Genomic DNA, 57671 nt, shown 5'->3' on the forward strand with positions numbered 1-57671 from the left:
TTCGGCGGCGGTGTGCGGCAGACCTGCCTCACGCATCTGCTGCAACAGGCGCTCTACCGGTGTTTTGACCTCATCGGCCAGTTGTTTCACCGTGACTTGCGTCATGCACTTCTCTCCTCAGGCCGCGCCTAATTACTCGAACCAGTGGGCTCGGGCGGCCATGATCAACTTGCCGGCACGATCATCGTCAATGCCGTCGATGTCGAGCAGGTCGTCAATAGACTGCTCGGCCAGGTCTTCGCGGGTAATTACGCCGCGCACCGCCAGTTCCATCGCCAAATCCTTGTCCATACCCTCAAGCGAGAGCAGGTCTTCGGCCGGATGGGCGTCTGCCAGCTTTTCCTCAGTAGCGATGGCTTTGGTCAACAAGCGATCCTTGGCACGAGCACGAAGCTCGTTGACGATATCTTCGTCAAAGCCGTCGATGTTGAGCATTTCTTCCAACGGTACGTAGGCAATCTCTTCCAGGCTGGTGAAGCCTTCATCTACCAGCACCTGCGCCAGTTCTTCGTCGACTTCCAGCTCGTCGATGAAATTGCGCAGGATGTCGCCGGTTTCAGCTTGCTGCTTGGCCTGGATGTCCGATTCAGTCATCACGTTCAGGGTCCAGCCAGTCAGCTGGCTCGCCAGACGCACGTTCTGACCACCACGACCGATGGCCTGAGCCAGATTGTCTGCGCCGACGGCGATGTCCATGGCATGGGCATCTTCATCAACGATGATGGCCGCCACTTCTGCCGGCGACATGGCATTGATCACGAACTGTGCCGGGTTGTCGTCCCACAGGACGATGTCGACACGCTCGCCACCCAACTCGCCCGACACGGCCTGGACGCGCGAACCGCGCATACCGATGCACGCGCCCTGCGGGTCGATGCGTTTGTCCTTGGAGCGGACGGCGATCTTGGCACGCGAACCCGGATCACGGGATGCGGCCATGACTTCGATCAGGCCTTCGGCGATTTCCGGCACTTCGATGCGGAACAGCTCGATCAGCATTTCCGGCGCGGTACGCGACAGGATCAACTGCGGACCACGGTTCTCGGTGCGGATTTCCTTGAGCAGCGCACGCAGACGCACGCCAACACGGAAGGTTTCGCGGGAGATGATGTCTTCACGGGCCAGCAACGCTTCGGCGTTGTTGCCCAGGTCGACGATCACGTTGTCGCGGGTTACCTTTTTCACGGTGCCGGAGATGATTTCCCCCAGGCGCTCGCGATAAGCGTCAACCACTTGGGCGCGCTCGGCTTCGCGCACTTTCTGCACGATGACCTGCTTGGCGGTCTGCGCAGCGATGCGGCCGAACTCGATGGATTCGATCTTCTCTTCGACGACGTCGCCAACCTTGGCACCAGGATGCGTTTCGGCAACCTTGCTAGGCCAGGTTTCGATCGCTGGATCGTCGAGATCATTCTCTTCGACGACTGTCCAGCGACGGAAGGTTTCATAGGAACCGGTGTGGCGGTTGATTTCCACACGCAGGTCAACTTCGTCCTCGAAACGCTTTTTGGTAGCAGTGGCCAGAGCCAGCTCCAGCGCTTCAAAAATCACGCCTGCCGGTACACCCTTTTCATTGGATACCGACTCAACAACCAGCAGTACTTCTTTGCTCATCGTACGCCTCGCCTTTCGCAAGCCATTGGATCCGCGGGATCCGCGTCTCAGTCAAAACTGGGAATAATGTTGGCCTTGTCGATCATATCGATCGGCAACAGGAACTCATGGTCATCTACCTGCACCACGACATCCTGCTCTTCTACACCACGCAGAAGGCCCTGAAAGTTGCGTCGACCTTCGAAAGGCGAGCGCAGCTTGATCTTCACTTGTTCACCGGCATGCGAAGCAAACTGTTCCAAGGTGAACAGTGGGCGATCCATGCCAGGAGAGGACACCTCAAGGGTGTATTCAGAACTGATCGGGTCTTCGACATCGAGAACCGCGCTGGCCTGATGGCTGACCGCAGTGCAGTCTTCGATCAGGATGCCGCCCTCTTTATCGATATAGATTCGCAGAACCGAATGTTTGCCTTGAGAGATGAATTCGATCCCCCAGCATTGATAGCCAAGAGCCTCGACTACCGGGGCCAACAAGGCCTGCAGCTGTTCTAGCTTGCTCGACACCTGAACCCCCTCGTGCATGCTTTGCAAATAAAAAATGGGCAAAAAGCCCACGTGAGATCGCCATTGAAAATCGGCGTCATAAAGTATTCAGCTAACAAAAAGCCCCTGAAAAGGGGCTCCTTAAACTGGTTGCGGGGGCCGGATTTGAACCGACGACCTTCGGGTTATGAGCCCGACGAGCTACCAGACTGCTCCACCCCGCGACAAAGCTGGGGCGGAAGTATACGACCGATCCCTTAGAGGGTCAATGTAACCTTCCACCTGCAAGAAAGCCCGCAACAGCGGGCTCTCCTGACTAATTGGTACCGAGAAGGGGACTCGAACCCCTACACCCTATGGGCACAACCACCTCAAGGTTGCGTGTCTACCAATTCCACCACCTCGGCAAAACTACGTTGAAACTCTTCTTACTTCTGCTCTTGAGCTGGAGGTACGTCAGTCGCTGGAGTAGCCGACTTTTGCTCTTGAAGCACCGGGACATCATCAGAAGCCGGTTGTTGCTTTGGAACTTCCAACACTGCCGGGTTTGGCAGACCTGCTTGAGTCAGCTGATGAGCCTTCTCTTTAGCAAAGTAACCTAACCCCAAGCTGGTTATGAAGAAACCGGCGGCAAGTATAGCAGTAAACTTACTAAGAAAGGTAGAGGAACCTTGGCTTCCGAACACAGTATTTGAAGCACCTGCTCCGAAAGACGCGCCAGCATCCGCACCTTTACCCTGCTGCAGCAAAACCAGAGCAACTACGCCCAATGCACCCAGCAGATGAAAAACGACTACGACTGTTTCCAGCATTTTTTCAGTTTCCCGCGGCGCGACAGATCGCACCGAACTCATCTGCATTCAGGGAAGCTCCACCAATGAGCCCCCCATCGATATCCGGCATGCCGAACAGCTCGACCGCATTGGCCGCCTTCACGCTGCCGCCGTATAGAAGCCGCACACCTCGTGCCACTTCAGAATTCTCTGCCGCCAATTGCTCGCGAATGGCTTTATGCACATCCTGCGCCTGTTGCGGCGTTGCAGTCAGCCCGGTGCCAATGGCCCAGACCGGCTCGTAAGCGATCACCGCCTTGGCAAAGGCGCCGACACCCAGCTCCTCGATGATGCTACCCAGCTGACGCCCGACAACCTCAAGAGTTTTCCCGGCTTCACGCTGCTCAAGGGTTTCCCCTACACACAACACCGGAATCAAGCCACATGCCTGTGCCGCTGCGAACTTGCGATTCAGCATCCCGTCTCGCTCGCCCATTATCTGGCGGCGTTCGGAGTGCCCAACAAGCACCAGGGAACAACCTGCATCCACCAACTGACTCGGTGCAACTTCACCCGTCAACGCACCTTGCATCGATTCCACCGCAGAGTTCTGCGCGCCGACCGAAATCGACTTGCCTTTCAAGCCATCAATCACTTGATTGATATACAAGCAAGGCGGGAACACCGCGACATCAACACCGCTTGGCAAGGCCAGATGACGAAGGCCGTTGATCAGCTCAGCGACGCTGGCGCGGGTACCGTGCATCTTCCAGTTACCAGCTACCATAGGGCGACGCATGCTGTACCTCGTCGGTCAAAGTGGGCGCAGATGTTACCCAACACAATCATGGCTGGCAAGCCGAATCAGGCAGAAACTTCAGTTACCAGTTTTGCCAGCTCTTCGGCATAGCCGCGAACCTGGGTTTCATCCTCGCCTTCGACCATGACACGCACCAGAGGCTCTGTCCCGGACTTGCGCAAAAGCACACGACCACGACCCGCCATCGCCTGCGTCACACGAGCACTGGCTTCCTTGACAGCCGGATGCTCCAGCGGACTTTCACCCCCACCGAAACGCACGTTGATCAGCACCTGTGGGCACTTGCGCAGGGCCTGACGCGTTTGAGCCAGCCCTTCGTTGCGGGTTTTCAGCGCCATCAGAACCTGCAGCGCCGCAATGATCGCGTCGCCGGTCGTGGTGTGGTTGAAGCACACGACATGCCCCGAGTTTTCACCACCCACCAGCCAGTCTCGCTCCAACAACTCGGCAATCACATACCGATCGCCCACATTGGCGCGCACAAATGGAATGCCCAGATCCGCCAGCGCCAGCTCAAGCCCCAGATTGCTCATCAACGTACCGACGACACCGCCCTGCAGCTTGCCGCGCTCCTGCAGATCGCGTGCGATGATGAAGAGCAATTCGTCACCATCGACAATCGCCCCCGTGTGATCGACCATCAATACCCGATCACCGTCACCATCAAAGGCAATACCCAGATCGGCATCCTCGGCGAGCACAGCCGCCTGCAGAGGCCCCATATGCGTGGAGCCGCAGTTGTCGTTGATATTCAGGCCATTGGGCTGAGCCGACAGCACCACGACCTCGGCACCCAGCTCCCGGAACACGCTCGGCGCCACTTTATAGGTGGCGCCATGAGCACAGTCGATCACGATCTTCAGACCGGAAAAACTGGTTCCGGTCGGTACGCTGCTTTTGCAGAATTCAATGTAGCGGCCGGAAGCATCGTTGATTCGCGACACCTTGCCGATCTTGCTCGATTCGACCACCGTCATTGGAGTATCGAGCAACTCTTCGATCATCAACTCCACATCATCCGGGAGCTTGGTGCCCTTGCCGGAGAAAAACTTGATGCCGTTGTCGTCATGCGGATTGTGCGATGCACTGATCACGATACCGGCCTCGGCCTGGAACGTACGCGACAGATAGGCGATCGCCGGTGTCGGCATCGGGCCGAGCAACATTACGTCAGCCCCCGCCGATGTCAGACCAGCCTCCAGCGCCGATTCGAACATGTAGCCGGAAATCCGCGTGTCCTTGCCGACCAACACCTTGCAGGCACCCATCTTGCGAAAGGCCATGCCCGCCGCCCAGCCGAGCTTGAGCATGAAGTCAGGAGTAATCGGGTATTCACCGACACGACCACGAATGCCGTCAGTACCAAAGTATTTCTTGCTCATAAGCGCTCCATCATTCTTATTCGGCTGATTCCACGGCAGCGAGCATCCGCACGACGTCCACCGTTTCCGCCACATCATGGACGCGCAATATACGCGCACCCTTCACCGACGCCAGTGCAGCCAGTGCCAGACCACCATGCAGACGCTCACCCACGGGGCGATTCAACGCATGACCGATCATGCTTTTGCGTGACACGCCCACCAATAGCGGTCGACCCAGCGCATGCAGGGCTTCCATATGTTTGAACAAGCTTAGATTGTGCTGCAGGGTTTTGGCGAAGCCGAAGCCGGGATCAAGAATGATTCGCTCGGCCGCAATTCCAGCCGCCGCACACTGAACCATTCGCTCGGCCAGAAACTCACCCACTTCCCGAGTGACATCCTGATACTGCGGATCATCCTGCATGTCGCCTGGCTCGCCCAGCATATGCATCAGGCAAACCGGCAATCCTGTAGCCGCAGCAGCATCGAGCGCACCGTCCCGACGCAACGAACGAACATCGTTGATCAAGCCCGCGCCCAGCCGCGCAGTTTCGCGCATCACGGCAGGCGTGGACGTATCGACCGAGATAACCACGTCGAGTTCGCGATTGATCAGTTCGACGACAGGCGCGACACGCTCCAACTCTTCCAGCGGCGAAACCGCCCGAGCACCCGGCCGGGTCGACTCTCCGCCAACATCGATCAGCGTCGCACCGGCCACAACCATTGCTTCGGCGTGCCGCAAGGCCGCATCGAGCTGACTGTATCGGCCGCCATCGGAAAAGGAATCAGGAGTGACATTGAGAATGCCCATGACATGCGTCTGGGCCAAATCAAGAACCCGGTTGCCGCAAGGCAACCGGGTCAGGGACTGTACAGAAGTCATTTCAAACCTTAAACGTCAGCAGCCGGACCGCCGATCGGTGTTTCCGGGCGCTCATCCTGAACCACCGGAGGCGTACCAGTACCCGTACCACCCGACCAGTCACGCGGCTCGCGCGGAGTACGACCCGCCATGATGTCGTCAATCTGCTCGGCATCAATGGTTTCGTACTTCATCAGCGCATCAGCCATTGCGTCGAGCTTGTCACGATTGTCCGTGAGGATCTGCTTGGCGGTGCCGTAGCACTGATCGATGATGCTGCGCACTTCCGAGTCGATCAGCTTGGCTGTTTCGCCGGAGAAGCTGGCGTTTTGACCGCCACCGCCACGACCGAGGAATACTTCACCCTCTTCTTCGGCATACATCAGCGGACCGAGTTTTTCCGACAAGCCCCACTTGGTCACCATGTTCCGCGCAATCTGACTGGCGCGCATGATGTCGTTGGAGGCGCCGGTAGTCACGCCATCGAAGCCCAGGGTCATTTCTTCCGCGATACGGCCACCATACAGCGAGCAGATCTGACTGATCAGCGCACGCTTGGACAGGCTGTAACGATCTTCCTCCGGCAGGAACATGGTGACACCCAGCGCACGACCACGCGGAATGATCGAAACCTTGTAGACCGGATCATGCTCAGGAACGACACGCCCGACAATGGCGTGGCCAGCTTCGTGATAAGCGGTGTTCTGCTTCTCTTTTTCGGACATGACCATGGATTTGCGCTCGGCGCCCATCATGATCTTGTCCTTGGCCAGCTCGAATTCCTTCATTTCAACGATGCGCTTGCCTGCACGGGCTGCAAACAGCGAAGCCTCGTTGACAAGGTTGGCAAGGTCGGCACCGGAGAAACCCGGAGTACCCCGAGCGATAACGGCCGGAGCCACATCGTCGCCCATCGGCACCTTGCGCATGTGCACCTTGAGAATCTGCTCACGACCACGGATGTCCGGCAGACCAACCACGACCTGACGGTCGAAACGGCCCGGACGCAGCAGCGCCGGGTCGAGGACGTCTGGACGGTTGGTGGCTGCAATCACGATGATGCCGTCATTCATCTCGAAGCCGTCCATCTCTACCAGCAACTGGTTGAGGGTCTGCTCACGCTCGTCGTGACCACCGCCCATGCCGGCGCCACGATGGCGACCAACGGCGTCGATTTCGTCGATAAAGATGATGCATGGCGCGTGTTTTTTGGCCTGTTCGAACATGTCACGAACACGGCTGGCACCGACACCGACGAACATTTCGACGAAGTCGGAACCGGAAATGGTGAAGAAAGGAACCTTGGCTTCGCCGGCAATCGCTTTCGCCAGCAAGGTCTTACCGGTACCTGGAGGCCCCACCATCAGCACACCGCGAGGAATGCGGCCGCCGAGGCGCTGGAACTTGCCCGGATCACGGAGGAACTCGACCAGTTCGCCGACTTCTTCCTTGGCTTCATCGCAACCGGCAACGTCAGCCAGGGTGGTTTTCACCTGATCTTCGGAAAGCAGGCGCGCCTTGCTCTTGCCGAAGCTCATCGGGCCGCCCTTGCCGCCCGCGCCCCCCTGCATCTGGCGCATGAAGAACATGAACACGGCGATGATCACGAGGATCGGGAAGCTGGCCACCAGAAGCTGGGTCCAGATGCTTTGCTGCTCAGGCTGCTTGCCCTCGACGACAACGTGGTTGTCGACAAGATCGCCGATCAGCCCATTGTCCTGAATGGCCGGACGAATGGTCTTGAAGCTGTCGCCATCGTTGCGCTTGCCGGTAATCACATAGCCATCGACGGCCACGCGCTCGACCTTGCCATCCTTGACCTGCTGGATGAAGTCGGAATAGTTGAGGGTCTGCGGCTCGTTAGGGCTGGAGAAGTTGTTCATCACCGTCACCAGGACAGCCGCGATGATCAACCACAGGATCAGATTCTTTGCCATATCGTTCAATTAACTACCCTCTGAAGCAAGCTCCGCTACTGGCGCGCGCTTCGCATGATATTCACCGGCCTAACTTACTACATTACCTACAGCTCTGGCAGGCGCCGTCTGTAACCCTTTGTGAAACCTAGACTACACGATGTTCGTCCAGGTCAGGCGAAGTGTCCTATTGCAAAAAACTATAGAACACCCCTAAAGCCGCCGGCCCGAGGCCTGTCACTCGCCGCGATAGCCCCATGCCAGCAGGTATTGCTCGCGGGAGCTGTCGCGGGAAGAGTCGGGCTTGATCATCTGGACCTTGTCGAATTTCTGACGAGCGTCCTTCAGGTAAGCGTCGAACCCTTCGCCCTGGAAAATCTTGATCAGGAAATTGCCGCCCGGCTTGAGTATCCGGGCCGCCAGATCAAGGGCCAGCTCGCACAAAAACATGGCTTTTGGCATATCCACGGCAGGCGTACCACTCATATTGGGGGCCATATCGGAAATCACAAGGTCCACTTGCGAATTACCCACGGCCTCGAGGATCTGAGCGAGCACTTCATCCTGGGTAAAGTCACCCTGGATGAAGGTCACATCCGGAATGCTGTCCATTTCCAGGATGTCGGACGCAATCAGGCGCCCCTGACCACCGATCAACCGACTGGTGACCTGCGACCAGCCGCCCGGCGCGGCACCCAGATCGACTACGCTCATCCCCGGACGGATCAGCTTGTATTTCTCCTGGACTTCCAGAAGCTTGTAGCTCGCACGCGAGCGGTAACCATCCTTCTGCGCCTGCTTCACATAAGGATCGTTTACATGTCTTTTCAGCCAGCCAAGGCTTGTCTTGGAACGCGCCATTGGGCACCTCGATGATTAGGGTCGTGATTTATCGGGCGGATCCACGAGCCCTCGGGTAAAATGGCCGCCATTTTTACAGAATCCAGACGAAAGGGTCAGATTATGCCGCTCAATAACGAGCAGAAGAAACAATTCAAATCCATTGGTCACGACCTGAAACCGGTCCTGATCGTGGCAGGCAATGGCCTGACCGAAGGTGTTCTCGCCGAACTGGAACGCGCACTGGTCGATCATGAGCTGATCAAGGTGCAGGTCAAGCTCGAAGACCGCGACGATCGTCGCGCAGTCATGGAAGAGCTGGCCAAGGCCGGTCGGGCCGAGCAGGTGCAGACCATCGGCAAGATGGTGCTGCTGTACCGCAAGAACCCGCAGCCGAACAAGCAACTGTCCAACATCCACCGTTACAAATGACGGTGGCTCCGGTCAGAGGTGCGGCTTGCGCGCCCTGACCGGCACGGACTGAGCCACCAGTACGAGACCGCTGATCCCCAGCACTACGAAACAGAACATCTGCCAGCGCTCATCGACAGATATGCCGTAGTGCAGCAAGTAATAGCCAAAGCATGCTGCGAGACCGACCAGCAGTATCTGGCCACTGAATACCCGCCACCATGCCGAAACACCGGCAACCCTCGCCAGCACCACCAGCTGGGTCAATACCCCTACCGCTGCGACACCAATCAACCAGCGGTCGATCTGTGCAGCCAGGTCGTCGACCAGCAGCGGCGCCAGACCAATGATTCTCAGCGCTGGCACCAGGCCAACGTGAAACACCCAAAGGCCGCCGACCCAGAAAACCTGGGACAGCTGCCAAAGGATGGCTTCAATGGCAGGCGCCCGGAAGATCGCGTCAGATGTGTTTGACTTCGACAATCTCGTACTCGACCGTGCCGCTTGGGGTTTTGATTACGACCGTATCGCCTTCTTCCTTGCCGATGATCGCGCGGGCAATCGGCGCGTTTGCCGAGAGCTTGCCCTTCTTGATGTCGGCCTCGTCCTCGCCAACGATCTGGTAGGTCACCTGATCGCCAGTCTCGGTGTTTTCAAGGTCCACGGTGGTCCCGAAAATCACCTTGCCGGTATGGGCGATGGTGGTGACGTCAATCACCACCGCGTTCTGCATGCGGCCTTCGATGTCGCGGATCCGCGCCTCGACCATGCCCTGCTCTTCACGGGCAGCATGGTATTCGGCGTTTTCCTTGAGGTCGCCGAGCTCACGCGCTTCGCCGATCGCCTGGCTCAAGCGCGGACGCTCGACCTTGCTGAGGAATGTATGTTCTTCCTCCAGGGCCTTGGCGCCCTGGACGGTCATTGGGTACTTGATCATGCCTTCAATCCTGCGTGTAGATCCTGCAAGCGGCGCACGGTCTTCTCGGGACCGAACTTCAGCGCTTCGCAGATAGCTTCGCCAGCAGCAATGGTGGTGGTGCAGTAGATCTTGTGCTGCAAGGCATTGCGACGAATGGAGTAGGAATCAGCGATCGACTGACGGCCTTCAGTGGTGTTGATGATCAGGGTGACTTCGTCATTCTTGATCATGTCGACCACGTGCGGACGACCCTCGGTCACCTTGTTCACGCGACGCACTTTCAGGCCTGCGGCTTCGATCAGCTTGGCAGTGCCGGCAGTGGCGACGACTTCGAAACCCAAGTTGATCAGATCACGGGCCACGCCTGCAACCAGCGGCTTGTCATCGTCACGCACGCTGATGAAGGCAGTACCGCCGGTCGGCAGCACTTCGCTGGCGCCCATCTGAGCCTTGGCGAACGCTTCGCCGAAGGTGTCGCCCACGCCCATCACTTCACCGGTGGACTTCATCTCTGGGCCGAGGATCGGGTCCACGCCAGGGAATTTGGCGAACGGGAACACCGCCTCTTTCACGCTGTAGAAGCTAGGAATGATTTCCTTGGTGAAGCCGATTTCCTTGAGTGTCTTACCGGCCATGACGCGAGCCGCGATCATTGCCAGGGAGACACCGATGCACTTCGATACGAACGGTACGGTACGGGAAGCGCGCGGGTTGACTTCGATGACGTAGATGTCTTCGCCTTGCAGCGCCAACTGAACGTTCATCAGGCCGACAACGCCCAGCTCCAGGGCCATTTTCTTGACCTGTTCGCGCATCTCGTCCTGGATGTGCGCCGGCAGCGAGTACGGCGGCAGCGAGCACGCGGAGTCACCGGAGTGAACGCCGGCCTGCTCGATGTGCTGCATGATCGCGCCAATCACCACGTCCTTGCCGTCGCAGACCGCATCCACGTCCATCTCGATGGCGCAGTTGAGGAAGTGGTCGAGCAGCACCGGGCTGTCGTTCGACACTTGCACCGCGTCACGCAGGTAACGTTTGAGTTCTTCTTCCTTGTAGACGATTTCCATCGCCCGGCCGCCCAGTACATACGACGGACGAACCACCAGCGGATAACCGATCTTCGCGGCAGCGCGCACGGCTTCGTCTTCGCTGCGCACGGTGGCGTTCGGCGGCTGACGCAGGTTCAGGCGCTCGACCATCTGCTGGAAGCGCTCACGGTCTTCGGCACGGTCGATGGCGTCAGGGCTGGTGCCGATGATCGGCACGCCGGCCGCTTCGAGGGCGCGAGCCAGTTTCAGCGGAGTCTGGCCGCCGTACTGGACGATCACACCTTTCGGCTTCTCGACACGGACGATTTCCAGCACGTCTTCCAGGGTGACCGGCTCGAAGTACAGACGGTCGGAAGTGTCGTAGTCGGTCGATACGGTTTCCGGGTTGCAGTTGACCATGATGGTCTCGTAACCGTCATCGCGCAGCGCCAGTGCCGCGTGTACGCAGCAGTAGTCGAACTCGATGCCCTGACCGATACGGTTCGGGCCACCGCCGAGGATGATGATCTTGTCGCGACCGGACGGCGCGGCTTCGCACTCTTCCTCGTACGTCGAGTAGAGGTAGGCGGTATCGGTGGCGAACTCGGCGGCGCAGGTGTCGACGCGCTTGTAGACCGGGAACACTTCCAGCTTGTGACGATGAGTACGCAGGTTTTTCTCGGTGACGCCCAGCAGTTTGGCCAGACGCTGATCGGAGAAGCCCTTGCGCTTGAGGCGGAACATCAGGTCACGATCAATGGCCGACAGACCGAGGGTCTTGACCTTCTCTTCGTCCTTGATCAGATCTTCGATCTGCACCAGGAACCACGGGTCGATCATGTTCATGGCGAAGATTTCGTCGACCGTCATGCCGGCGCGGAAAGCGTCCGCCACGTACCAGATACGCTCGGCGCCCGGCACGGTCAGTTCGCGCTTGAGCACGCTCATCGCATCCGAACTTTTCAGGTCAACCTTCTCGTCCAGACCGCAAACACCGACTTCCAGGCCGCGCAGGGCTTTCTGCAGGGATTCCTGGAAAGTACGGCCGATGGCCATGACTTCACCCACCGACTTCATCTGAGTGGTCAGGCGCGCGTCAGCGTTGGCGAATTTCTCGAAGGCGAAACGCGGCAGCTTGGTGACGACATAGTCGATGGACGGTTCGAAGGACGCCGGGGTCTTGCCACCGGTGATGTCGTTCGACAGTTCGTCGAGGGTGTAACCGACCGCCAGTTTGGCCGCGACCTTGGCGATCGGGAAACCGGTGGCTTTCGAGGCCAGTGCCGAGGAACGCGAGACGCGCGGGTTCATCTCGATCACGACCATGCGGCCGGTGTCCGGGCAGATACCGAACTGCACGTTGGAACCGCCGGTTTCGACGCCGATCTCGCGCAGTACCGCCAACGAGGCGTTACGCAGGATCTGGTATTCCTTGTCGGTCAGGGTCTGGGCCGGAGCTACGGTGATCGAGTCACCGGTGTGGACGCCCATCGGGTCGAAGTTTTCGATCGAGCAGACGATGATGCAGTTGTCCTTTTTGTCGCGGACAACTTCCATTTCATATTCTTTCCAGCCGATCAGCGATTCGTCGATCAGCAGTTCCTTGGTCGGCGACAGGTCCAGACCACGGGCGCAGATTTCTTCGAACTCTTCGCGGTTGTAAGCGATGCCGCCACCGGTGCCACCCATGGTGAAGGACGGACGGATGATGCACGGGAAGCCCAGGCGCTCGAGCACCGCGTTGGCTTCTTCCATGCTGTGGGCGATGCCGGAACGCGGGCATTCCAGGCCGATGGATTTCATCGCCTTGTCGAAACGCGAGCGGTCTTCAGCCTTGTCGATGGTGTCGGCGTTGGCACCGATCATTTCCACGCCGAACCTCTCAAGAACGCCTTCGCGTTCCAGGTCCAGGGCGCAGTTCAGAGCAGTCTGGCCGCCCATGGTTGGCAACACGGCATCCGGACGCTCTTTCTCGATGATCTTGGCAACGGTCTGCCACTTGATCGGCTCGATGTAAGTGGCGTCAGCCATGTCCGGGTCGGTCATGATGGTGGCCGGGTTGGAGTTCACCAGGATGACGCGGTAACCCTCTTCGCGCAGGGCCTTGCAAGCCTGGGCGCCGGAGTAGTCGAATTCGCAGGCCTGGCCGATAACGATCGGGCCAGCGCCGAGAATCAGGATGCTTTTAATGTCTGTACGTTTTGGCATGGGTTTGTCACTCAAATCCGCAGGTCAGTCGGCAAGCCGTCTTGATCGATTTCTGAAGTTTCGAGGGGGCCGCCGGTTGCGGGGCCGCCCTCGAAGGGCTTCTCGCTACAGTCTCAAGGCGAGCGCTTAGCGTCGCTTGGCCATCTCGTTGATGAAGCGGTCAAACAGGGGTGCCACGTCGTTCGGGCCTGGGCTCGCCTCAGGGTGACCCTGGAAACTGAACGCGCTCTTGTCGGTGCGCTCGATGCCTTGCAGGGTGCCGTCGAACAGCGATTTGTGGATCGCACGAACGTTGGCCGGCAGAGTCGCTTCATCAACCGCGAAGCCGTGGTTCTGGCTGGTGATCATGACGACGCCCGTGTCCAGATCCTGTACCGGGTGGTTGGCACCATGATGGCCATGGCCCATTTTCAGGGTCTTGGCGCCGGAGGCCAGGGCCAGCAGCTGGTGACCGAGGCAGATGCCGAATACCGGAATCTCGGTTTCCAGCACGTCCTTGATCGCCTGGATCGCGTAGTCGCAAGGCTCAGGGTCACCAGGGCCGTTGGACAGGAACACGCCGTCCGGCTTAAGAGCCAGCACGTCGGCCGCCGGCGTTTGCGCCGGGACAACGGTGACGCGGCAACCGCGCTCGACCAGCATGCGCAGGATGTTGACCTTGACGCCGTAGTCGTAGGCAACGACGTGGTACGGCAGCTCAGAGGCTTCGATGGTCGCGTGGCTGTCGGTTTTCAGTTCCCAGACAGTGGAGCGCCATTCGTACTGAGTCTTGGTGCTGACGACTTTCGCCAGATCCATGCCCTTGAGGCCCGGGAAGCCTTGCGCGGCGGCAATGGCAGCTTCTTCGGAGATGTTGTCGCCCGCCATGATGCAGCCGTTCTGTGCGCCTTTTTCGCGCAGGATGCGAGTCAGACGACGAGTGTCGATACCGGCGATCGCCACAACGTTGTTGGCTTTCAGGTAATCGGACAGGGACATCGTGTTACGCCAGTTGCTCGCTACCAGTGGCAGGTCACGGATGACCAGGCCGGCAGACCAGACGCGGTCGGACTCGGCGTCTTCCGGCGTGGTGCCGGTGTTGCCGATGTGCGGGTAAGTCAGGGTAACGATCTGTTGGGCGTAGGAAGGATCGGTAAGGATTTCCTGATAGCCGGTCATTGCGGTGTTGAACACGACCTCACCAACGGTCTGACCGTCGGCTCCAATGGCTTCGCCGCGAAAAATGCTGCCATCAGCAAGGGCGAGTATGGCTGGCTTAGTCAAGAAGACCTCCCGTAAATAACGCATGAAAGGGCAATCGCAGGTTGTAAAAAAGCGGAGTGACGTATGGACACGTCACCCCGCTTGTTCACTGAATTATTCTGCGCGCTTTTAGTGGACACACTAAAGCTGTAGCTTACAGAAAAAGGGATTTTTGGTCTACCGCCAATGAGCCTGAAAGGCCAGAGAATGCGACAGGGCGTCGCGTAGCGGAGTAAAACCGGCACAAACAGTGAGTTTGCGCCGGGTTAAAACAAGGCTCAACGTAAGTCGAGCACATCCTGCATGTCATAAAGGCCAGGCCCGCGAGCGTCCAGCCACAACGCCGCGCGCACCGCGCCCTTGGCGAAGGTCATGCGACTCGAAGCCTTGTGCGTGATCTCCAGACGCTCACCCTCGCAGGCGAACAGCACGGTGTGATCACCCACCACATCGCCGCCACGAACCGTGGCGAAACCGATGGTCTCGCGCTCACGCGCACCGGTGTGACCTTCACGACCGTAGACCGCAACCTTCTGCAAATCACGATCCAGCGCCTCGGCGATCACCTCCCCCATGCGCAGCGCCGTACCGGACGGCGCATCGATCTTGTGCCGATGGTGGGCCTCGATGATTTCGATGTCCGCATCGTCCTTCAATACGCGCGCAGCCATGTCCAGCAGCTTCAGCGACAGGTTGACACCGACGCTGAAGTTGGCGGCGAACACGATCGGAATGTCCTTGCCCGCCTCGGCCAGCAACTGCTTCTGAGCCGCGTCGAGCCCGGTCGTGCCGATAACCATGGCCTTGCCGGCCTTGCGGCAGAAGGCGAGGTTTTTCAGCATGACTTCCGGCAGCGTGAAGTCGATCAGGACGTCGAACTCTTCCGCCACCGACTCCAGATTGCCGGACAGCGGCACGCCAATGCGCCCGAGCGATGCCAGCTCACCGGCATCCACCCCGATCAGCGTGCTGCCAGGACGAACAATGGCGGCCGTCAGCCCGGTCAGCGGCGCGCGCTGCTGCACCGCCTCGACCAGAATCTTGCCCATGCGCCCGGCGGCGCCCATCACAGCTATACGTCGCATGCCGACTCCTTACAGATCGCCGAAGAAGCGCTTCACGCCATCGAACCAACCGGTGGTTTTCGGCGAGTGGCTGTTGTCGTCCGCCAGGGAGCTGCGGAACTCTTCCAGCAATTCACGCTGACGACGATTCAGATTGACCGGCGTCTCGACCGCCACGCGGCACATCAGATCGCCCGCACCACCGCCACGCACTGGCGCAACGCCCTTGCCGCGCACGCGGAACTGCTTGCCGGTCTGGGTGCCTTCAGGGATTTTCAGCTTGACGCGGCCGTCGAGGGTAGGAATCTCCAACTCGCCGCCGAGCGCAGCGTCGACGAAGCTGATCGGCACCTCGCAGAACAGATGCTTGCCGTCACGCTGGAAGATCGCGTGTTCGCGCACGTTGATGACCACGTACAGATCGCCAGTCGGGCCGCCCTGCGTGCCCGCCTCGCCTTCGCCGGACAGACGAATGCGGTCGCCTGTATCGACGCCAGCCGGCACTTTCACCGACAGGGTCTTGTACTCTTCGACGCGACCGTCGCCGTGGCAGGAATCGCACGGGTCGGAAATGATCTTGCCCTGGCCATGGCAGCGCGGGCAGGTCTGCTGCACCGAGAAGAAGCCTTGCTGCATGCGTACCTGGCCGATACCGCCGCAAGTCGGGCAAGTCGATGGCGACGAACCTTTCTTGGCGCCCGAACCATCGCAAGGCTTGCAGTTGACCAGCGTCGGAACGCGGATATTCACGGTAGTACCGCGCACCGCTTCTTCCAGATTCAGCTCCAGGGTGTAGCGCAGGTCGCTGCCGCGCTGGGCGCCGCCACGGGAGCCGCCGCGACCGCCACCGAAGAAATCACTGAAGACATCGCCAAAGATGTCCGAGAAATTCTGCCCGCCGAAGCCCGCACCGCCGCCACCCATGCTCGGGTCGACGCCGGCATGACCGTATTGGTCGTAGGCCGCGCGCTTGCTGGAGTCGGACAGAACCTCGTAGGCCTCGTTGGCCTCCTTGAACAGCTCTTCCGACGCTTTGTCATCGGGATTACGGTCCGGGTGATGCTTCATCGCCAGACGGCGATAGGCCTTCTTCAGGTCAGCTTCGCTTGAGCCGCGCTCAACACCCAACACTTCGTAATAGTCACGCTTTGCCATAAGTCTTTGCACTCTTAAGGACGTTCGGCAAACCCCTCCTGAGCTTCGCCAAACTCGTTGAGCCCCCAAACAGGCCCGGACCCAACTCACGTCGATTTCAACGATCCTGGTCTTTGATTCAATGCGGCACTTTCGGCTCGAAAAGCAGGAGCATTCCCGGCCATGCCGCCACCACGCGAACCTTGTCGCATGCTGTAAAAATTCGCGTATTCCAGATACGCCAACGCGGGAGCAAGCTCCCGCGCGGCGACATCCTACCAGTCACCGCCGCAAGGCAGTCAACCGGCCGACCAACAACTTACTTGTGGTCTTTGACTTCTTCGAACTCGGCATCGACAACATCGTCAGCCTTTTCAACTTTCTCGTCGTGCGGTGCCGCGCCTTCAGCAGGCTGAGCCTGTTCGGCGTACATCTTCTGGGCAACCGGAGCGGAGACTTTCGACAGCTCTTCGATCTTAGCTTCGATGGCAGCCTTGTCGTCGCCTTTCACAGCGGCTTCCAGGGCAACCACGGCCGCTTCGATTGCAGTCTTCTCTTCAGCGCTTACCTTGTCGCCAGCGTCGGTGACCATTTTGCGGGTCGAGTGAACCAGTGCGTCACCCTGGTTACGGGCAGCGGCCAGCTCTTCGAACTTGCGGTCTTCCTCGGCGTTCGCTTCGGCGTCACGCACCATGCGCTCGATTTCTTCGTCGGACAGACCGGAGTTGGCCTTGATCACGATCGACTGAGTCTTGCCGGTCGCCTTGTCTTTCGCGCCGACGTGCAGGATGCCGTTGGCGTCGATGTCGAAGGTTACTTCGATCTGCGGCACGCCACGTGGAGCAGGTGGAATGTCGGCCAGGTCGAACTTGCCCAGGGATTTGTTCTGTGCGGCTTGCTTGCGCTCGCCCTGCAGGACGTGAATGGTCACGGCGCCCTGGTTGTCGTCGGCAGTCGAGAACACTTGCGATTTCTTGGTAGGAATCGTGGTGTTTTTCTCGATCAGCGCGGTCATCACGCCACCCATGGTTTCGATACCCAGGGTCAGCGGGCTGACGTCGAGCAGCAGCACGTCTTTCACATCACCGGCCAGAACGGCGCCCTGGATCGCAGCACCCATGGCAACGGCTTCGTCCGGGTTCACGTCCTTACGTGCTTCCTTGCCGAAGAAATCGGTCACCAGTTTCTGTACCAGCGGCATACGGGTCTGACCGCCGACCAGGATCACGTCGTTGATCGCGCCAACGTCGATACCGGCGTCTTTCATGGCGATGCGGCAAGGCTCGATGGTGCGCTGAACCAGGTCTTCAACCAGCGCTTCGAGCTTGGCACGCGAGATCTTCACGTTCAGGTGCTTCGGACCGGTGGCGTCTGCAGTGATGTACGGCAGGTTCACGTCGGTCGACTGAGCGGACGACAGCTCGATCTTGGCTTTTTCAGCGGCTTCTTTCAGGCGCTGCATCGCCAGCGGGTCACCCTTGAGGTTCATGCCGCTTTCTTTCTTGAATTCGTCAACGAGGTAGTCGATCAGACGAATGTCGAAGTCTTCACCGCCGAGGAAGGTGTCACCGTTGGTGGCCAACACTTCGAACTGGTGCTCGCCGTCAACTTCAGCGATCTCGATCACGGAAACGTCGAAAGTACCGCCACCCAGGTCATAAACGATCACGGTGTGATCGCCCTTCGCCTTGTCCATACCGTAGGCCAGAGCGGCTGCGGTCGGTTCGTTGATGATGCGCTTCACGTCCAGACCAGCGATGCGGCCGGCGTCTTTGGTCGCCTGACGCTGGCTGTCGTTGAAGTAGGCCGGAACGGTGATCACCGCTTCGGTCACTGCCTCGCCGAGGTAGTCTTCGGCGGTCTTCTTCATCTTTTTCAGGATTTCAGCCGAGATTTGTGGCGGTGCCATTTTCTGGCCGTTCACTTCAACCCAGGCATCGCCGTTGTCAGCCTTGGCGATTTTGTAAGGGACCATCTGAATGTCTTTCTGTACGACTTCTTCTTCGAAGCGACGACCGATCAGACGCTTTACCGCGTACAGGGTGTTGTGCGGGTTGGTCACTGCCTGACGCTTGGCGGACTGGCCGACCAGGATTTCGCCATCGTTGGCGTACGCGATGATCGACGGCGTGGTACGCGCGCCTTCGGCGTTCTCGATAACCTTGGCAGTGCCGTTTTCAAGAATGGAGACGCAGGAGTTGGTAGTCCCCAGGTCGATACCGATAATTTTGCCCATGTTCACTCTCCCGAAACTTTTTGATTTGGTTGCCGCAGCAGTTGTGGCTGACTGCGGTAGCACTTAAACGCTTGACTTCTAAATGGGGGCCTTGCGGCTGATTTCAAGCCTTCTCGTCAATCGAAGGCGAAATTGGCGCTGGCGCCTTGCTGACCACAACCATCGCCGGACGCAGCAGGCGACCGTTGAGCTGATAACCCTTCTGGAACACCTTCAGAACACTGTTCGGCTCGACATCGGCGCTTTCCTGCATGGCCATCGCCTGATGGTGAACGGCGTTGAACGGTTCGCCATGCGGATCGATCGCTTCAAGCTGATAACGCTTGAGGGTGTCGTGGAACATCTTCAGGGTCAGCTCGATGCCTTCGCGCATCGGACGGATGCTTTCGTCATCCGGGCTCGACAGCTCGAGGCCGCGCTCCAGACTGTCGACGATCGGCAACAGGTCACCAGCGAATTTTTCCAGCGCGAACTTGTGCGCCTTTTCCACGTCCTGCTCGGCACGGCGGCGGACGTTCTGCAGATCGGCAGCTACGCGCAGCGATTGATCCTGCGCGGCGGCCAATTGCTCTTCGAGCACTTGTACACGGGTCGCCAGGTCATCACCCGAAGCCTCGGGCGCCTGAGTGGCTTCCGGATTTTGCGTATCTACTGTCTGTTCGTCAGCCATGGAACTCTCCTTTCAATTTCGTCCGCGAGGTCGACTCGCGCTTCTGCCCCGGTATATGGGGCCGCAAAATCAGGCTTCAAGGGCTGACCGCGATTAACCCTACAAAAAAGTGCTGCATTGTCATTCCACGCCGCACTAAGCATTTGATCGGATCAACCGAATCGAGCGAAGCGGGGGCATTGTCAGCCCGAAACAAAACACTGTATAAATAACCAGACCTAAAGCCTGGGAGCGGCCTTCATGCTGGTGCACCTGTCCGTACACAACTACGCCATCGTTGAACATCTCGATCTCGAACTCGATCGCGGGATGAGCGTGATCACAGGGGAAACCGGCGCCGGCAAGTCGATCATGCTCGACGCCCTGGGCCTGACCCTCGGCGACCGTGCCGACAGCGGCGTGGTCCGCCCGGGCGCCGACAAGGCCGACATCCTGGCAACCTTCGACCTCGTCGACATTCCCGAAGCCAGCGCCTGGCTGGCCGAACGCGACCTGGAAAGCGACGGCCCGTGCATCCTGCGCCGGGTCATCACCTCCGAAGGTCGCTCACGGGGCTACATCAACGGCACCCCCTGCCCGCTCGGCGACCTCAAGGCACTGGGCGAATTGCTGATCGACATCCATAGCCAGCACGAACACCAGTCCCTGCTCAAGACCGACACCCATCGGCGCCTGCTCGACGAGTATGCCGGCGCCACCGATCTGGCCCGCCAGGTGCAACTGGCCTCCCAGCGCTGGCGCCAGACCCGCCAGGAGCTCGAGCGCCTGTCCAACTCCGGTGACGAGCAGCGCGCCCGCCACCAACTGCTCAGCTATCAGCTGGAAGAGCTGGAAAACCTCGGCCTCGGCGAAAACGAACTCGAAGAGCTGGAGCAGGAACACAAGAACCTGACCAATGCCGAAACCCTGCTGGGCATTTGCCGACAAGTGGTCGAGCAATGCAGCGAAAGCGATTCCGGCAATGTGCTGAATGCACTGACCGCCAGCCTCAATCGCCTGTCGAGCGTGAACAACTCCGTCGGCGCCCTCGGCGAAGCCAGCAGCTTGCTGACCAGCGCGCAGATCCAGGTTGAAGAGGCGGTGGGCGAACTCAATCGCTTCCTCGACAACTTCGATGCGGACCCGGCGCGCCTGCAATATCTGGAAGAGCGCCTCGACGCCATCTACACCATGGCGCGCAAGCACCGGATCCAGCCAACCGAAGTCGCGCAGATGCAGCAGAAGCTGCTGGATGAAATCGAAACCCTGAACGCCAACGACGAGTCCATCGAACGACTGGCCGACGAACTGACCTCCTACGCCCGCCACTACCAGGAAAAGGCGCGAGAGCTGAGCGATTTGCGCCATCAGGCAGCCGGCAATCTCGCCAGCGCCGTGGAGCAGGAGATTCAGCGCCTCGGCATGCCCGGCGGCCGCTTCACCATCGAACTTCACCCAAGCAACGGCGGCGAACTGCTGCCCAACGGGCTTGAGCAAGTGGAGTTGCTGGTCAGCGCCAACCCCGGCCAACCCTTGAAGGCATTGGCCAAGGTCGCGTCCGGCGGCGAGCTGTCGCGGATCAGCCTGGCGATCCAGGTCATCACTGCACAGACATCCCGGGTGCCGACGCTGGTATTCGACGAAGTGGACGTCGGTATTGGTGGGCCGACGGCGGAAATTGTCGGTCAGTTGCTGCGTCGCCTCGGCGAACGCGGGCAGGTACTGACGGTGACACACTTGCCGCAAGTGGCTGCGCAAGGGCATCAGCACCTGTTTGTACACAAGGTTCGTGGTGAGCAGGCGACTCACACCGCCGTGTCGAAACTGAGCAAAAACGATCGTATAGAAGAGGTCGCGCGCATGCTCGGCGGCATCGATCTGACCAAGGAATCCCTGGCGCACGCCAAAAAGATGGTGGTTGCCGCGAAAGTTTAAGAACCGCAGATAGCACGAAGGCGACCCTTGGGTCGCCTTCGCTCGTTTCGCGAACCTGAAATTCGCGCGACATGCTTACTTACTTTTTCTTGCGGACGTACAGCACCAGATTGTGATCCACCAACTCGACACCGTGTTCCTCGGCGATCGCCTTCTGGAGTTTTTCGATTTCGATGCTGACGAATTCGACAACCTCACCGGTTTCCACGTTGACCATATGGTCGTGGTGGCCGCCGTCGGCCAATTCGAATACCGCATGGCCGCCGTCGAAGTTGTGACGGACCACGAGGCCAGCCGCTTCGAACTGGGTCAGAACACGGTAAACCGTGGCCAGACCGACGTCCTCACCGGCTTCCATCAACGCCTTGTAGACGTCTTCGGCACTCATGTGACGCTGCTCTGTAGAGTCCAGCATTTGCAGAATCTTGACCCGTGGCAGGGTCACTTTGAGGCCAGCTTTGCGTAGTTCGCTATTTTCAACCATGGTCAGCTTTCTCGCGATGCTGCTTCGCAGCTTCTCTTAATGCGGGTATGATCGGCGTTTACCTTGTCCCAGCCAAGATAGTGGAAGTCGCCCACCGATGCAAAACACCAAGCTCTTGCTAACCAGTTTCACCTTTGTGGGACTGCTCGCACTCGCCGGTTGTTCATTCCCCGGGGTTTACAAAATCGACATCCAGCAGGGCAATGTCGTCACGCAGGACATGATAGACCAGTTACGCCCGGGAATGACCCGGCCACAAGTACGGTTTATCATGGGCAACCCTCTGCTGACCGACACGTTCCATGCCAATCGCTGGGATTATCTGTACAGCCTGCAACCTGGCGGCGGTGAACGCCAACAGGAACGCATCAGCGTCATTTTCAACTCGAACGACCAGCTTGTCAGCCTGTCCGGTGACTTCATGCCGGGCGTGAGTCGTGACGAAGCCATTCTCGGCAAGGAAAGTGGCACTAACGTGACTGCCCCTGCTGAAAACGCCGAGAAGCCAAAACCGGAAAAACCGGTCAAGCCAGGCTCCTTGCTGGATCAGATCCAGAAGGACGTGGATGGCGTGGAAACCGTTCCGGTTCCGACACCAGAACCGCTGGAGACCTCGCCGCAATAATTTGCGACGCAATAAAAAACCCGGAAGTTCCGGGTTTTTTATTGCCTGTTGATCTGCCGATTCACTGATTTCGGGCCTTCGCCTCAGCCGCCCTGGCGGCCCGCAGACGCCGTACCTCCTTCGGATCAGCCAGCAATGGCCGGTAGATCTCGATGCGATCCCCGTCCTGAATCACCCGAACATCCGGATCGGCAATCACCTTGCCGAAAATCCCCAGTGGGCACTGGCTCAAATCCAGCTCGGGAAATTCGGCATCCATAGCGGACGCGAGCAATGCAGCCCGCACCGTGGAGCCCTCAGCCACGCTGATCGTGCGCAACACCTGACGATCAACCGCCGCGTACACAACTTCGACTTCGATCACGGCCTCAACCATGCATCTGCTTGGCACGCTGGCAGAACGCGTCCACCAGGGTGTTGGCGGCCTGATTGAACAATGGCCCAAGGGTGGCACGCACCAACGGCCCGGCGTAGTCGAACGACAGATCCAGGCTGATCTTGCAGGCCTTTTCATTCAATGCCTTGAACACCCAGACGCCATGCAATTGAGTGAACGGCCCTTCCTCCAGGTTCATTTCGATCGACTGCCCCGGCACCAAGGTATTGCGCGTCACAAAATGCTGACTGAGCCCGCCCTTTGCCACGCCGACGCTGGCGCGCATGAACTCTGGAGAGTTTTCCAGAACCTCAGCGGACGAACACCACGGCAGAAACTCCGGATAGCGCGCCACGTCATTGACGAGGTCATAGAGGAATTGCGCCGGGTACGGCAGCAGCGCGGATCGTTGAATATGTGTCGTCATGTAAGCGTCACTTCCAGAGCTGGGCGGCAAACACTACAAGAATGCCGATTGGCGCCACATAGCGCATCAAGAACAGAGACAGGGCGAACAATGCCGGACTGCGCATCGACAACTCATCGCGCACCGCTTCACGCCCCATCACCCAACCGGCAAACAGCACGAAACACAATCCGCCGAGCGGCAACATGATCCGCGAGGTGAAGAAGTCGACCACGCCGAAGAAGTCCAGACCGCTCTTCGCACCCCATTGGTAGAGATGGAACAGGCCGTCTTCGTTCACGAAAAATTTGGCGTCTTTCCAGATATTGAAGGAAAACACCGTACCCAGACCCACGAACCAGCAGCTGAAGGCCAACCAGAACGTTACCCAGGCGCGGCTGATCTTCGTGCGCTCAACCAGATACGCCACCATCGGCTCGAGCAGGGAAATCGCCGAGCTCCACGCCGCCACCGCCACCAGCACGAAGAACACCACGCCCATCAACTGCCCGAACGCCACGTTACCGAACGCGAATGGCAGGCTGACGAACATCAGGCCCGGACCTTCGCTCGGGTTCAGGCCGGCGGCGAACACAATCGGGAACAACGCCAGGCCCGCCACCAGCGAAATAAAGGTGTCGAGCAGCGCAATGCCGACGACCGTCCCGGTCATCGACGAATGTTTAGGCATATAGGCGCCGTAGATCATGATCGACCCCACACCGACGCTCAGCGAGAAGAACGCGTGCCCCATCGCCGGCAGCAAGCCGTCGAGGACCTTTTCCGGGTGGAAGTCGAACATGAAATGCATGCCTTCCATGAAATGCCCGGTGGTCATGCTGTAACCCAGCAACACCAGAACCATCACGAACAGCAGCGGCATCATGATGCGCAGGCTGCGCTCGAGCCCGGCCACCACGCCTTTGGCGATCACCACGGCCGACAGCAGCATGAAAACTGTGTGCCAAAGTGTCAGACGCCATGGGTCGGCGATGACATTTCCGAAATAAGCCCCGACCTGATCGGCGGACACGCCCTGGAAGTCACCACGCCCCATGTCGATGATGTAATCCAGCGACCAGCCGCCCACCACACTATAGAAAGACAGGATCAGCAGCGCCGTGATCATCCCGGCAAATGCGCCCCACGACCACTTGGCCGAGTGCCCGGCCTCCAGCGCCAGCGTCTTCAGGGCGTTGGCCGGACTTTGCCGGGCGCGCCGGCCGATCAGGGTTTCGGCGAGCATCACCGGGATCCCGATCAGCGCGATGCAGGCCAGAAACATCAGCACGAAGGCGCCACCGCCGTAGACCCCGACCATGTACGGGAATTTCCAGATGCTGCCCAGTCCCACGGCCGAACCGGTCGCGGCGAGTATGAATACCCAGCGGCTAGCCCAACTGCCGTGGACAGAAACCTTGTCTGTCGACATCGTTTATCACGCCCAAGCGTTAGAAAAAGAGGCCGCATTGTCCGGGATTCACTCAACCTGCTCAAGCACGCAGCATCACCGTAGCCGACGACCATTTATCTCCATATAATGCCGCCCCTATGGCTAAACAGAAGAAACACCCAACAGGGACCATCGCGCAGAACAAAAAGGCGCGACACGATTACTTCATCGAGCACAAGTTCGAGGCTGGTCTGGTCCTGGCCGGCTGGGAAGTAAAAAGTCTGCGGGCGAGCAAGCTGCAACTGGTCGACAGTTACGTGCTGCTCAAGGATGGCGAAGCGTGGCTGCTCGGCAGTCACATCACGCCTCTGATGACCGCCAGTACCCACGTCATCGCCGACCCGGTGCGCACCCGCAAACTGCTGCTCAACCGCCGGGAGCTGGAAAAGCTTGCAGCGGCCGTGCAGCAGAAGGGTTACGCCTGCGTCTGCCTGTCCTTCTACTGGAGCAAGCACATGGTCAAGTGCGAGATAGCTCTGGGCAAGGGCAAGAAGGAATACGACAAGCGTGACACCGAGCGCGAACGCGACGCGGGTCGCGAGTTGCAGCGTGCGGTGCGCAACAAGGGCAAGGAAGACTGATTTCGCATTCGCGAGCAAACCCGCTCCCACGCCCTTGGATCTGACCGAGTTATCGGCCAGACGCCGAAAACTGTGGGAGCGGGCTTGTTCGCCAAGCGATGTCACGTCAATCAGCGAACGACTTGATCACATCCCCTTGCGCCGCTCCGCCCGAGCCACGCGCTGCACTTCCTGACGCACTTCTTCCAGCACTTCCTGCACATAAAGAATGTGCCGGCTGGACACCTCCCGCGCCTGCTCCGCATGGCCCTCCATGATCGCCAGATACAGTTCCCGATGCTGAGTGATCAGCATGTCGCGGGTTTCGGTGCGCTGCTTGTACATGCCGCCGATGTTGGTCACCACGTTGCGCTTGAGCAGATCGAACAGACCGCGAATGGTGTGCAGCAGCACCGCGTTATGACTCGCTTCGGCGATTGCCATGTGAAATTTCGCATCCGCCGCGCCCTCTTCCGCCCGGCTCACTTCATCATGTCGCGCGTAGCAATCCTGAAGCTCCTCGAACGCTGTCGTGAGGCGTTCACGGTCGACATCGGTTGCGCGCAATGCTGCGTAATAGGCGCACGATGCCTCCAGAGTGTGCCTAAATTCCAGCAGATCGCGCTGCGCGTCGGGATTGCTTTCGAGCAATTGCAGCAGCGGATCGCTGAACGTCGAACCCAGGGTTTCCACCACATAATTGCCGCCGCCCTGGCGACTGACCAGCAACCCCTTGGCCGCCAGCTTCTGAATCGCCTCACGCAACGACGGGCGTGAAACACCGAATTGTTCGGCGAGTGTGCGCTCGGCCGGCAGACGCTCGCCGGACTTCAGAGTGCCCTCGAGGATCATCCCCTCGAGTCGCTCGACAATATCGTCAGACAAACGGCGCTGACGAATCTGATCAAACCCCATAACTCATTTCTCCACGATCCCGACCGCTCGCCGGGCTCTCTATTCTGGCTCATCCGCGCCTTGCCGACACCTGCCAGACGACATCCGCAAAACCAGATCAGATCCGCCTCTGCACCGGTTATTCGACAAAAGTTTCAGGGCGGCAAATTGACACACCGATATCAAGGCTTTTACCCTAGCCAACAGCGATTGTAAATTGGTCTTACCAATTATCCAAGAACGCTGACAGTGCCTGACCAACAACAATTAGGGGCCACCCCATATGCAAACCTGGCAACAGCTCTACAGCCCGCTCGGCAGTCTCGGCGTGTCCGCACTCGCGGCCGTCATCCCCATCGTGTTCTTCTTCCTCGCCCTGGCGGTGTTCCGCCTCAAGGGCCATGTCGCTGGCAGCATCACGCTGGCACTGGCCATTCTCGTGGCAATCTTCGCGTTCAAGATGCCGGTCGACATGGCGCTCGCCGCCGCCGGATATGGCTTCGCCTATGGTCTGTGGCCGATTGCCTGGATCATTGTCGCGGCGGTGTTCCTGTACAAACTGACGGTCAAGAGCGGCCAGTTCGAAGTCATCCGCAGCTCGGTGCTGTCGATCACTGACGATCAGCGTCTGCAAGTTCTGCTGATCGGGTTTTGCTTCGGCGCGTTCCTGGAAGGTGCCGCCGGCTTCGGCGCACCGGTGGCAATCACGGCCGCCCTGCTGGTCGGCCTGGGCTTCAACCCGCTGTACGCCGCCGGCCTGTGCCTGATTGCCAACACTGCGCCCGTAGCGTTTGGCGCCCTGGGGATTCCGATCATCGTCGCCGGTCAGGTCACCGGGATCGACGCGTTCAAGATCGGCGCCATGACCGGCCGCCAACTGCCGCTGCTGTCGCTGTTCGTACCGTTCTGGCTGGTGTTCATGATGGACGGCCTGCGTGGCGTGCGCGAAACCTGGCCCGCAGCACTGGTAGCAGGCCTGAGCTTTGCCGTGACCCAATACTTCACCTCGAACTTCATCGGCCCGGAACTGCCGGACATCACTTCGGCGCTGGCCAGCCTGATCTGCCTGACCCTGTTCCTCAAAGTCTGGCAACCCAAGCGCGCCGCCGGCCAGCACATTGCCGGCGCCGTGTCGGCCTCCGTGGTCAGCGCCAGCGTCGGCGGTTTCGGCCAGAAGCGCACCACCGTGGCGTCGCCCTATAGCCTGGGGGAAATTTTCAAGGCCTGGTCGCCGTTCCTGATCCTAACCGTGCTGGTCACAATCTGGACCCTCAAGCCGTTCAAGGCGATGTTCGCCGCTGGCGGGTCGATGTACGCCTGGGTCTTCAATTTCGCGATTCCGCACCTTGACCAACTGGTGATCAAGACCGCGCCGATCGTGGCGACTCCGACAGCCATTCCGGCCGTGTTCAAACTCGACCCGATTTCGGCGACCGGCACGGCCATTTTCTTCTCCGCGCTGATCTCGATGCTGGTGCTGAAAATCAATTTCAAAACTGGTCTGACCACTTTGAAAGAAACCTTCTACGAACTGCGCTGGCCCATTCTGTCGATCGGCATGGTGCTGGCGTTTGCCTTCGTCACCAACTACTCCGGCATGTCTTCAACCATGGCCCTGGTACTGGCGGCGACCGGTGCGGCGTTCCCGTTTTTCTCGCCGTTCCTAGGCTGGCTGGGGGTGTTCCTCACCGGTTCCGATACCTCGTCCAACGCGCTGTTCAGTTCGCTGCAGGCCACCACCGCGCACCAGATTGGCGTCAACGACACCCTGCTGGTGGCGGCCAATACCAGCGGCGGCGTGACCGGCAAGATGATCTCGCCACAATCGATCGCCGTGGCGTGCGCCGCGACCGGACTGGTGGGCAAGGAATCGGATCTGTTCCGCTTCACCCTCAAGCACAGCCTATTCTTTGCAACGATTGTCGGCCTGATCACCTTGGCTCAGGCCTACTGGTTCACCGGCATGCTGGTGCATTGAGACTACAAGCGACATTGAAATAACCGACGCCTGAGGGTGATTCCGGCGTCAGCAATTCACAACCTGGTCTGTAAGGCTGCTGAAAGCCATTTTCTCTATATTCAGCAGCCTCAGCGGACGGATAACCGGGACAACCCGGAGACACGCCTGATGAGCGAGCTTTTTTACAACGCCGTGCCCAATGCGACCCGTGTCGCACCACCACTGCCCGAACCCCGGCAATACCCCAGCGAGAAGCCGTCGCGGGTCTATCTGTTCGGGACGTGCGTGGTCGACCTGTTTTACCCCGAAGCCGGGATGGACGCGATCCACCTGCTGGAGCGCGAGGGCATTCGGGTCGACTACCCGCAAGGGCAGAGTTGCTGCGGACAACCGGCCTACACCTCGGGTTACACCGAGCAGGCACGGACGGTGGCGCGCTCACAACTGGCGCTGTTTGCCGGTGACTGGCCGGTGGTGGTGCCGTCAGGTTCCTGCGCCGGCATGATCCGCGAGCACTACGCCGATCTGTTCAAGGACGAGCCGCAAACGTTGCAACAGGTTCAGGCCCTCGCGGCACGAACCTATGAACTGGCCGAGTTCCTGTTGTTTGTCTGCAAGGTGCAGCTCAAGGACAGCGGCGCTCCGGTCAAAGTGGCGCTGCACACTTCGTGTTCGGCCCGGCGGGAAATGAACACCCACCTGCACGGCCGCGAGTTGTTGGCGCAGTTGAGCAACGTTGAACGGGTCAACCACGACCATGAAAGCGAATGCTGTGGCTTCGGTGGGACATTCAGCGTCCGTATGCCAGACATTTCCGGCGCAATGGTGGCCGACAAGACCCGGGCGTTGAAGGAGTCCGGCGCGCATCAGGTACTCAGTGCCGATTGCGGCTGCCTGATGAACATCAACGGCTCACTGGAAAAACAGAAGGAAGCGCTGCGCGGCCAGCATCTGGCCAGTTTCCTCTGGCAGCGTACCGGAGGTGCCCGATGAGCACTTCCACGATTATTCCTACGGTTGCCGTAGAAGAAGATTTCCGCACCCGGGCACACAACGCCCTGGGTGACCAGCAGTTGCGGAACAACTTCCGCACGGCCATGGACTCACTGATGACCAAGCGGGCAGCCGCTTTCAGTGATGCCCATGAACGAGAACACCTGCGCGCACTGGGCAATGCGATCAAGGCCCGCGCGCTCTCCAAGTTGCCCGATCTGCTCGAGCAACTGGAACAGAACCTGACCCGTAACGGTGTGAAAGTACACTGGGCGGAAACGGTGGACGAGGCCAATGGCATCGTTCTTTCGATCATCCGTGCTCACGAGGCGCGGCAAGTGATCAAGGGCAAATCGATGGTCAGCGAAGAGATGGAGATGAACCATTTCCTCGAGGCTCGGGACATTGAATGTCTGGAGTCCGACATGGGGGAGTACATTGTCCAGCTCGACCACGAGAAGCCTTCTCACATAATCATGCCGGCAATCCACAAGAATGCCGGTCAGGTCGCGTCCTTGTTCCACGACAAACTTGGCGTGGAGTACACCAAGGACGTTGACCAACTCATTCAGATCGGTCGCAGAGTCCTGCGGCAGAAGTTCTTCGAAGCGGACATCGGCGTCTCCGGCGTCAACTTCGCCGTGGCCGAAACCGGCACCCTGCTGCTGGTGGAAAACGAAGGCAACGGGCGCATGACCACCACCGTGCCGCCGGTCCACATCGCCGTCACCGGTATCGAAAAGGTCGTGGAAAACCTGCGCGACGTGGTGCCACTGTTGTCGCTGCTGACCCGCTCGGCGCTGGGCATTCCGATCACCACCTACGTCAACATGATTTCCGGCCCGCGCAAGGAACATGAACTCGACGGCCCCCAGGAAGTGCATCTGGTGCTGCTCGACAATGGTCGCAGCCAGGCCTTCGCCGACAGCGAACTGCGCCAGACCCTGAACTGCATCCGCTGCGGCGCGTGTATGAATCATTGCCCGGTCTATACCCGAATCGGCGGTCACACCTATGGGGAGGTTTACCCGGGGCCTATCGGAAAAATCATCACCCCGCACATGGTCGGTCTGGCGAAGGTTCCGGATCACCCGAGCGCGTCGTCGTTATGCGGGGCCTGTGGTGAAGTCTGTCCGGTGAAAATTCCGATCCCTGCCCTGTTGCGTCGACTGCGGGAAGAAAACGTCAAGGCGCCAGACGCTCCGCATCAGGTGATGCGCGGCCAGGGCAGCAAGTATTCGCGCAAGGAGCGCTTCATCTGGAACGCCTGGGCGAAGCTCAACAGTTCGCCGCGTTTGTACCGGTTGTTCGTGTTGTGCGCCACGCGCCTGCGCGCCCTGACACCCAACAATGTCGGCCCATGGACGCAAAACCACAGCGCACCGAAACCCGCCGCCCGCTCACTGCACGACATGGCCCGCGAGCATCTGGCCAAACAGGGAGACCGCTGATGAGCGCCAAGCAAAATATCCTCGGCAAGCTGCGCAAAAGTCTGACCGGCACCACGCCGATTGCCGACAACTTCGATGTCGAACTGGTGACCCAGCCCTACACCTACAACGCCGAACAACGCATTCCGCAACTGCGCAAACTGATGGAAGCGGTACACACCGAAATTCATTTGAGCACTGCGGAAGACTGGCCGGCACTGCTCGGACAATTGCTGCGCGACCGTCAGTTACCTAGCCTGTTGATCGCACCGACTACGCCCCACGGGCAGCAGATCGCACAGCACTGGTCGAATAATCCCGACCTGCCGACGCTGAAGTCCTATGACCGGCCGATGGAAGAGTGGAAAGCCGAACTGTTCAACGACACCCCGGCCAGCCTCACCGGCACCCTCGGCGCCATCGCCGCCACCGGTAGCCTGATTCTCTGGCCGACCCGCGAAGAGCCGCGCCTCATGAGCCTGGTGCCCACGGTGCATTTCGCCCTGCTCAAGGCCAGTCAGATCCGCGACAACTTCTATCAGGTGCAACAGGAGTTCGAGTGGGCGCAAGGCATGCCGACCAACGCCTTGCTGGTGTCCGGCCCGTCGAAAACCGCTGACATCGAACAAGTGCTGGCCTATGGCGCCCATGGTCCGAAAGATCTGGTGGTATTGATCCTGGAGGACCAATGAGCTTACCGGCGACTTTCCTGCGCGATGCGCAGAACCTGATTCCTGCCGAGCGGCGTTTCGACGATCCACTGTCGACTCTGGCGTTCGGCACCGACGCCAGTTTTTATCGACTGATCCCGAAACTGGTGATCCGCGTCGAGTCCGAAGACGAAGTGGTCACACTGCTGAAACTGGCGCAACGGGATCACGTCCCGGTGACCTTCCGCGCCGCCGGCACCAGCCTTTCCGGGCAGGCCATCAGCGATTCGGTGCTGATCGTGCTTGGGGATAACTGGAACGCACGGGAGATCCGTGGCCAGGGCACCCAGATTCGTCTGCAACCGGGGGTGATCGGCGCTCAGGCCAACGCCTGGCTTGCGCCATTCGGGCGCAAGATCGGCCCGGATCCGGCCTCGATCAACGCCTGCAAGATCGGCGGCATCGTCGCCAACAACGCCAGCGGCATGTGCTGCGGCACCGCGCAAAACACCTATCACACCCTGGCCGGCATTCGCCTGGTGCTGGCCGACGGCACCCGTCTCGACACCGAAGACGCCGCCAGTGTCGCGGCGTTTCGCACAAGCCACGGCGAGTTGCTGGAGCATCTGGCGACACTGGGCCGCGAAACCCGCGCCAACGCCGAACTGGCCGCACGAATCCGCCACAAATACCGTCTGAAAAATACCACCGGCCTGTCACTCAATGCCCTGGTGGATTTCGATGAGCCTGTGGATATCTTGAGCCACTTGCTGGTCGGCTCCGAAGGCACCCTCGGTTTCATCAGCGCGGTCACTTACGACACCGTCGTCGATCACCCGAACAAGGCCTCCGCGCTGATCGTGTTCCCCGATGTGGAAACCTGCTGCAACGCAGTCACGGTGCTGAAAGACCAACCGGTGTCGGCGGTCGAACTGCTGGATCGGCGCAGCCTGCGCTCGGTTCAGAACAAACCGGGCATGCCGGATTTCGTACAGCACCTGTCGAACAATGCCTGCGCGCTGCTGATCGAATCCCGCGCCGCGTCTTCCACATTGCTACAGGAACAACTGGCGCACATCATGGCGTCGCTCAGTGAGTTCCCGGTGGAAAAGCAGGTCGACTTCAGCGAAAACCCGGTCGAGAACGCGCGCCTCTGGGCGATCCGCAAGGACACCTTCCCCGCCGTGGGCGCCGTGCGCAAAACCGGGACCACGGTGATCATCGAAGACGTGACCTTCCCGGTGGAGCAACTGGCAATCGGCGTGAACCGGCTGATTGCGTTGTTCGACAAACATGCCTACGACGAAGCAATCCTTTTCGGACACGCGCTGGAGGGCAATCTGCATTTCGTCTTCACCCAAGGCTTCAACAGCGCGGAAGAAGTCGCACGCTATCAGGCGTTCATGGACGACGTGGCGCAACTGGTGGCCGTGGAATTCGGCGGCTCGCTCAAGGCTGAGCATGGCACCGGGCGCAACATGGCGCCGTTTGTCGAACTGGAATGGGGCAGCGACGCCTATCAGTTGATGTGGCAGCTCAAACGCCTGCTCGACCCCAACGGCATCCTTAATCCGGACGTGGTGCTCAGCGAAGATTCGCAGATCCACCTCAAACACCTGAAACCGCTGCCGGCCGCCGACGAGATTGTGGATAAGTGCATCGAGTGCGGTTTCTGCGAACCGGTCTGCCCGTCGAAAGGCCTGACCCTGAGTCCGCGTCAGCGCATCGTGATCTGGCGTGACATTCAGGCCAGAAAACGCGCCGGCATCGACACTTCCGATCTGGAAAAAGCCTACGAGTACCAAGGCATCGACACCTGCGCCGCGACCGGTTTGTGCGCGCAACGTTGCCCTGTAGGCATCAACACTGGCGAGCTGGTGAAAAAGCTCCGTGGCCGACACGCCACCCATGTGAAAACCGCTAACTGGATCGAAGGAAATTTCGCCACGACCCTGCAAGGCGCACGTTTCACTCTGCATGTGGCCAACGGCGCGCGCATGCTGCTCGGGGCACCGCGTCTGGCGAAGCTTTCCGCGACATTGACGCGTCTGTCCAAAGGCCAGGTGCCGCTATGGACGAACGCAATGCCACAACCGGAAAAAGCCATTCGCGTCAGCCCCGGCGTAACGGACGAGCGTCCGCGCGTGGTGTATCTGGCAGCCTGCGTTTCGCGGGTGATGGGGCCGGCGGCGGGTGACAAAGAGCAGATGTCGCTGTACGACAAAACCCGTGGCCTGCTGGAAAAGGCCGGCTACCAGGTGGTTTTTCCGGAGAACCAGGACAACCTCTGCTGCGGCCAGCCGTTCGCATCCAAAGGTTACGCCGAACAGGCCGAGCACAAGCGCCAGGAACTGATCAGCGCTTTATTGCACGCCAGTCGCGGCGGACTCGATCCGATCTATTGCGACACCAGCCCCTGCACCTTGCGCCTGGTGCAGGATGTGGGAAATGTTCGCCTGGATCTGTATGACCCGGTGCGTTTTATCCGTACGCATCTGCTCAATCGACTCGATTTCACGCCACAGGAAGCACCGATTGCCGTGCATGTGACTTGCAGCACTCAACACTTGGGCGAAAGCCAGGCATTGATCGATCTGGCGCGTAAATGCAGCAAAAACGTGGTGATCCCCGAGGGCATTCACTGCTGTGGTTTTGCCGGCGACAAGGGCTTCACCACCCCGGAGCTGAACAGCCATTCGCTGCGTGCGCTCAAGGACGCAGTGCAGCATTGCAGCGAAGGAATTTCCACCAGCCGTACTTGTGAGATCGGTCTGACACAACATGGCGGCATCGACTACCACGGGCTGGTCTATCTGGTGGATCGGGTGACCCGGGCGAAGGCCGTCTGAAGAAAAATAGAACCCTTGAGCACGACGGCAGTCCACAGAACAAGCCCCACAAATCGGGGCTTTTTCCTCCATTCGGTTGCCCGTCCTGACGGCCAGCGAAGTCTGGATCCTCAGTTCAAGGAGATTCATATGAAACGTTCTGTACTGTTAGGTCTGTTCGTTACTGCCTCGATGATGGCCTCCACCTCGTTTGCTGCCAGCAAGCCGGACAGCCTGTGCGAAGCCAATATTCAGACCATCGAGAATGCCAAGACGCAATATCAGACGTCGACAGATCTCAATTCGCGCGTGACGGCCAGTGTGCAAAAGGCCAAGTCACTCAAAGCCGAAGGCAAGATCGATGATTGCGTCGCGGAAACCCAGCAAACCATTCTGGAAATCAGAAAAACCTCTAACGGTACGAACAACTGACCGAGCGTGCGGCCAACCTTCGGGTTGGCCTCGCCCGCCGTTTGGCGTACACTGCACAGGCTTGTTGCTCAACGAGATGTACGGGGCAATGAGTTCGGGGCCGATTAGGATTCGACGCCGGTGACGAAACTTTAGGTGCATGCCGAGTTGGTAACAGAACTCGTAAATCCACTGTTGCAACTTCTTATAGTTGCCAATGACGACCAATACGGTGCTGCTCTCGCTGCTTAATTGCAGCTGACATGCACTCCTGGTGCCTTCGGGCCCAGCAATCATCAGGGGATGTCTGTAAACCCGAAATGATTGTCATATAGAACAGAATCGCCGTGCAGTACGTTGTGGACGAAGCGGCTAAAACTTACACAACTCGCCCAAAGCACCCTGCCCGTCGGGTCGCTGAGGGTTAACTCAATAGACACGGCTACGCATGTAGTACCGACAGCGGAGCACTGGCGGACGGGGGTTCAAATCCCCCCGGCTCCACCATTTCATCATCTAAAGACGTCCACGGACGTCTTTTTTTGTGCCTGAAACCCAGTAAATACAGGGCTTTCAGCGCCATCAACGTCCACAGACGTCCAACAGCAGCCACGCTTTGTGGCATTCCAAATGGCATTCCAAGCCCAACAGTGCTAATTTTTGGAATGCCAACACCATTCTGGAATGCCAATGTGCGCACAAACTACTCGCCTCTCTGAGCTCAAAATCAAATCTGCCAAGCCTTCTGAAAAGGATTACGTCCTGTTTGACGGTGGCGGACTTCAAATGCGAGTGAGAAGCAATGGCTCCAAGCTATGGAACTTCAACTATCGACACCCCGTGACGAAGAAGCGGATCAACATGGGCTTAGGTACCTTCCCTGAAGTCTCGTTAGCGCAGGCACGAAAGGGCTCCATTGCCGCGAGGGAAGTACTTGCCCAAGGCCTCGATCCTAAAGAGCAACGAGATGCAGTGCTGCAAGCAAAGCAAGCTGAAACTGAGCACACATTTCAGAATGTCGCGACGTCCTGGTATGAACTGAAGAAGGATGCAGTGACACCAGCTTATGCCGAGGACATCTGGCGATCGTTGACGCTGCACGTTTTCCCCGATTTGGGTACCACACCAATCTCAGCCATCAACGCCCCACAAGTCATCAACCTCCTTCGGCCACTTGAAACCAAAGGCAGTCTTGAAACAGTTAAACGGCTATCACAGCGACTCAACGAGATCATGACCTACGGGGTCAACTCGGGACTGATTCACGCAAACCCACTCGGCGGAATTCGTTCCGTCTTCAAGAAGCCAAAAAAGAAGAACATGGCGGCACTTGCTCCCGATGAACTGAAAGAACTCATGGTTGCAATTGCCAATGCCAGCATAAAAAGGACTACGCGCTGCCTTATCGAATGGCAGCTCAACACCATGACCCGCCCAGCAGAGGCAGCCACCACCCGCTGGGCGGACATCGACTTCGAGAAGAGGATCTGGACGATTCCTGCTGAGCGCATGAAGAAACGCCGCATACATATCGTGCCGCTCACAGATCAAGCACTGGCTCTGCTGGAGGCAATCAAACCATACAGCGGACACCGGGAGTATGTATTTCCTGCAGACCGGGACCCTCGAACCCATTGCAACAGTCAGACCGCCAACATGGCGCTAAAGCGCATGGGCTTTGAAGGTCGGTTGGTGAGCCATGGCATGCGCTCAATGGCTAGCACTATTCTCAACGAACACGGCTGGGATTCTGAGTTGATCGAGGTTGCGCTTGCCCACGTAGATAAAGACGAGGTCCGCAGCGCCTATAACCGAGCCGACTATATAGAGCGCAGACGTCCAATGATGGCCTGGTGGAGCGAACACATCCAACAGGCTGCCACCGGCAACCTATCTGTGTCGGCAATCAGAGAAAATCGAGATAAAAAAGTTGTTTCGATACGCTGATCAAAGGGCATCCTACCGAGAGGAGCCGAGCCCCCCCGGTCTTTGCTTGAAATTCAACCTTTGGATAGGAATCGCACGGACATAGTTTTTCTCTGAGTATGCCAAAAGCGAAACAGGAACGAGCTCATTGGGTTCACTCAAATTTTCAAGGGCAATAAATAGAGCCCTGGAGTAACACCAGATCATCCCTAGCTGATCTAGCGTTTCGCCTGCAGGGCGCTCTCAATACTGCTCAAGATAAATGGCTTGAGTGGGCCGCTGATCTTACAGGCGGCTGAACGTGAAAATCCTATCTGGCCTTTAACTCCTTTGTAGACGACTTCATAGGAGGCAGCTTCAACTAGGAAATCAGCTAACCCCAGTAGTTTCACATTCTCTGTATTGATACCTTCTTTGGATGCCAACTCAATCCGAGCGAGCGAATTGGCTCTAGGAATCGCTCCTGAAACTTTCAGGCTGTTTAGGGTTTTGCTAGTGGCTTTCTCCAAGGCCGCCTGTACCAACCTGTCACTGATGACGATCTGCTCACAAGCAAAGCCAAACCCTACAGCGGCCTCCAGCGCGTTCAACATTTCACGTATTGACCTTGCTGGACTCTCAATCCGGAAGATGGTGAAGCCCTCGTTGAGGACAGTAACATACTGGGAGTTGACGGTAGCGACCTGCTGATACTCATAATTCCCATCACTATCCAGGCGGACAGCATTGATAGTAGATGGCCAGATATAGCGAAAGGTTGACTCGCTTGCGTCGCTCAGAAAGCCTGTTGTGCTGGCATTGTCGTAACCTACGTCTCGTAGTTTGGTAAAGAACTCAGCCACAGAGCAGGGTAGGCGAACCTGATACCACTTGTAGCGTGAAATCATGATTACTCATCTCCTTGAGTGCATTCAGCCCTAAGCTTCTGCATCTGTTCACGTGCAGTTTTCTCAATCAACCTGGACATTGAGTCAATCTCAGCTTTCAAGGGCGCACGCCTTTTGCCTAGTTTGCCATCTACGTATGGGTATACAGACTTGATCAGGATCGAGAAGTCTGTGCAGCTTATTGGATCTGCAAACAAAACCTCCACGCTAATTACATCCCCATTGCCAAGGACTCGCTGCGCAGTCCAACACATCTTGAAAATATAGAATGCATCTTCATGTACAAGATCAAGAAGCAAGGAAGATCGTGTTATACCATTACCTTTGAGCAATACTTTTTCGATATGTGTTTCGTGTTCATCAGAGGCTAACCCCTCATCGTCGGCATTTAACTTCGGCTTATACACATAAACGTCTGAAACATCGCGACGACTGAAGCCCTCTAGGCTTGTACTGAGTTCAATGAAGAAACGCGTTCTCATCTTTGGATCAATCACGTCATACAGGTTTACCGTGACGCGCTCAATTTCATCGGGCACTACCGAGTCCACCTTCGCTACAATTTCATCCCGCACAGAGCTCATAAATTCGTTCTGTGCATTGTTGATCAGATAGCCTTCAGCAGTCTTAATAAACTCGACAACCCCATCTTTTATTTGCTGTTGCGCAAATTCAGTTTTCTTGTAGTCAATGAGTGAATACTGGATCCTCAGAGAGAAATCATTACCACTCCTAACAATATGTGCGATATCTCCATTGGCAACGATTTGCTTCTTGATCTCTTCAAGAGCGAATTTAAGCTCCTCTGGATCAATGGTACCAACAAGATCCATAGAGGTAGTGCGCTCCCTTCGCGGAAGAATGCCCAGCTTCTCCGATATGATCTTGTGGTCGTAGTAGTCATGAGGAAGACGAGAGAAATACTCAGCCAGATCGTCTCTCGGAGTCTTTTTGGAGACAATCATGTTGCGGCGCTCGAAGAGCACGGCCAAGGTGGGGGAATCCACCCGATGCTGAATCAGAGCATCGAAGACATTTTTGTCCGATGCATAGTACATGGCTGGGCCGAAAGTCCTTTTCTTCAATTGCGCCACCCCATCCAACCTGGATTATACGAGTCAGTCACTGCAGTCACCGCCTCAAAGCTGATCGCGTTAAGAACGGTTTCCCGAATCGGATCGAAGCCCCAAGCCTTGGCGTATCTCTCTTTAGCGGCTTTGAAGTTCGCTACCATCTGAGGGTCGGCACTAGGCACTGTGACCCGAATTTGAACTGACTTGCCAGACTCCAACATCTGATATCGCGACAGACTGTCCAAAAAATATTCGAACTCAGTATGCGAGGCGCCCGGGCGATTGTAGTACACCACGTAACCTGGCTCGGTCTTGTCCGTACCTTTGTGCTGGACAATCAAGTAAGGGCTGGTAAGCGCTTCAATAGTTGCCGGTTGTCCCCACACGTCCCCCTGCCGCCGACGCAATACTAGGTCAGGATAGTAAAAGGTGTACTCACTGGACATCTTCTTCTGACTCGTCAGGCGAATCATATCGTTGGCAATAGTAAAGAGACGATTGATGTCATGCGGCCCAAGGTAGTGAAGATAGACATTGGGCGGTATCGGGATTGAGTCAAAGCCAATCTTTTCAATCAGACTGTAAAACGGTTTCTCATAACCGTGATCATGGTTGTGCACGAAGAGAAGCCCACGAACTTCATAGTTGTCACAGTCAGTAATTGCGAAAGTATTTCGCCAGGAGTCTGAATCCCTGGCGCACTCGACGGTGATCGCCAAAGACTTGAAGGCGTCGCGCAGCTTTTGCTTGCCGATGCTTTCTTTTTTGTAGGCTTTGAGGTCGGTGTGCAAGTAGATCGTGCTGCCGAGGTAGGGGTCTTCATAGTAGAAGATGGCATCGCCAGGGTGTTTTGTCTTCGGCTTGTCGTCGCTACCCAGGTGAGTAGGACAGTGGCAGTCAAAATTCTCGTTCCACTTGCCCTTCATCTGCCAGAAGAAGCTGCTGAAGATATCGACTGAAAGCTTCTCGGCAATCTCACCAACGTTTACGGTTTCCGACATGGCTCCTCCTAAGCAATCGATCCTGGCTCTCAGACCAGAGAATGAGGAGCCAGCATAACAGGATCAAAGGCGTGTAGAAGCCAGCTGCCACTACTTCGCATTAAGTCGATTAATTGCGCCTAACCAATATCCTCACTGTAGGCCTACCTTAAAAATCCGACTCGAAAAATACTTAACACTACATAACCACCTTGACTACACCATCAAGGAGGTTCGCCCCATGTCATTGCAGTGTCCTCGCTGTCATTCCCCCAAAGTCGCTTCTTTCCATCACGCTATGAAAGTCGGCGCGGCCATCGGCACCGTGGGTGGTGCTGCGCGCGGCGTCAGTGCTGCGCTAGCTGGAGGCCAAGCGGGCGCGCTTATTGGCGCTATCGCCGGCCCTGTCGGTATCACACTCGGTTCGGTGTCGGGTGCCATCCTCGGCGGGTTGGCCGGCGGTGTCGGCGGCTGTGCTCTCGGCGCCCAACTGGGTGAGTCGCTCGATCGCCACGTCCTGGCCCACAACCTCTGCTTGCTATGTGGCCACCGCTTCAACCTCCCGACCTAACCAAGTCAACTTCCCTTCTATTTATTACGTCCGGTCGGTGCTGCGCTCTGCGTGGCGCTTTATGCCGGCTTGCACCTAACGGAATTACAACCATGGCTCATCTCGTCGAAACTATGGCCTATGCTGGCGAAACTCCCTGGCATGGCCTAGGCAATCAGCTCACTCAGAAGCAACCCATCGAAGTTTGGCAACGCGAAGCCGGCATGGACTGGGAGATCCAGGAAAGCCCGGTTCACTTCAAATCAGAGACCATCGGCCATCTGGGCGCGATCCATTCCTTCCCCGAGCAGAAGGTGCTCTTCCGCTCGGACACCAAAGCACCGCTGTCGGTGGTTTCCCAGCGCTACCACACCGTGCAGCCGCGGGAGGTACTGGAGTTCTACCGCGATCTCACCGAGGTCTCCGGCTACGAGCTGGAGACTGCGGGGGTACTCAAGGGCGGTCGCAAGTTCTGGGCGCTGGCGCGTACCGGTCAAGGTGCTGCGCTCAAGGTTAACGATCAGGTCAACGGCTACCTGCTGTTAGCCACGTCCTGCGACGGCACCCTGGCCACCACGGCAACACCCACCACCGTGCGCGTGGTCTGCAACAACACCTTGACCATCGCCCTGGATGGCACCAGCCGTGCGATCAAAGTGCCGCACAACACGCGTTTCGATCCGAAGGCGGTGAAGAAGCAGCTCGGCATTGCCGTCTCGCAATGGGACGACTTTATGTACCGCATGCGTGCCCTAGCCGAACGCAAAGTGCAGTGGCATGAGGCGCTGGGCTTCTTTATGAATGTGCTCTGCGAAACCAATCCGACCGCTGCGCTGCCGGAGGTGTTGCCCAACGAGCGCGCCCTGCGCAAGGTCCAAGAGCTGTACGAGGGGCGTGGCCGGGGCAGCCAGCTGGACTCGGCACGCGGCACGGCCTGGGGCCTGCTCAACGCTGTGACCGAGTACGTCGACCACGAACGCCGTGCCCGCAGTAACGAGTACCGCATGGACTCAGCCTGGTTCGGCCAGGGTGCGCAGATAAAGCAACGCGCCCTGGACACCGCTCTGCAACTGGTCGCCTGACCGCTTACTTACTCCCCCCATAACGCCCGATCAGCCTTGTTGCTGATCGGGCGTTTCTATTTTCCGCAAGGTGAACGCTATGAAAGCTACTCCGTTGACCAGCGCCAGCAAGTCGCGCCCGGCACTGCGCTTGATCAGTACAAAGGAATTACCGCGTGAAGATTGGCTGGCCGTGCGTAAGCAGGGCATTGGCAGCTCGGATGCCGCCGCGGCGGTCGGTCTGAATCCCTACAAGTCGCAGCTGGAACTGTGGCTGGAGAAAACCGGTCGCGACACCACGCTGCCGAAGGCCGACCCGCACGATGAGCAAAGCCCAATGTACTGGGGCAATGTCCTCGAACCTGTCGTGGCCTGGCATTACAGCAAACGCTCCCAGAACAAGGTTCGGCGCATCAACGCTGTGCTGCAGCATCCGGATCCCGAGCTGCCCTGGATGCTGGCCAACATCGACCGCGAGGTGATCGGTGCGGACGATGTGCAAATCCTCGAATGCAAGACAGCCGGCATAAACGGGGCACGCCTCTGGAAAGATGGCGTGCCCGAGTATGTGGAGTTACAAGTGATGCACCAGCTCGCTGTCACCGGCAAACGGGCGGCAGATGTAGCCGTGCTACTCGGTGGCCAGGCGTTGGAGATTCATCGCATCGAGCGTGACGAGCAGATGATCGCTCGTCTGATCGAGCTGGAGCGCAAGTTCTGGCACTACGTGGAAACAGATACACCGCCGCCGGCTGATGGTTCTGCCTCGGCTGAAATGGCGCTGCGCTGTCTCTATCCAGAGGACAACGGCCGGACCGTCGACTTCAGTGGCCGCGCCGGTTTGGCAGCGGTGTACCTTGAGCTCAAGGCTGTGCGCGAATCCATCAGTGAGAAGGAAAATCGCGAAGCCCAGCTCAAGCAGACGCTACAGCAGGCCATGGGTGAAGCGACCCGAGCGGAGTTCAGCAACGGTTTTATCAGTTGGCGCAAAGCCAAGGACAGCGTAGGCCTGGACGTCACTCAGTTGCTCAAGGACAAGCCGTACCTGCAAGCCAAGTACCCACTACTGAAGCCTGGTGCGCGACGCTTTTTGGTCGGCTGATTCCCCATTCCCCTCAACCATTCCCTCCCTTGGCCAGTCCATGCAGTTCGTTCTGCGTTGCTGGCCTTTTTTCGTTTGTAGGAGAACCACCATGCTCAAAGGTCTGGCTATCACCCCGCCGGTACTAGGTCGGATTTCTATCGGCAAGGTCATCGAGAAGAACGGCAAACGCCTGCCAGAGAAAGATGACCAGTTCACCATCACCTCGCAGGTGCAAGGCAAAGACGGTTGGTTACTGCACCCGCTCAATGACGAGCTGCGCAAAAGCCAGGAAGACAAGCTACGCAGCATCCCGGTCCGCCTGCTGTTCAATGAACCGGAACTGAATTTTCGCGCCGACTACACCCTGTTTGATCGGCAGACAGGTCGCCCCGTCTGCGTAGGCAATGGCGAAACCTGCAAGCGTGCTACCCAGAAGGGCATGCAATCGCTGCCCTGCCCGTCGCCCGATGCCTGCCCACTGGCCAAAGGCGGTGCCTGCAAACCTTACGGGAGGCTGAATGTGCTGGTTGGAGATGACGATCCGCTTGGCAGCTTTGTGTTTCGCACCACCGGCTTCAACAGCATCCGCACACTGGCCGCTCGCATGCATTACTTCCAGGCTATCTCCGGCAACCGCCTGGCCTGCCTGCCGCTAGAGCTGCGTCTACGTGGTAAATCGACGCGCCAAAGCCATGGCACGCCGATCTTCTACGTCGATCTCACGGTACGTAATGGCATGGGTATGACCGAAGCACTACAGAAAGCGAGCGACCTCGATACACATCGGCAAACAGCTGGTTTCAACCAGACGGCATTGGATGAGACTGCTCGCCGGGGTTTCGGCAATGGAGCCTTCGAGGACAGCGAAGAGGACAGTCACGTCGTGATCGAAGAGTTCTTCACAAACTCGGAGCCCGCCAGAACCTCTAGCCAGGGTGAATCGCAGCCAGCTCCCAACTCTCTCGCTGGCAAGCTGGAAGCTCTCGCCTCACAGGCCCATTGAATCGAACCTGCCTGTGCTGAGTAATCTGCCAGGCAAAAGCTTTTGGAGATCCGCCATGCCTCTACTGCGATTCTTGCTCTGTTTGTTCATTTTCGTCGGTGCGCTCGCCGCCGCAGGAGCGCTGGTGCTAAGCATTCTGCTCATGCTGCGTTTCCCACCTCTGTTACTGGCCGTGGTGCTGGCCTGCTGGATCCTGAGTCGCTTACTCAGGCTACTGTCCCCCGACCAGAAAAATCCCACCTGAAATACTCAAAATCACCGTGCGCGGCCGTGTCCATGGCCGCTTTTCCAGGAGAATGAATCATGCTTCGACACTGCTTGATCTGCGACTCCAAGGCCGTCCTGATCCGGGAAGCAGCCAAGGGAATCGCACTGCTGGCCGGCCTAGCTGACAGAGCTTTGCGAGAAGTGCAGAAAGCGAATGAGGATACCCAAGCGCCAGTCAGCCATCTGCTCATAAATGGGTTGGCCGCTATCACTCCCGCCTATCCATCGGCATTGCGGGTAGCCGAGGATGTCGCCAAATATCACTTCGCGGGGTTCAACTGCTTGTGCCTGCGCTGTGGTGCTCTGTTCGACGAGCCAGGGAACATGAATCCTCTGAAACAACAAAGCAACCGCCGTGACTTAGCCCATTAGTTGCGATCGAGTCTAGTGACAAGACGCTCCACCATGTCCATGACGAAGTCGCGGTCATGCGCCTCCAGTCTAGACAACAAGTCATAGAGCCTCCGCGCCTGATCTTCTGGGCGAGAACTCCCCTCGGTCAGCAAATCAGCCGTTTCACAACCAAAAACCGCCGCCAATTCGACCAAACGCTCGATGTTAGGCATGACGATCCCACGCTCGATACGGGATACGGCCTCGCTTCCAATCCCAAGTTTTTCCGCAACCTGCTCCTGACTCAGCTTGCAACGAGCACGCTGGCGAGCAATTGCTTGACCAACAAGCTCCGCCAGCTGCTTCGATTCGGTTTTTGACATGCCACCCTCCAGTTCAACCTGGATGGTTGGGCATCAACCTGTTGACATGAAGGACCTCCCAAACCGAGACTCACCTCAAAAGGTTGATATTCGACTTTTTCTCTAATCCACCACCTCATGCAGGGAGCTCAGAAAAACCATGATCGTCATAACCGGTCTGAATGAAGCGCAGATTGAAGGTCTCGTGAGAAGCAAAGCGTCCTTCGAGATCCATGGCCTCAGAGGCAATTTCATGGCAGGTATCAAACTGGTTGAAACCAAGATTGAAAGCCAGGGGCTGAAGTGTCGAGTTAAAAGCGATGTGAAAAGTGCAGTGGTGCAAGGCGGCGCACTCGGGGCTGTATTCAGTGTACTGACAACACCCGCCACGTTGACCATAGCGACATTAACGGCAGCAGCAGGGGTAGGCCATACGCTCGTTACGTACAACCCCGACTACGAAATCATCAAGGACTACGTCAACAAACAGCTCAAGGTTGTTTACAAGCAATAGCAGCCTGTTCAAGACCTCTTTCTCTCTCACCTTCATAGTAAGAAACAGACCATGAAACGTATTTTTAGCATTCTCCTTCTCGCGCTCTGCGCCCAAGCCAACGCTGAAATCTCCGCGTACCAAGGTACAGCGGCTTTCTTTCCCGACGAGAAATCGACGCACAACCTCCCGGAGGCAATTCCATGCGTCACCCGCCCAGCAGCGACGGGTCAACCGATGCTCTTTTGTACTTGGCTCACCAGCACGCGCTACGTGGATATCTGGGACGCTCAGCGCCAGCAAAACGTCCGTATCACCAACAAGGTCAATGGCATGTGTCAGCGTGGCAACTGCCGAATCCAAGGTGCAGAGGTAGGTCACTGGAAGGAGAACACTCCGTTCCAACTCTCGATCTGGTATCGCATAGGCAGTAGCACCGATGGCAAGCCAGTCGCCTACCGCACCGACGCTAATCGGCAAGTATCGTACGTTGAAGCTGGCAGTCTCTTGATGAAGTTCTATCTGGATGCAGGCGTCCCAGACAATGAACTGGTTTCGACCTTCGATAAGCGTTACATCGGTGGCTGGGCCGCGTGGAATCAGGAGAAAGGCGGGGCTGCATCAGCAGCGAGGAACACCCCTCCCGCTCCCCAGTCCGAATGGCCAGAAGTCAAAACCGCCTGGTGCAACCCGCAAGCTGATGACGACTGCTATATCAACAACAAGAAGGTACCAATCGCAGAACTGGGTAAATGGTTGCCCGACATCAGCGAATCAAATGCTGACCAGCTAGGCGGCCACTGTGAAACCATCCTCTGCTTCGACAAAGACGACCAGCCGATGGGCTATCTGTTGCAATAAAATCCTGAGCCCTGCCGGAGCAGTGAAGCACAATCGGCTTGGTAATCTTGGAAATAGGGGGCATACGCCCCTTATTGGTTGCACTACAGCTTTTATTTTTTGACCAACTTTATTCGCATATCCCACCAGACGAAAATATTGGCATTAACCACTGTCTAGTACGCAGATTATTTTGCGTTGCTCAAGAATGCCTAGCATGGCTGAGAAGCTCTGCATGAGGCAATCTTTGCTCAACCTTATGAGCATCAGTCACGGCAGAATGACTTAAGCAACCGTGACTTGACCATTCATTAGCATGGGCAGCAGCCAGTCACGAAGCTGGGTGAGCTGCTGATTTTCCTGCTCAAGCAAATCTTGTCGCCGGAAAATCGGCTCTACGCGCTGACTGAATTTCGCGACAATAGTTTGCTCTGGCCGTGTGATTTTCACTGTTTTCAACACGGCCGCAGACACCTCCTTAAAGGTTGATCCAGACGCGTATTGAGTAATGGCTTTCATTGAACTCATAACGGTGTAGTAAATGAATGCGGAGGAGTAGCCATTGCAGGGAATAAAAGATTTGAAGCCCTGATTTGTGGTCAGCTCGGCGCGGGCGATAGCCATATAACCAATAGGTGCGCGGGAACTGAGCAGAACTGTACCTGCAGGGTATTTCTTCAGCGAGGCGTCCTTAATTCCTTCGTCAGAAACGTCCTGTGCGCCTCGGGTGATGAATTTGTTGCTCTGATTATCGGACAGATCGTTAGGAGTGATCCACGGCGTACCATTGGTAGTGAAGTTATCCGGATTTTTCGTTGACGGCGTACTACCGCCGACAATCTGCCCAAGATCATTCAAGGTGCCGTCCGTCCAGCCCTCGGGGATCTCGCGCTTCAGGGTGGCGTTATATCTCATCTTGCCGCCAGAGGATTTGTAGGGGTTGCCATTGGCATCAGGGAAATCGAACTGCACGAACCAGTAGTCGTGCAGCGTTTTAGCCATCATTTCCAGTTCGGCGTTGATACGATTGTTGCAGTCAATCTTGGCGTCCAAGGCGGAAAGGACGGCGGAGATTTTTCTTTGTTCAGGCGGCTTGGGGACAGTGATTTTTACTGGGTAGATATAATTACGATTCAGGGAAGGCTGCGCGCTACCTGAGTTCAGCTTGCTGAAGTCAATGTTCTTCAAGAGGTAATAAGCAAAATAGGGATCATTGCCCTTGAAGTCAGTAACGAACATTGCGGTGTTGTGCGGCCAGAAGTCTTCCTTTGAAAAGTACACCTGACCAAATGATCCCCCGCATCGGCCCACAACGATGCCCGGTGCTGAAGCAAGCGCTTTATTGTGAAATCCATTTTGACCGGCGGCACCAACTACGGGAATATTGCCAACTTCTCGTTCATCTCCAGTTAGATCGTATCCCCGCTGCAGCGATAAAAACTGGCCAATGGTCATTGGCTGCCAATTATTCATATCGCAACCCCGCCAATTTTTTTCGGATGTCCTCTTCCTGCCCAGCTGACTCCTTGAACAACTTGTCCAAACTGTCAGCAAATCCCTGCAACTTTGCAGCGAACTGTGCAGGAGTCAGGTCGGCGTATTCAATCTTCACCTCAAAATACTGCCCGGCACTCAGGCTGTAATTCTTTCCAGCGATATCGGCATAACTCACCACGACCGAGAAATGCTCAACCGCTTGCTTGCCATTGAAGGCAGCAATGATCCGGTCTTCCTCGGCGTCTGAGAGCAAGGTTTTCTGGTTCTTGCCGTCCTTGACCTTGGTGCCGAGGCCGGATGCGTCGATCAGAACCACATTTTCTTTGTTGGCGGCATCAATGAACACGATGGATACGTTGGTTCCGGTCGTGGCGAAGATGTTGCTGGGCATGGAGACTACGCCTGCCAGCATTTTGTTATCCACCAGGTGCTGCCTGATAGCTTTGTCAATACCGCTTTGCGCAGTGATAAAGCCGCTGGGTACTACCACAGCCGCTTTACCGCCGGGTTTAAGCGAATGGATGATGTGCTGCAGGAACAGCTGGTATATGGCCATCTTGTCGACGGCCTGCTTGGGAATGCTCGGCACTCCGGCGAAGAAACGCTCCTGATGCTCCTTGCTGTCCAGTTCGTTACGGAAATCGCTGAAATCCATCTTGAACGGTGGATTACTGACGATATAGTCGAATTTTTTAAGCGCCTTGCCCTCCCGATGGTAGGGGTGGAGCATGGTGTTGCCCTGGATGATGTTAGGGATGGAGTGCACCAGGTTGTTGAGGATCAGGTTCAGGCGCAGCAGGCTGGATGACTTTTGTGAGATGTCCTGCGAATAGATGCTGCAGCGCTGCTCCCCGATAGCGTGGGCGATATTCATCAACAGGGTACCGGAGCCGGCGGAAGGGTCGTAGCAGCTCACGTTCCTGATTTTGCCGCGCGCATTCTCCGGCACCAAGATGGCCGCCATGATCTTGGCCACGGCGTGGGGAGTGTAGTACTCGGCGTATTTGCCACCACTGTCCTTGTTGTAATCCTTGATCAGGTATTCGAAAAGCGCGGCGTAGAAGTCGTACTTCTGGGTGAAGATGCGCTCGAAGCTGAACTCCACCAGCTTGTTGATCAGTGCGCGGCAAAAATTGTCGCGTTTTGACGGGTCGGAGATGAATTCGCTGACTCGATCAAAAAGCCTGATCTTCTCGCCGCCGTCGGTTTTGACTGCGAAGATATCGTTATTGGTAAAGGCGATATCTTGCAGAGTGTCGTCAAACAGCTTGGCGAATTCGGGAGCATTCTGCCGACCGAACAGATGGGCTAGAAAGTGTTCAGGCTTCAGGCGGGCAGTATCCGGTCCCATCTGCAGCTGCAACATGTCCAACTCATCAACGCTAAGACTAGCCATAGCCTGCTCCCAAGTAAGGGCCTGGCCTAGCTCGGGTCGGATTCTCTTGGCTTCGAAGGTGAATTTATCGTTGAGAAACTTATAGAGAAAGACCTGGGTGATGATCTTAAACTCATTGCCATCGTTACCCAGGCCATAGGCAGCGCAGATGCCCTTGAGACTGTCGATCAATTGGCGGGTGCGTTGCTCAAATTCTTGCGTTACCACGTACGTGTTCCTGTTCGAGTGCCAGAGGCAAATTCATTAATGTATTCGGCCACCACCAACTGGTTAATGGCGCGGGAAGCGTCTGGAGTGAGCTGGATTTTCTGGTGAATTTGGAACTCGCCAATCACCAGCGGCATCATCATTCCTTCGAAGTAGCTTTCGTTATTCACTAACTGGGTGTTCTGCAGCACCTGCTCGTCGGCTGCCTGTTTTACGCCAGAGAGCGCTTCAAACAGGCGGCGTTCGGTTTGCGTGAGGCCACCACGCTCTTGCAGGCGCTTGTGGATGCGGGTGTATTTGACATCGCCCTGGTATTTGGCACGCAGTAGGTTGTTCTGCCGATTGAGCTCTTTGACCTGGTCATGAATCGCGTTGAGCGCGCCGATGTTGGCGGTCATTTCGTCCTGGGTAACTTCGTTGAGTTTTTTCTTCTTGAAAAGCCGCTCCAGCTCCTCCCTCAGAGTGATGAACTTGGGGTCTTGCTGATCGAAATTGTCGGCCAGGGCTTCGCGGGTCTGACGCAGAGTGTTCTTGAGCTTGTCAGCCAGTACCAGCTCTTCTTCCCGGATCTTGGTGAACATGAACAGCACATCTTCCAGCGCCACGTTGAGCAGGTTGCTGGTGTCAGTGCTGGATTCGATGCTCTCTTTCAGGTTGAGCATATCGAGGTGGTTGCAGGTTTCACGGTAGAGCCGGTTAAGCTTCTGAAAATCAAGCTGCTGCAGGAGTGCGTAGTCAGCCTGTAGGCGAATCAGGTTATAGAGGCTGCGGGCGTCGGCAAGTGCTTTCTTGAGCGCCAGCACTGTGGCGCGATCCTGAATTTGGGTGATCTGCCGCGAAAACTCTTCGGCGTTTTCGATGTTGAATCTGAATAGGATGTCCTTTATCGCTTCGATTTCCTCGGCGATTTCTTCAGCGGATTTGAACAGGTTGGAGTAGTGCTCAACCTCATCGCCTAGCTCGGCCTGCAGCTCGTCGAAATAGGCCTTGTTGGTGGCGTCGAACTCCTTGCGGATGTCAGCGAAATCGACCACATAGCCATAGCGAAAATCCTTGTAAGTGCGATTGACGCGGGTGAGTGCCTGCAGCAGGTTGTGTGAACGGATCACACGGCCAAGGTAGAGTTTTTTCAGGCGCTTGGCATCGAAGCCGGTAAGTAGCATGTTATAGACGAAAAGTAGGTCGATCTTGCCCGCCTTGAAATCTTCCACCCATTGCTTGCGCTCTTCTTTGCTGCCCACGTCGTGCAGGATCAATGCGGCGCTTGTGGCGCGGTTTTCCAGCAGGCTGCGGGCGGCATAGCTGCCAGGCTGCGCAGCAGTGATCAATGCTTGCGAGGAATCCTGCTGGTTGTGACTGGGCTGGCCCTGCTTGGCATGAACAGCGTTGAAGATCTCGAACATCTGCCGGGCCTGGTCGGCACTGTCACAGATCACCATACCGCCAATGCTGGCATCAGATAGGGCACCGCGGCTCTTTTCAAAATCACGCACGATGTAGTCGAGCATAGGCTCGACGAACTTCGGGTGGGCGTAGATAAGCTTACGGTCGATATCGCCTTGCTGCAGCTCTACCGCAGCTAGCGCTTCCTGAAGGACCATTTTGTAGTTGGTGGCAATTTCTTCACGGATCAGGCGCAGGGTATAGCCGTCGGCGATGGATGCGTTGTAGTAGTACTTGTGGATGTAGTCACCGAACAAGGCGCGAGAGTTGAAATCATCGCCCAGCAACGGGGTACCAGTAAGACCAATTTTGATGGCATTGCGGTCCGACTGACTGAGGTTCGCGAGGAAGCTACCTTGCGGGTTGTAGCTGCGGTGCACTTCGTCAAGAAAGTAGACGCGCTGGATATTGACGTCGTAATCCTCGGTACGCACCACGTCCGGGTCATCCTGAAATTTCTGGATGTTAACCACAGTAATCTCTGGCTTACCGCTGTGGTTGTGCAGCACCTGAGTGGCCTTAATGTCACGAGCGAAGGCTTCGCGGCTGTCGACCGTGTGGACGATCAGTCCACGGCCACTGAATTCGCGCTGAGCCTGAATAAGAAGATCAAGCCGGTCGACGATGAAATAGAACTTGGGAATTATGCTCTGACGCTGGAAGTAGTCCGTTAGAAAACGGGTGTTGTAATAGGCCAACGCGGTTTTCCCGCTGCCTTGGGTGTGCCAGATGATGCCCTTGCGTACACCAGCATCGAGCTTCTTCTCAATCGCCTTGGTGGCGAAAAGCTGCGGGTAACGCATGACGTGCTTTTGCAGGCCATCCACTTCGTTGACATACACGAGCGCAAAACGCAGTAGAAAGGCCAGGCGTTGGCGGCTGAACAATGACATGCAGATGCGGTTGGTCGGCGCAGCGGGATCTTTGTTACTGAGAAACTCCGGGCTGTGCTTGATGACGTTGAGATTGTTGTCGCGCAGAACTGTGTTCTCGACGTCATCATCTTCGCTAACTAGCAGCTCGGCCAGATTCAACGCTTCCTCTTCGCGGAAGTAGTTAAAGATCGGAACGTCATACGAAGGGCTGGCATAGAACGCACCTTCGATGGGCTGCGGCGAGCCGTCTTCGTACTCCATGTTGTTGGAGAAAACCATCAGCTGGGTGATGTTGATGAAACGACGGAAGCGCGGATTGCGGCAGCGCGTGATGATGCGGTTACGCTCGGCCAGAACGCCTTCGCGGTTGTGGGGTTTCTTGACCTCAATAAAGGCCAGCGGCATGCCATTGATAAGCAGAGTGATGTCGGGCCGAAACTCGTCGTCGCCGTTTTTGCACGGCAGCTCGGTCACAACGTGGAAGCTGTTGTTGTCGAAATTCTCGAAGTCGATTAGACGGATGCCCGAACGTTCGGTGAGCTTGTCGTAGAACGCCTTGCCGAGATCTTCGTTATCCAACAGAAGCTTGACCTCGGCCAGCAGACGGTCGATGTCATCAGCATCTACCCCAGGGTTGATCCTGGCCAGCGAAGAACAAAAAAGCTCCGGAAAGATATTAGTTTGCTCATCCCAGGACGCCCCCTTCAGAGAGAGGTAGCTGTAGCCCAAACGAATCAGGTGCAAGATGCAGGGGATTTTGACGCGCGAATCTTCACTGAAAACCATCAGGTGTGCTTTTCCTTATGCAATGCGCTAGTTGTGTTGCGCTACGGTGTCAGAGGCATCATCCGCCCCTCCAACACGCACCCATTCATCCACCTCGGAGAGCTGAAACTTCCAAAGTCTGCCAATACGATGAGCCGGCATGCCCCGCCGCTCACGCCAGCGATATACCGTGTCCTTGGCCACACCCAAGTGAAGGGAAACCTGCTCGGCAGTGACCCAAGGTTCAGTGCTCATGGTAATTACGCTCATCATAAAGCTGTCATAGTCGTCTTAAATCGACTGGAGACTACCAGAACAGGGTACGGTTGGGCAGATCTCAGTGCCTCTTGTTATCTTCATTAGGCCCAATGCTGATGGCGGAGAGCTGTGTGCTCTGTCCATCATCAATTCGAGTAGCTATCGCCCCGCCCCCCCACCGCAGAACACACCCTAATCGCGACGTCATCCCCGGCTAGTTTCGAAGCCTCGCTGACGAGCCCCGTAGGACTTCGTAGCCTCCTTGCATAGGTAGCTGGCCCGCCGAAACAACTCCGGTAGCTCATCCATCTTGCCATCGGGGACGTCCCGGTAGATTCGATACGTGGCATTGTCAGTGATATGCACCAGCCCACGCACCTGATCGACTGATAGCTGCAAAGCACTAGCCCAAGCTTCCTGCAGTCGCGTCACGAGATTTCGACTCGTAGATTGCACCCGACCCGGCCTGTGATAAGCATCATGATTCAGCAGGAATACTAGGTGGTAGTGCGGCCTTCCACTCATTCCAACCTCCCTTGCCCAGGCATAGCGAACCTTGCAACCACGAGCATCCTGCTTGTGCTCACGCAGCTGGCTGCGGTGGTAGTCAATTTTGGCGCAGAAGGACTCGATAAACCTGCTGATGATCTTGTTGGTGTTAGCGGACAGATCTATCTCTCTTGGCAGGTGGAGGTCCACCCGGAATGCCATGACCCTAGGATACTGAGTCAGTGCCCGCTGGATAACGCGCAGGAGACTGGATAGGTACTCCTCTACATACGGCCCCTTGTCGACCATCAAGGGCAGGCCGCGGTAGGTAGGCCCGTACTGCAGATGGAGGTTGGTGTTGCCTGGATGACGAAGCGGGTGGTAGCTCGTGTTATTGGAATGACGAAGCATGGGTATGACTCCTAGTTGAGTTTCATACCGATCTTCATCATGTGTGATTTTTTACGCTCGACTGGCTACCTGGAGCTCTCCCACTGGATATCTGGTCAGTGCCTGCAGCTCATACCTCAGCAACACTGCGAACCCTACGGGTAGGAAGAGCTAGTAAAAGCATAATACTCGTGCCGCAACTGACGCTCTCGCCTGCTCCGTGATCGCAGGGTGTTTTTTCATGGCCACGCCGTGAACTTCTCCAGGGTGTCTACTCCGGAAATAAACCATCGCATTGCTCGGTCTGCTGGGGCGTCCAACGGAGGATTACACCCTAACCAGCATAAGCGCCATGACCAGCCACAGCCGGTCATGGCGCTTATGCTGGTTTCTAGCTGGCCATACTCAGGTGGCCGGTGGACCGCACTGCAGCTCCCTCAGCCAGGTCACGCTCTTCGATCCGCGCCAGGATCCAATCGTGCACCTCGCTATCGACCCAGCCGACGCAGCGGTCGCCGAGAGATACCGGTTTCGGGAAGCTACCTTCCGCGATGTATTTGTAGATGGTCGACCGGGCAAGTCCTGTCGAGTCGATGACTTCTTTTAAACGGATGATCCTCATGAACGGGGCTCCTCGTATTCGTTCAGAGGATTGGCAGGGGCGATAAAAAATAACCGCCTAGACGGTTTTCGCTCGTGCCGGCGTGAGCAAACCCGCCTTTTCTCTAAGCTCAACTGGACAAAGGGCTTCCGTAGTGACGTCCGTCGTTTCGACGTGCTCGCCGACCTCTCTCAGCAGCTTGCCACCGCCAGCCCCCCCATCAATCAACACCCCTAAACTGGCATACCCCATCCGCAAATCACTGGGGAGAAGTCTGAAGTTCAGACTTGACCAGACCAGCCCATCAACCCGTGAAAAGCGCGCCTTACACACACGCGCAAACTGAATAGTCAGCACCCATAAAAAATCTATGACTTCAGCCTCGTCGAGCAAGCTCGCATCTTTAACGTCCCTCATCGGTTTGCGAAAAATTGCGCTGATGTCGTCTCGGATGCCAAGGGCGAAGCCTGACTTGGCTAGGTGTAGCTGCTCCCAGTGCTGTGCCAGAAGGTCTGACACACGCCCACTCAAATAAAACTCAAGCTGCTCAATCGCGTGCTTGGGCGCATACCTAAAAAGGCGGATAACTGAGGCCGGTGTGGAAAGCTCAGACAACGAGTATTTATGCTTAGTAGCTGGATTGCGCCAGAGCTCAAGATCAAACCAAACATCCCCCAGGTACCGAACATCGTCAGCCCCTTCGCCCACACACTCATGCACAACGAAGCTGATCAGGTCCGTCCCCGAGGTGATTTGCCGATGGTTCAGGTTAAGGACATAACTGCTTTTGAGTTTTTCAGCAAAAATGGGACTGGCGACTCCGGGCACGTGTCGTCGAATAAACCCCATTCCAATAAGCTTCTTAATCCGTTGTTTAAGGCTTGTCTGCTCAAGGCCGGTGAGTCGACACAGCTCTACATTCCCGAGCGAATCTATTACGCCAAAACGGTCTGCATGAGCGGATAGCACTGCAAGAAGAAGTCGATTGGATCGACTGAGCAAAGAAGTGCGGTTCGGCACTGCGGCCCTCGTTTGCTCCATCTTCACGGTATTAGCCGGCATCGCATAGATTTCCACGTCCGGCCTGGTGGCGTGAATGTAAGGCCCCTTGATTAGGTGCTCGACGGCGCCAAAGTGCGGCGCAAGATCTAGGGGCCGCGAAATAAAACTCGCAATCCCGAGCTTATTGGCCACGTCGTCATGGATGCGAAACGATTTTTTTAGCCGACCGGCTCTTTGAGCCAACGCCGTTGTAGCGATGAGGACCGATTCTTTCACGAGCAAGTTGAGCGCATTGGCACACTCTCTCGTAGGCACTCCAAGGCAACCAGCCAGCTCATCAATAGTGATCGGCCCTGTGTCAGTGAACTCATAACGCAGGTAAAACGAAGCCAGGGTGAAGCGAGCCTTCGAATCAAGCCGCCCTAAATTCAGTGATAAAAGACTAATTAGCATATGCATTCCAGACATAACCACAGCTAAATATACCCTATTTTTAACGGATAAATCTGATGTCGTTATGCATAACGTTATTAATGAATATACTGACCCTAGCGAATGCTCCAGCAGGAATAGATGAGAATGGGACGCAAGAGAGTAGTTGGGTTGGATTGGCTTGATCCTGAAAATACGAATCAACGCCTTTGGGCCTTGAAGTATTTGCAAGCGAAAGGCTTAGAGAGAATTTTCCATAGCGGGGAGAGGATCCTTCCGAATGAGCTTCCGTCCCACAACGAAATGCTGGATGCAGGCATGTATATCGAGCAGGACGCAGGCGCGAGCAAACTATTTCGCGACATGAAGGATGCTTGGCGCCAGGAGAGAGACAGAAACAAGAAAAAGGAGAGCGGCCGCCAAGTGTGCGTATTCACTCTGAGTACAGCCACCAAGAGCCATCTGCAAACCATGGCCAAAGAGCAAAAAAAGAGCCCCGCAGCGCTGCTGGAGAGCATGATTACAAAGGCTTACGCAGCCCATATGCGCAGACAGCAAAAGCAACTGCCGAAACAAACTCTGCAAGGGAATCGTCAGTACACAATTCAAGACCTTCACGAGATGTTCGTCGGAGGCGCCATACAGTCCAATAACTCAGCCATCCCCAGCCATTCCTTAACTGAAGAATCAATGGGTGAACCTGAGCTGCTGGAGCAGAAGTCAGGCGAGTACCCTTCGGCAGCTTCAAATGAGCGCTCTAGATCGCAGGCTGACCCAGAAATCGTTGAATCTCTGCTTGAGCAGGAAGAGGCAATTACCCTCATTCCAGATTCACCCTGCAATAGTCAAATGCCGTCCGCGACGGCAGGGGATGATCAGCCAGAACAATCAGCACCGATGGACTTAAATTCAGGCCCGACCGATGATTTCCCTCACGCTCAAACCGACAATCCTTCACCTGTGGTGAAAATCAGTTCCCCAAAGAGAAAAACGTTCAGGTTACCCAGCGCTCGCTGACCAAAAGCCTGGGGCAGCGACATACAACGTTTGGCATTCCAAATGGCATTCCAGACAAAAAATAAAACCGATCTTTTTATTAATAAACAACAAGTTACGTTACCTTTTCAGATTACCCCGGCCCACCAAATCCTCCACAACAAAGCCCGCCAAGTGCGGGCTTTGTTGCATCTGGCATTCCCCTCCCCGCTTCAAACCCACGTCCTAGGAAATTTCCCTCAACACGTATCGACTTCCATGAACTGGTGGCACTCGTTTCGCAAAGTTAATCTCCTGTCTTCGCTGCACGCCGGTGAACGGCATGGATCATGCCGAAGCGCAGGGATCACCCATTACATGGAGCAATGTCATGAAGAAAGACGACCCGAATGCTGTCGAGAGCCCGACGATTTCTGAATCGAAAGCGCTGACGATTACCGAACGCTCGAGGGTTGCCGAGCGGCCGGAGAAGGTTCGCCGGCGTCATGCCCAGCTCGTTCCGGTGAGTAAGATTTTCAGCGTTCGTCCCGATGCCGACTTGCTCACGTTGATGGCTCACGCTTCGCAGAATCTGGCCTCGCTCAGTGTCATGACCCTGGATCTGGTCAACGATCCACAAGGCCCGCAGCGCAGCCGGGCCGTGGCGATTCATCAATTGACCGGGTTGACGGAGATGCTGGTCAGCAGTGCCTTGATCAAGCTCGATCCGTCGCAATCCGCCGAAGAAGAAAAACCGTTCCGGTGTCACTGAGTCGCCGGGCTTCGTTGGCTCGACAACATTGCGATGAACCCAAGGTCTGGCGACATGAACTTTTCTTCACTCCCCCCGCTTCGCCAAACCTGTAAAGTCCGCTCGCTCATTCAAGAAACTACGGTTCGCCCGCACTCTCCTGCGGGCTTTTTTTTGTCCGCGAAAAACACGCTCCCCCGCGAGAGGGGTTCAGGTTTGTGTTTTCTTCGCGACCGGGCAATCCTGTCGTTACCCCCACGACCAGGAGCACCCGATGCCGCTGCTGACCCTGCCCTGCCAACGCCTGACGCTCGCGGTGCTGTCCCCGGATCAGGCCGCGCTGGAGAGCGATTTCTACCGGCGCAATCAGCGCCATCTCGCGCCGTGGTCACCGATCCGTACCACCGATTATTTCTCCACCGAACAGATCCGCCGACGCCTCGAAGTGCAGGCCAGTGCGTTCGAAGCCTCGCTGGCCGTGCATTTCGCGATACTGACCCTCGACGGCCAGCAGATGATCGGCGCCTGCAATTTCAGCGGGATCATTCGCGGGGCGTTTCAGGCGTGTTATCTGGGGTATCACATCGACGAGACACGGCAGGGCGAGGGGTTGATGCAGGAAGCGCTGGAAGCCGCCATCGCATACATGTTCGACACCCAGAACCTGCACCGGATCATGGCCAATTACATTCCCGGCAACGAGCGCAGCGCCCGTTTGCTCGAGCGCCTCGGGTTCGAACGCGAGGGCTATGCCAAGGCGTATCTGAACATCGCCGGGCGCTGGCAGGATCATGTGCTGACCGCGCTGGTCAATGCCGCCTTCGAGGCGCCGGAGCAGCGCTGGTCGCGTTGTCTCGCGTGACGTTCACAAATTGTTAAGGAATGGCCGCGTAAGCTGGGTTTCCCGCTCCCTTCCGGTTGCCTGAAACCTATGTCGCGTTCCGCCTCTTCGCTGTTTCTGCTCGCCGCCCTGCTGTTTTTCTTCGCCTTGGGCAACCATCAGTTGCAAGGCTCCACCGAGGCCCGGGTCGCGGGCATCGCGATGGAGATGCATCTGGACAATGACTGGGTAACGCCGCGTCTGTTCGGCGAGCCGTTCCTGGAAAAACCGCCGCTGAGCCTGTGGCTGGATGCTGGCGCCATGCGCCTGTTCGGGGT

At 57.2% G+C, this 57671-nt stretch carries 56 protein-coding genes, 2 tRNA genes and 1 other RNA gene (2 of these 59 running past the window's edge); 24 read left to right on the forward strand and 35 right to left on the reverse strand.

Annotated features, from left to right (window positions below; all coding sequences use genetic code 11):
• The 11 genes from infB to rlmE form a co-directional block, all read right to left on the reverse strand.
• A protein-coding gene (infB, locus tag N8H74_RS16055; RefSeq protein WP_262148728.1) for a translation initiation factor IF-2 crosses the window boundary here: on the reverse strand, positions 1-105 show its 5' portion. Its footprint begins 2430 nt before the window's first position; only the first 105 of its 2535 coding nucleotides appear in the window; the start codon lies at positions 103-105; its stop codon lies off the left edge, out of view.
• A gap of 27 nt (positions 106-132) precedes the next feature.
• The gene (gene nusA / locus N8H74_RS16060; RefSeq protein WP_217831039.1) at positions 133-1614 is read right to left on the reverse strand and encodes a transcription termination factor NusA; all 1482 of its coding nucleotides are present in this window, start codon (positions 1612-1614) and stop codon (positions 133-135) included.
• A gap of 47 nt (positions 1615-1661) precedes the next feature.
• Positions 1662-2120, reverse strand: a complete 459-nt coding sequence (gene rimP, locus N8H74_RS16065) for a ribosome maturation factor RimP (protein ID WP_217831119.1) — start codon at positions 2118-2120, stop codon at positions 1662-1664.
• Between the two features lie 126 nt (positions 2121-2246).
• A tRNA-Met gene (locus N8H74_RS16070) sits at positions 2247-2323 on the reverse strand.
• A gap of 97 nt (positions 2324-2420) precedes the next feature.
• Positions 2421-2506: transfer RNA gene (locus N8H74_RS16075), tRNA-Leu, on the reverse strand.
• A gap of 21 nt (positions 2507-2527) precedes the next feature.
• Positions 2528-2911 (reverse strand): preprotein translocase subunit SecG, encoded by a 384-nt coding sequence (gene secG, locus N8H74_RS16080; protein ID WP_011332406.1) that lies wholly within the window; start codon positions 2909-2911, stop codon positions 2528-2530.
• Between the two features lie 4 nt (positions 2912-2915).
• Positions 2916-3671 (reverse strand): triose-phosphate isomerase, encoded by a 756-nt coding sequence (gene tpiA, locus N8H74_RS16085; RefSeq protein WP_217831040.1) that lies wholly within the window; start codon positions 3669-3671, stop codon positions 2916-2918.
• A gap of 65 nt (positions 3672-3736) precedes the next feature.
• On the reverse strand, positions 3737-5074 hold the full coding sequence (gene glmM / locus N8H74_RS16090) for a phosphoglucosamine mutase (protein ID WP_217831041.1): 1338 nt from the start codon (positions 5072-5074) through the stop codon (positions 3737-3739).
• A gap of 16 nt (positions 5075-5090) precedes the next feature.
• Complete coding sequence (folP, locus tag N8H74_RS16095; RefSeq protein WP_262148731.1) at positions 5091-5942, reverse strand: dihydropteroate synthase; 852 nt, start codon at positions 5940-5942, stop codon at positions 5091-5093.
• Between the two features lie 8 nt (positions 5943-5950).
• Positions 5951-7858, reverse strand: coding sequence for an ATP-dependent zinc metalloprotease FtsH (gene ftsH, locus N8H74_RS16100; protein WP_217831043.1), 1908 nt, complete (start codon positions 7856-7858; stop codon positions 5951-5953).
• Between the two features lie 216 nt (positions 7859-8074).
• On the reverse strand, positions 8075-8698 hold the full coding sequence (gene rlmE, locus N8H74_RS16105) for a 23S rRNA (uridine(2552)-2'-O)-methyltransferase RlmE (protein ID WP_217831044.1): 624 nt from the start codon (positions 8696-8698) through the stop codon (positions 8075-8077).
• A 102-nt stretch (positions 8699-8800) separates the two neighbouring features.
• Between rlmE and yhbY the strand changes: the two genes are divergently transcribed.
• Positions 8801-9109, forward strand: coding sequence for a ribosome assembly RNA-binding protein YhbY (yhbY, locus tag N8H74_RS16110; protein WP_217831045.1), 309 nt, complete (start codon positions 8801-8803; stop codon positions 9107-9109).
• A 12-nt stretch (positions 9110-9121) separates the two neighbouring features.
• On the opposite strand, the gene N8H74_RS16115 is transcribed toward yhbY, so the two are convergent.
• The 8 genes from N8H74_RS16115 to grpE all read right to left on the reverse strand — a co-directional run bounded on the left by N8H74_RS16115 (position 9122) and on the right by grpE (position 19589).
• On the reverse strand, positions 9122-9571 hold the full coding sequence (locus tag N8H74_RS16115) for an MFS transporter (protein WP_217831046.1): 450 nt from the start codon (positions 9569-9571) through the stop codon (positions 9122-9124).
• Positions 9549-10025 (reverse strand): transcription elongation factor GreA, encoded by a 477-nt coding sequence (gene greA / locus N8H74_RS16120; protein WP_217831047.1) that lies wholly within the window; start codon positions 10023-10025, stop codon positions 9549-9551. Before greA ends, N8H74_RS16115 begins: the two co-directional genes overlap by 23 nt.
• On the reverse strand, positions 10022-13243 hold the full coding sequence (gene carB / locus N8H74_RS16125) for a carbamoyl-phosphate synthase large subunit (protein ID WP_262148735.1): 3222 nt from the start codon (positions 13241-13243) through the stop codon (positions 10022-10024). Before carB ends, greA begins: the two co-directional genes overlap by 4 nt.
• A 126-nt stretch (positions 13244-13369) precedes the next feature.
• On the reverse strand, positions 13370-14506 hold the full coding sequence (gene carA, locus N8H74_RS16130; RefSeq protein ID WP_217831049.1) for a glutamine-hydrolyzing carbamoyl-phosphate synthase small subunit: 1137 nt from the start codon (positions 14504-14506) through the stop codon (positions 13370-13372).
• A gap of 257 nt (positions 14507-14763) precedes the next feature.
• Positions 14764-15570 (reverse strand): 4-hydroxy-tetrahydrodipicolinate reductase, encoded by an 807-nt coding sequence (dapB, locus tag N8H74_RS16135; RefSeq protein ID WP_217831050.1) that lies wholly within the window; start codon positions 15568-15570, stop codon positions 14764-14766.
• Positions 15571-15579: 9 nt separating this feature from the next.
• A complete protein-coding gene (gene dnaJ / locus N8H74_RS16140; RefSeq protein WP_085711856.1) occupies positions 15580-16704 on the reverse strand; it encodes a molecular chaperone DnaJ in 1125 nt (374 codons plus the stop codon).
• A gap of 298 nt (positions 16705-17002) precedes the next feature.
• A complete protein-coding gene (gene dnaK, locus N8H74_RS16145; protein WP_262148740.1) occupies positions 17003-18919 on the reverse strand; it encodes a molecular chaperone DnaK in 1917 nt (638 codons plus the stop codon).
• A 103-nt stretch (positions 18920-19022) separates the two neighbouring features.
• A complete protein-coding gene (gene grpE / locus N8H74_RS16150) occupies positions 19023-19589 on the reverse strand; it encodes a nucleotide exchange factor GrpE (RefSeq protein WP_217831052.1) in 567 nt (188 codons plus the stop codon).
• A 240-nt stretch (positions 19590-19829) separates the two neighbouring features.
• On the opposite strand from grpE, the gene recN reads away from it, so the two are divergent.
• Positions 19830-21503, forward strand: a complete 1674-nt coding sequence (recN, locus tag N8H74_RS16155) for a DNA repair protein RecN (RefSeq protein WP_262148742.1) — start codon at positions 19830-19832, stop codon at positions 21501-21503.
• Between the two features lie 79 nt (positions 21504-21582).
• Here recN and fur read toward each other — a convergent pair whose 3' ends face one another.
• Positions 21583-21987 carry a ferric iron uptake transcriptional regulator gene (fur, locus tag N8H74_RS16160; protein WP_064119476.1) on the reverse strand — a complete coding sequence of 135 codons (405 nt, stop codon included), beginning with the start codon at positions 21985-21987 and terminating at the stop codon, positions 21583-21585.
• A gap of 97 nt (positions 21988-22084) precedes the next feature.
• On the opposite strand from fur, the gene N8H74_RS16165 reads away from it, so the two are divergent.
• Positions 22085-22612 (forward strand): outer membrane protein assembly factor BamE, encoded by a 528-nt coding sequence (locus N8H74_RS16165; RefSeq protein WP_217831054.1) that lies wholly within the window; start codon positions 22085-22087, stop codon positions 22610-22612.
• Positions 22613-22673: 61 nt separating this feature from the next.
• Here the strand turns inward: N8H74_RS16165 and N8H74_RS16170 are convergent, their stop codons facing one another.
• From N8H74_RS16170 to N8H74_RS16180, 3 genes are read right to left on the reverse strand one after another with little or no spacing between them, the layout of a single operon-like run.
• Positions 22674-22988, reverse strand: a complete 315-nt coding sequence (locus N8H74_RS16170; protein WP_217831055.1) for an RnfH family protein — start codon at positions 22986-22988, stop codon at positions 22674-22676.
• Positions 22981-23415 (reverse strand): type II toxin-antitoxin system RatA family toxin, encoded by a 435-nt coding sequence (locus N8H74_RS16175; protein ID WP_262148745.1) that lies wholly within the window; start codon positions 23413-23415, stop codon positions 22981-22983. The genes N8H74_RS16170 and N8H74_RS16175 overlap by 8 nt, the downstream gene beginning before the upstream one ends.
• A 7-nt stretch (positions 23416-23422) precedes the next feature.
• A complete protein-coding gene (locus tag N8H74_RS16180) occupies positions 23423-24826 on the reverse strand; it encodes a sodium-dependent transporter (RefSeq protein ID WP_262148747.1) in 1404 nt (467 codons plus the stop codon).
• Between the two features lie 119 nt (positions 24827-24945).
• Here N8H74_RS16180 and smpB point away from each other — a divergent pair, with 119 nt between their 5' ends.
• Complete coding sequence (gene smpB / locus N8H74_RS16185; protein ID WP_262148748.1) at positions 24946-25428, forward strand: SsrA-binding protein SmpB; 483 nt, start codon at positions 24946-24948, stop codon at positions 25426-25428.
• Between the two features lie 126 nt (positions 25429-25554).
• On the opposite strand, the gene N8H74_RS16190 is transcribed toward smpB, so the two are convergent.
• The gene (locus N8H74_RS16190) at positions 25555-26322 is read right to left on the reverse strand and encodes a GntR family transcriptional regulator (RefSeq protein WP_217831059.1); all 768 of its coding nucleotides are present in this window, start codon (positions 26320-26322) and stop codon (positions 25555-25557) included.
• Between the two features lie 262 nt (positions 26323-26584).
• Here N8H74_RS16190 and N8H74_RS16195 point away from each other — a divergent pair, with 262 nt between their 5' ends.
• The 8 genes from N8H74_RS16195 to N8H74_RS16230 all read left to right on the forward strand — a co-directional run bounded on the left by N8H74_RS16195 (position 26585) and on the right by N8H74_RS16230 (position 36520).
• Positions 26585-28279, forward strand: a complete 1695-nt coding sequence (locus N8H74_RS16195; RefSeq protein ID WP_262148751.1) for a lactate permease LctP family transporter — start codon at positions 26585-26587, stop codon at positions 28277-28279.
• A gap of 150 nt (positions 28280-28429) precedes the next feature.
• Positions 28430-29254, forward strand: coding sequence for a (Fe-S)-binding protein (locus N8H74_RS16200; RefSeq protein ID WP_217831061.1), 825 nt, complete (start codon positions 28430-28432; stop codon positions 29252-29254).
• On the forward strand, positions 29251-30705 hold the full coding sequence (locus N8H74_RS16205) for a LutB/LldF family L-lactate oxidation iron-sulfur protein (RefSeq protein ID WP_262148753.1): 1455 nt from the start codon (positions 29251-29253) through the stop codon (positions 30703-30705). Before N8H74_RS16200 ends, N8H74_RS16205 begins: the two co-directional genes overlap by 4 nt.
• A complete protein-coding gene (locus N8H74_RS16210) occupies positions 30705-31376 on the forward strand; it encodes a lactate utilization protein (RefSeq protein ID WP_262148755.1) in 672 nt (223 codons plus the stop codon). The genes N8H74_RS16205 and N8H74_RS16210 overlap by 1 nt, the downstream gene beginning before the upstream one ends.
• Positions 31373-34183, forward strand: coding sequence for an FAD-binding and (Fe-S)-binding domain-containing protein (locus N8H74_RS16215; protein WP_262148757.1), 2811 nt, complete (start codon positions 31373-31375; stop codon positions 34181-34183). Before N8H74_RS16210 ends, N8H74_RS16215 begins: the two co-directional genes overlap by 4 nt.
• 129 nt (positions 34184-34312) lie before the next feature.
• Positions 34313-34594: a hypothetical protein gene (locus N8H74_RS16220; RefSeq protein WP_262148759.1), complete on the forward strand. Its 282-nt coding sequence runs from the start codon at positions 34313-34315 to the stop codon at positions 34592-34594.
• Positions 34595-34690: 96 nt separating this feature from the next.
• Positions 34691-35080, forward strand: a transfer-messenger RNA (tmRNA) gene (ssrA, locus tag N8H74_RS16225).
• A gap of 183 nt (positions 35081-35263) precedes the next feature.
• Positions 35264-36520 carry an integrase domain-containing protein gene (locus tag N8H74_RS16230; protein WP_262148761.1) on the forward strand — a complete coding sequence of 419 codons (1257 nt, stop codon included), beginning with the start codon at positions 35264-35266 and terminating at the stop codon, positions 36518-36520.
• 197 nt (positions 36521-36717) lie between these two features.
• Here the strand turns inward: N8H74_RS16230 and N8H74_RS16235 are convergent, their stop codons facing one another.
• From N8H74_RS16235 to N8H74_RS16245, 3 genes are read right to left on the reverse strand one after another with little or no spacing between them, the layout of a single operon-like run.
• Positions 36718-37386: a hypothetical protein gene (locus N8H74_RS16235; RefSeq protein WP_257374981.1), complete on the reverse strand. Its 669-nt coding sequence runs from the start codon at positions 37384-37386 to the stop codon at positions 36718-36720.
• A gap of 2 nt (positions 37387-37388) precedes the next feature.
• The gene (locus N8H74_RS16240; protein ID WP_257374983.1) at positions 37389-38480 is read right to left on the reverse strand and encodes a hypothetical protein; all 1092 of its coding nucleotides are present in this window, start codon (positions 38478-38480) and stop codon (positions 37389-37391) included.
• Positions 38468-39460 (reverse strand): hypothetical protein, encoded by a 993-nt coding sequence (locus N8H74_RS16245; RefSeq protein ID WP_257374985.1) that lies wholly within the window; start codon positions 39458-39460, stop codon positions 38468-38470. Before N8H74_RS16245 ends, N8H74_RS16240 begins: the two co-directional genes overlap by 13 nt.
• A 277-nt stretch (positions 39461-39737) precedes the next feature.
• On the opposite strand from N8H74_RS16245, the gene N8H74_RS16250 reads away from it, so the two are divergent.
• From N8H74_RS16250 to N8H74_RS16275, 6 genes are all read left to right on the forward strand, one after another.
• Positions 39738-40010, forward strand: coding sequence for a hypothetical protein (locus tag N8H74_RS16250; RefSeq protein ID WP_174446962.1), 273 nt, complete (start codon positions 39738-39740; stop codon positions 40008-40010).
• A 92-nt stretch (positions 40011-40102) separates the two neighbouring features.
• Complete coding sequence (locus N8H74_RS16255; protein ID WP_257374987.1) at positions 40103-41071, forward strand: DUF932 domain-containing protein; 969 nt, start codon at positions 40103-40105, stop codon at positions 41069-41071.
• A 79-nt stretch (positions 41072-41150) separates the two neighbouring features.
• Complete coding sequence (locus tag N8H74_RS16260; protein ID WP_262148765.1) at positions 41151-42152, forward strand: lambda-exonuclease family protein; 1002 nt, start codon at positions 41151-41153, stop codon at positions 42150-42152.
• A gap of 91 nt (positions 42153-42243) precedes the next feature.
• Positions 42244-43137, forward strand: a complete 894-nt coding sequence (locus tag N8H74_RS16265) for a hydrolase or metal-binding protein (RefSeq protein WP_262148767.1) — start codon at positions 42244-42246, stop codon at positions 43135-43137.
• Positions 43138-43192: 55 nt separating this feature from the next.
• The gene (locus N8H74_RS16270; protein ID WP_257374992.1) at positions 43193-43381 is read left to right on the forward strand and encodes a hypothetical protein; all 189 of its coding nucleotides are present in this window, start codon (positions 43193-43195) and stop codon (positions 43379-43381) included.
• Between the two features lie 59 nt (positions 43382-43440).
• Positions 43441-43776 carry a hypothetical protein gene (locus N8H74_RS16275; RefSeq protein WP_262148769.1) on the forward strand — a complete coding sequence of 112 codons (336 nt, stop codon included), beginning with the start codon at positions 43441-43443 and terminating at the stop codon, positions 43774-43776.
• Here N8H74_RS16275 and N8H74_RS16280 read toward each other — a convergent pair.
• A complete protein-coding gene (locus N8H74_RS16280) occupies positions 43773-44120 on the reverse strand; it encodes a helix-turn-helix transcriptional regulator (RefSeq protein ID WP_257374995.1) in 348 nt (115 codons plus the stop codon). The genes N8H74_RS16275 and N8H74_RS16280 overlap by 4 nt on opposite strands.
• Positions 44121-44259: 139 nt before the next feature.
• Here N8H74_RS16280 and N8H74_RS16285 point away from each other — a divergent pair, with 139 nt between their 5' ends.
• Both N8H74_RS16285 and N8H74_RS16290 read left to right on the forward strand, forming a co-directional pair.
• Positions 44260-44613: a hypothetical protein gene (locus tag N8H74_RS16285; RefSeq protein ID WP_262148771.1), complete on the forward strand. Its 354-nt coding sequence runs from the start codon at positions 44260-44262 to the stop codon at positions 44611-44613.
• A gap of 51 nt (positions 44614-44664) precedes the next feature.
• Positions 44665-45453: a hypothetical protein gene (locus N8H74_RS16290; protein WP_262148773.1), complete on the forward strand. Its 789-nt coding sequence runs from the start codon at positions 44665-44667 to the stop codon at positions 45451-45453.
• Between the two features lie 264 nt (positions 45454-45717).
• Here N8H74_RS16290 and N8H74_RS16295 read toward each other — a convergent pair whose 3' ends face one another.
• The 7 genes from N8H74_RS16295 to N8H74_RS16325 form a co-directional block, all read right to left on the reverse strand.
• A complete protein-coding gene (locus N8H74_RS16295; protein WP_262148775.1) occupies positions 45718-46905 on the reverse strand; it encodes a restriction endonuclease subunit S in 1188 nt (395 codons plus the stop codon).
• Complete coding sequence (locus N8H74_RS16300; RefSeq protein WP_262148777.1) at positions 46898-48532, reverse strand: class I SAM-dependent DNA methyltransferase; 1635 nt, start codon at positions 48530-48532, stop codon at positions 46898-46900. Before N8H74_RS16300 ends, N8H74_RS16295 begins: the two co-directional genes overlap by 8 nt.
• Complete coding sequence (locus N8H74_RS16305) at positions 48526-51636, reverse strand: type I restriction endonuclease (RefSeq protein WP_262148779.1); 3111 nt, start codon at positions 51634-51636, stop codon at positions 48526-48528. Before N8H74_RS16305 ends, N8H74_RS16300 begins: the two co-directional genes overlap by 7 nt.
• A gap of 27 nt (positions 51637-51663) precedes the next feature.
• Positions 51664-51870, reverse strand: coding sequence for a helix-turn-helix domain-containing protein (locus N8H74_RS16310; RefSeq protein ID WP_262148781.1), 207 nt, complete (start codon positions 51868-51870; stop codon positions 51664-51666).
• Positions 51871-52077: 207 nt separating this feature from the next.
• On the reverse strand, positions 52078-52773 hold the full coding sequence (locus N8H74_RS16315; RefSeq protein WP_262148783.1) for an inovirus Gp2 family protein: 696 nt from the start codon (positions 52771-52773) through the stop codon (positions 52078-52080).
• 370 nt (positions 52774-53143) lie between these two features.
• A complete protein-coding gene (locus N8H74_RS16320; protein WP_003235111.1) occupies positions 53144-53374 on the reverse strand; it encodes an AlpA family transcriptional regulator in 231 nt (76 codons plus the stop codon).
• 57 nt (positions 53375-53431) lie between these two features.
• Positions 53432-54808, reverse strand: a complete 1377-nt coding sequence (locus tag N8H74_RS16325; protein WP_262148785.1) for a hypothetical protein — start codon at positions 54806-54808, stop codon at positions 53432-53434.
• 126 nt (positions 54809-54934) lie between these two features.
• On the opposite strand from N8H74_RS16325, the gene N8H74_RS16330 reads away from it, so the two are divergent.
• From N8H74_RS16330 to N8H74_RS16345, 4 genes are all read left to right on the forward strand, one after another.
• Positions 54935-55804, forward strand: a complete 870-nt coding sequence (locus N8H74_RS16330) for a hypothetical protein (RefSeq protein ID WP_262148787.1) — start codon at positions 54935-54937, stop codon at positions 55802-55804.
• 301 nt (positions 55805-56105) lie between these two features.
• Complete coding sequence (locus N8H74_RS16335) at positions 56106-56534, forward strand: DUF6124 family protein (RefSeq protein ID WP_262148789.1); 429 nt, start codon at positions 56106-56108, stop codon at positions 56532-56534.
• Between the two features lie 253 nt (positions 56535-56787).
• Positions 56788-57375 carry a ribosomal protein S5-alanine N-acetyltransferase gene (rimJ, locus tag N8H74_RS16340; protein WP_262148791.1) on the forward strand — a complete coding sequence of 196 codons (588 nt, stop codon included), beginning with the start codon at positions 56788-56790 and terminating at the stop codon, positions 57373-57375.
• 69 nt (positions 57376-57444) lie between these two features.
• A protein-coding gene (locus tag N8H74_RS16345; protein WP_262148793.1) for a glycosyltransferase family 39 protein crosses the window boundary here: on the forward strand, positions 57445-57671 show its 5' portion. 1207 nt of this gene lie beyond the right edge of the window; the window shows 227 of its 1434 coding nt (coding positions 1-227); the start codon lies at positions 57445-57447; its stop codon lies off the right edge, out of view.

The sequence above is a fragment of the Pseudomonas sp. B2M1-30 genome (genome assembly GCF_025447575.1).
GTDB classification, from domain to species: Bacteria; Pseudomonadota; Gammaproteobacteria; order Pseudomonadales; family Pseudomonadaceae; genus Aquipseudomonas; species Aquipseudomonas botevensis.

Coding starts and splice junctions, on each gene's coding strand:
- nusA (WP_217831039.1), bottom strand. CDS start 1,614: ATGAGCAAAGAAGTACTGCTGGTTGTTGAGTCGGTATCCAATGAAAAG.
- secG (WP_011332406.1), bottom strand. CDS start 2,911: ATGCTGGAAACAGTCGTAGTCGTTTTTCATCTGCTGGGTGCATTGGGC.
- tpiA (WP_217831040.1), bottom strand. CDS start 3,671: ATGCGTCGCCCTATGGTAGCTGGTAACTGGAAGATGCACGGTACCCGC.
- glmM (WP_217831041.1), bottom strand. CDS start 5,074: ATGAGCAAGAAATACTTTGGTACTGACGGCATTCGTGGTCGTGTCGGT.
- folP (WP_262148731.1), bottom strand. CDS start 5,942: ATGACTTCTGTACAGTCCCTGACCCGGTTGCCTTGCGGCAACCGGGTT.
- ftsH (WP_217831043.1), bottom strand. CDS start 7,858: ATGGCAAAGAATCTGATCCTGTGGTTGATCATCGCGGCTGTCCTGGTG.
- rlmE (WP_217831044.1), bottom strand. CDS start 8,698: ATGGCGCGTTCCAAGACAAGCCTTGGCTGGCTGAAAAGACATGTAAAC.
- yhbY (WP_217831045.1), top strand. CDS start 8,801: ATGCCGCTCAATAACGAGCAGAAGAAACAATTCAAATCCATTGGTCAC.
- greA (WP_217831047.1), bottom strand. CDS start 10,025: ATGATCAAGTACCCAATGACCGTCCAGGGCGCCAAGGCCCTGGAGGAA.
- carB (WP_262148735.1), bottom strand. CDS start 13,243: ATGCCAAAACGTACAGACATTAAAAGCATCCTGATTCTCGGCGCTGGC.
- dapB (WP_217831050.1), bottom strand. CDS start 15,570: ATGCGACGTATAGCTGTGATGGGCGCCGCCGGGCGCATGGGCAAGATT.
- dnaJ (WP_085711856.1), bottom strand. CDS start 16,704: ATGGCAAAGCGTGACTATTACGAAGTGTTGGGTGTTGAGCGCGGCTCA.
- dnaK (WP_262148740.1), bottom strand. CDS start 18,919: ATGGGCAAAATTATCGGTATCGACCTGGGGACTACCAACTCCTGCGTC.
- grpE (WP_217831052.1), bottom strand. CDS start 19,589: ATGGCTGACGAACAGACAGTAGATACGCAAAATCCGGAAGCCACTCAG.
- recN (WP_262148742.1), top strand. CDS start 19,830: ATGCTGGTGCACCTGTCCGTACACAACTACGCCATCGTTGAACATCTC.
- fur (WP_064119476.1), bottom strand. CDS start 21,987: ATGGTTGAAAATAGCGAACTACGCAAAGCTGGCCTCAAAGTGACCCTG.
- N8H74_RS16165 (WP_217831054.1), top strand. CDS start 22,085: ATGCAAAACACCAAGCTCTTGCTAACCAGTTTCACCTTTGTGGGACTG.
- N8H74_RS16170 (WP_217831055.1), bottom strand. CDS start 22,988: ATGGTTGAGGCCGTGATCGAAGTCGAAGTTGTGTACGCGGCGGTTGAT.
- N8H74_RS16175 (WP_262148745.1), bottom strand. CDS start 23,415: ATGACGACACATATTCAACGATCCGCGCTGCTGCCGTACCCGGCGCAA.
- N8H74_RS16180 (WP_262148747.1), bottom strand. CDS start 24,826: ATGTCGACAGACAAGGTTTCTGTCCACGGCAGTTGGGCTAGCCGCTGG.
- smpB (WP_262148748.1), top strand. CDS start 24,946: ATGGCTAAACAGAAGAAACACCCAACAGGGACCATCGCGCAGAACAAA.
- N8H74_RS16190 (WP_217831059.1), bottom strand. CDS start 26,322: ATGGGGTTTGATCAGATTCGTCAGCGCCGTTTGTCTGACGATATTGTC.
- N8H74_RS16195 (WP_262148751.1), top strand. CDS start 26,585: ATGCAAACCTGGCAACAGCTCTACAGCCCGCTCGGCAGTCTCGGCGTG.
- N8H74_RS16200 (WP_217831061.1), top strand. CDS start 28,430: ATGAGCGAGCTTTTTTACAACGCCGTGCCCAATGCGACCCGTGTCGCA.
- N8H74_RS16205 (WP_262148753.1), top strand. CDS start 29,251: ATGAGCACTTCCACGATTATTCCTACGGTTGCCGTAGAAGAAGATTTC.
- N8H74_RS16210 (WP_262148755.1), top strand. CDS start 30,705: ATGAGCGCCAAGCAAAATATCCTCGGCAAGCTGCGCAAAAGTCTGACC.
- N8H74_RS16215 (WP_262148757.1), top strand. CDS start 31,373: ATGAGCTTACCGGCGACTTTCCTGCGCGATGCGCAGAACCTGATTCCT.
- N8H74_RS16220 (WP_262148759.1), top strand. CDS start 34,313: ATGAAACGTTCTGTACTGTTAGGTCTGTTCGTTACTGCCTCGATGATG.
- N8H74_RS16230 (WP_262148761.1), top strand. CDS start 35,264: ATGTGCGCACAAACTACTCGCCTCTCTGAGCTCAAAATCAAATCTGCC.
- N8H74_RS16235 (WP_257374981.1), bottom strand. CDS start 37,386: ATGATTTCACGCTACAAGTGGTATCAGGTTCGCCTACCCTGCTCTGTG.
- N8H74_RS16245 (WP_257374985.1), bottom strand. CDS start 39,460: ATGTCGGAAACCGTAAACGTTGGTGAGATTGCCGAGAAGCTTTCAGTC.
- N8H74_RS16250 (WP_174446962.1), top strand. CDS start 39,738: ATGAAAGTCGGCGCGGCCATCGGCACCGTGGGTGGTGCTGCGCGCGGC.
- N8H74_RS16255 (WP_257374987.1), top strand. CDS start 40,103: ATGGCTCATCTCGTCGAAACTATGGCCTATGCTGGCGAAACTCCCTGG.
- N8H74_RS16260 (WP_262148765.1), top strand. CDS start 41,151: ATGAAAGCTACTCCGTTGACCAGCGCCAGCAAGTCGCGCCCGGCACTG.
- N8H74_RS16265 (WP_262148767.1), top strand. CDS start 42,244: ATGCTCAAAGGTCTGGCTATCACCCCGCCGGTACTAGGTCGGATTTCT.
- N8H74_RS16270 (WP_257374992.1), top strand. CDS start 43,193: ATGCCTCTACTGCGATTCTTGCTCTGTTTGTTCATTTTCGTCGGTGCG.
- N8H74_RS16275 (WP_262148769.1), top strand. CDS start 43,441: ATGCTTCGACACTGCTTGATCTGCGACTCCAAGGCCGTCCTGATCCGG.
- N8H74_RS16280 (WP_257374995.1), bottom strand. CDS start 44,120: ATGTCAAAAACCGAATCGAAGCAGCTGGCGGAGCTTGTTGGTCAAGCA.
- N8H74_RS16285 (WP_262148771.1), top strand. CDS start 44,260: ATGATCGTCATAACCGGTCTGAATGAAGCGCAGATTGAAGGTCTCGTG.
- N8H74_RS16290 (WP_262148773.1), top strand. CDS start 44,665: ATGAAACGTATTTTTAGCATTCTCCTTCTCGCGCTCTGCGCCCAAGCC.
- N8H74_RS16295 (WP_262148775.1), bottom strand. CDS start 46,905: ATGAATAATTGGCAGCCAATGACCATTGGCCAGTTTTTATCGCTGCAG.
- N8H74_RS16305 (WP_262148779.1), bottom strand. CDS start 51,636: ATGGTTTTCAGTGAAGATTCGCGCGTCAAAATCCCCTGCATCTTGCAC.
- N8H74_RS16310 (WP_262148781.1), bottom strand. CDS start 51,870: ATGAGCACTGAACCTTGGGTCACTGCCGAGCAGGTTTCCCTTCACTTG.
- N8H74_RS16315 (WP_262148783.1), bottom strand. CDS start 52,773: ATGCTTCGTCATTCCAATAACACGAGCTACCACCCGCTTCGTCATCCA.
- N8H74_RS16320 (WP_003235111.1), bottom strand. CDS start 53,374: ATGAGGATCATCCGTTTAAAAGAAGTCATCGACTCGACAGGACTTGCC.
- N8H74_RS16325 (WP_262148785.1), bottom strand. CDS start 54,808: ATGCTAATTAGTCTTTTATCACTGAATTTAGGGCGGCTTGATTCGAAG.
- N8H74_RS16330 (WP_262148787.1), top strand. CDS start 54,935: ATGGGACGCAAGAGAGTAGTTGGGTTGGATTGGCTTGATCCTGAAAAT.
- N8H74_RS16335 (WP_262148789.1), top strand. CDS start 56,106: ATGGATCATGCCGAAGCGCAGGGATCACCCATTACATGGAGCAATGTC.
- rimJ (WP_262148791.1), top strand. CDS start 56,788: ATGCCGCTGCTGACCCTGCCCTGCCAACGCCTGACGCTCGCGGTGCTG.